46 protein-coding genes, 1 tRNA gene and 1 other annotated feature (1 of these 48 cut by a window edge) are annotated in these 57671 nt (G+C 30.5%); of the genes, 36 read left to right on the forward strand and 11 right to left on the reverse strand.

From position 1 onward, the window contains the following. The 4 genes from HBE96_RS22610 to clcA all read left to right on the forward strand — a co-directional run. On the forward strand, positions 1-8469 hold an 8469-nt coding region (locus tag HBE96_RS22610), incomplete at its 5' end, for a glycoside hydrolase family 94 protein (protein WP_206155038.1). Positions 8470-8974: 505 nt separating this feature from the next. Then, complete coding sequence (locus HBE96_RS22620; RefSeq protein ID WP_169299964.1) at positions 8975-9349, forward strand: desulfoferrodoxin; 375 nt, start codon at positions 8975-8977, stop codon at positions 9347-9349. Between the two features lie 51 nt (positions 9350-9400). Then, positions 9401-9636: a binding site (T-box leader), on the forward strand. A 52-nt stretch (positions 9637-9688) separates the two neighbouring features. Then, the gene (trpS, locus tag HBE96_RS22625; RefSeq protein WP_169299965.1) at positions 9689-10693 is read left to right on the forward strand and encodes a tryptophan--tRNA ligase; all 1005 of its coding nucleotides are present in this window, start codon (positions 9689-9691) and stop codon (positions 10691-10693) included. Between the two features lie 87 nt (positions 10694-10780). Further along, the gene (clcA, locus tag HBE96_RS22630; RefSeq protein WP_169299966.1) at positions 10781-12355 is read left to right on the forward strand and encodes a H(+)/Cl(-) exchange transporter ClcA; all 1575 of its coding nucleotides are present in this window, start codon (positions 10781-10783) and stop codon (positions 12353-12355) included. 62 nt (positions 12356-12417) lie between these two features. Here clcA and yidA read toward each other — a convergent pair whose 3' ends face one another. Then, a complete protein-coding gene (yidA, locus tag HBE96_RS22635; RefSeq protein ID WP_169299967.1) occupies positions 12418-13233 on the reverse strand; it encodes a sugar-phosphatase in 816 nt (271 codons plus the stop codon). Positions 13234-13502: 269 nt separating this feature from the next. Between yidA and HBE96_RS22640 the strand changes: the two genes are divergently transcribed. Further along, positions 13503-15095 carry a peptide chain release factor 3 gene (locus HBE96_RS22640; protein ID WP_169299968.1) on the forward strand — a complete coding sequence of 531 codons (1593 nt, stop codon included), beginning with the start codon at positions 13503-13505 and terminating at the stop codon, positions 15093-15095. Positions 15096-15163: 68 nt separating this feature from the next. Here the strand turns inward: HBE96_RS22640 and HBE96_RS22645 are convergent, their stop codons facing one another. Beyond that, on the reverse strand, positions 15164-16153 hold the full coding sequence (locus HBE96_RS22645) for a phosphatase PAP2 family protein (protein ID WP_169299969.1): 990 nt from the start codon (positions 16151-16153) through the stop codon (positions 15164-15166). Positions 16154-16276: 123 nt separating this feature from the next. Next, a complete protein-coding gene (locus HBE96_RS22650) occupies positions 16277-16432 on the reverse strand; it encodes a hypothetical protein (protein WP_169299970.1) in 156 nt (51 codons plus the stop codon). A gap of 242 nt (positions 16433-16674) precedes the next feature. Here HBE96_RS22650 and HBE96_RS22655 point away from each other — a divergent pair, with 242 nt between their 5' ends. Further along, positions 16675-17238, forward strand: coding sequence for an ECF transporter S component (locus HBE96_RS22655; RefSeq protein WP_169299971.1), 564 nt, complete (start codon positions 16675-16677; stop codon positions 17236-17238). A gap of 41 nt (positions 17239-17279) precedes the next feature. Here HBE96_RS22655 and HBE96_RS22660 read toward each other — a convergent pair whose 3' ends face one another. After that, a complete protein-coding gene (locus HBE96_RS22660; RefSeq protein WP_007061817.1) occupies positions 17280-17444 on the reverse strand; it encodes a zinc-ribbon domain-containing protein in 165 nt (54 codons plus the stop codon). Between the two features lie 406 nt (positions 17445-17850). On the opposite strand from HBE96_RS22660, the gene HBE96_RS22665 reads away from it, so the two are divergent. Together HBE96_RS22665 and HBE96_RS22670 are read left to right on the forward strand one after the other, a co-directional pair. Then, on the forward strand, positions 17851-18996 hold the full coding sequence (locus HBE96_RS22665) for an AlbA family DNA-binding domain-containing protein (RefSeq protein ID WP_169299972.1): 1146 nt from the start codon (positions 17851-17853) through the stop codon (positions 18994-18996). Positions 18997-19150: 154 nt separating this feature from the next. Further along, positions 19151-19558 (forward strand): hypothetical protein, encoded by a 408-nt coding sequence (locus HBE96_RS22670; protein ID WP_169299973.1) that lies wholly within the window; start codon positions 19151-19153, stop codon positions 19556-19558. Positions 19559-19740: 182 nt separating this feature from the next. Here HBE96_RS22670 and HBE96_RS22675 read toward each other — a convergent pair whose 3' ends face one another. Genes HBE96_RS22675 through HBE96_RS22695 form a run of 5 tightly spaced genes read right to left on the reverse strand, consistent with a single transcriptional unit; the run spans position 19741 to position 22977 of the window. Beyond that, the gene (locus tag HBE96_RS22675; RefSeq protein WP_169299974.1) at positions 19741-20007 is read right to left on the reverse strand and encodes a metal-sensing transcriptional repressor; all 267 of its coding nucleotides are present in this window, start codon (positions 20005-20007) and stop codon (positions 19741-19743) included. 41 nt (positions 20008-20048) lie between these two features. Then, positions 20049-20498, reverse strand: a complete 450-nt coding sequence (rimI, locus tag HBE96_RS22680; RefSeq protein WP_169299975.1) for a ribosomal protein S18-alanine N-acetyltransferase — start codon at positions 20496-20498, stop codon at positions 20049-20051. Next, positions 20491-21204 carry a tRNA (adenosine(37)-N6)-threonylcarbamoyltransferase complex dimerization subunit type 1 TsaB gene (gene tsaB / locus HBE96_RS22685; protein WP_169299976.1) on the reverse strand — a complete coding sequence of 238 codons (714 nt, stop codon included), beginning with the start codon at positions 21202-21204 and terminating at the stop codon, positions 20491-20493. The genes rimI and tsaB overlap by 8 nt, the downstream gene beginning before the upstream one ends. Before the next feature lie 3 nt (positions 21205-21207). Continuing rightward, the gene (gene tsaE, locus HBE96_RS22690) at positions 21208-21663 is read right to left on the reverse strand and encodes a tRNA (adenosine(37)-N6)-threonylcarbamoyltransferase complex ATPase subunit type 1 TsaE (RefSeq protein WP_169299977.1); all 456 of its coding nucleotides are present in this window, start codon (positions 21661-21663) and stop codon (positions 21208-21210) included. 60 nt (positions 21664-21723) lie between these two features. Continuing rightward, positions 21724-22977, reverse strand: a complete 1254-nt coding sequence (locus HBE96_RS22695; protein WP_169299978.1) for an HD-GYP domain-containing protein — start codon at positions 22975-22977, stop codon at positions 21724-21726. Between the two features lie 219 nt (positions 22978-23196). Between HBE96_RS22695 and HBE96_RS22700 the strand changes: the two genes are divergently transcribed. The 25 genes from HBE96_RS22700 to HBE96_RS22820 all read left to right on the forward strand — a co-directional run bounded on the left by HBE96_RS22700 (position 23197) and on the right by HBE96_RS22820 (position 50112). Beyond that, entirely contained in the window at positions 23197-24021 is an 825-nt protein-coding gene (locus tag HBE96_RS22700; protein ID WP_169299979.1) for a class I SAM-dependent methyltransferase, read from the forward strand. Between the two features lie 130 nt (positions 24022-24151). Continuing rightward, the gene (locus tag HBE96_RS22705) at positions 24152-25084 is read left to right on the forward strand and encodes a metal ABC transporter substrate-binding protein (protein WP_342590217.1); all 933 of its coding nucleotides are present in this window, start codon (positions 24152-24154) and stop codon (positions 25082-25084) included. Positions 25085-25129: 45 nt separating this feature from the next. Continuing rightward, positions 25130-26032 carry a YitT family protein gene (locus HBE96_RS22710; protein ID WP_243187041.1) on the forward strand — a complete coding sequence of 301 codons (903 nt, stop codon included), beginning with the start codon at positions 25130-25132 and terminating at the stop codon, positions 26030-26032. Between the two features lie 63 nt (positions 26033-26095). Further along, a tRNA-Trp gene (locus tag HBE96_RS22715) sits at positions 26096-26170 on the forward strand. A gap of 983 nt (positions 26171-27153) precedes the next feature. Continuing rightward, entirely contained in the window at positions 27154-29046 is a 1893-nt protein-coding gene (gene cooS, locus HBE96_RS22720) for an anaerobic carbon-monoxide dehydrogenase catalytic subunit (RefSeq protein ID WP_169299981.1), read from the forward strand. Positions 29047-29288: 242 nt separating this feature from the next. Then, complete coding sequence (locus HBE96_RS22725) at positions 29289-30071, forward strand: nucleotide-binding protein (protein WP_169299982.1); 783 nt, start codon at positions 29289-29291, stop codon at positions 30069-30071. Continuing rightward, complete coding sequence (locus HBE96_RS22730; protein ID WP_169299983.1) at positions 30072-31748, forward strand: formate--tetrahydrofolate ligase; 1677 nt, start codon at positions 30072-30074, stop codon at positions 31746-31748. A gap of 20 nt (positions 31749-31768) precedes the next feature. Continuing rightward, positions 31769-32401, forward strand: coding sequence for a cyclodeaminase/cyclohydrolase family protein (locus tag HBE96_RS22735; RefSeq protein ID WP_169299984.1), 633 nt, complete (start codon positions 31769-31771; stop codon positions 32399-32401). Between the two features lie 119 nt (positions 32402-32520). Next, the gene (locus HBE96_RS22740) at positions 32521-33378 is read left to right on the forward strand and encodes a bifunctional 5,10-methylenetetrahydrofolate dehydrogenase/5,10-methenyltetrahydrofolate cyclohydrolase (RefSeq protein ID WP_169299985.1); all 858 of its coding nucleotides are present in this window, start codon (positions 32521-32523) and stop codon (positions 33376-33378) included. A 26-nt stretch (positions 33379-33404) separates the two neighbouring features. Further along, positions 33405-34058 carry a methylenetetrahydrofolate reductase C-terminal domain-containing protein gene (locus tag HBE96_RS22745; protein WP_169299986.1) on the forward strand — a complete coding sequence of 218 codons (654 nt, stop codon included), beginning with the start codon at positions 33405-33407 and terminating at the stop codon, positions 34056-34058. Between the two features lie 18 nt (positions 34059-34076). Then, complete coding sequence (locus tag HBE96_RS22750; protein ID WP_169299987.1) at positions 34077-34952, forward strand: methylenetetrahydrofolate reductase; 876 nt, start codon at positions 34077-34079, stop codon at positions 34950-34952. 20 nt (positions 34953-34972) lie between these two features. After that, entirely contained in the window at positions 34973-36352 is a 1380-nt protein-coding gene (gene lpdA, locus HBE96_RS22755; protein ID WP_169299988.1) for a dihydrolipoyl dehydrogenase, read from the forward strand. Positions 36353-36399: 47 nt separating this feature from the next. Continuing rightward, positions 36400-37173: an ATP-binding protein gene (locus HBE96_RS22760; RefSeq protein ID WP_169299989.1), complete on the forward strand. Its 774-nt coding sequence runs from the start codon at positions 36400-36402 to the stop codon at positions 37171-37173. Between the two features lie 19 nt (positions 37174-37192). Further along, complete coding sequence (acsD, locus tag HBE96_RS22765) at positions 37193-38122, forward strand: acetyl-CoA decarbonylase/synthase complex subunit delta (protein WP_169299990.1); 930 nt, start codon at positions 37193-37195, stop codon at positions 38120-38122. A 47-nt stretch (positions 38123-38169) separates the two neighbouring features. Beyond that, complete coding sequence (acsC, locus tag HBE96_RS22770) at positions 38170-39522, forward strand: acetyl-CoA decarbonylase/synthase complex subunit gamma (RefSeq protein ID WP_169299991.1); 1353 nt, start codon at positions 38170-38172, stop codon at positions 39520-39522. Positions 39523-39638: 116 nt separating this feature from the next. After that, positions 39639-40424 (forward strand): carbon monoxide dehydrogenase/acetyl-CoA synthase methytransferase subunit, encoded by a 786-nt coding sequence (acsE, locus tag HBE96_RS22775; protein ID WP_169299992.1) that lies wholly within the window; start codon positions 39639-39641, stop codon positions 40422-40424. A gap of 69 nt (positions 40425-40493) precedes the next feature. Continuing rightward, a complete protein-coding gene (acsB, locus tag HBE96_RS22780) occupies positions 40494-42620 on the forward strand; it encodes an acetyl-CoA decarbonylase/synthase complex subunit alpha/beta (RefSeq protein ID WP_169299993.1) in 2127 nt (708 codons plus the stop codon). Positions 42621-42854: 234 nt separating this feature from the next. Then, positions 42855-43229, forward strand: coding sequence for a glycine cleavage system protein GcvH (gene gcvH, locus HBE96_RS22785; protein ID WP_169299994.1), 375 nt, complete (start codon positions 42855-42857; stop codon positions 43227-43229). A gap of 58 nt (positions 43230-43287) precedes the next feature. Then, the gene (gene acsV / locus HBE96_RS22790) at positions 43288-45219 is read left to right on the forward strand and encodes a corrinoid activation/regeneration protein AcsV (RefSeq protein WP_169299995.1); all 1932 of its coding nucleotides are present in this window, start codon (positions 43288-43290) and stop codon (positions 45217-45219) included. A 219-nt stretch (positions 45220-45438) separates the two neighbouring features. Beyond that, entirely contained in the window at positions 45439-45633 is a 195-nt protein-coding gene (locus HBE96_RS22795) for a CooT family nickel-binding protein (RefSeq protein ID WP_169299996.1), read from the forward strand. Between the two features lie 32 nt (positions 45634-45665). Beyond that, a complete protein-coding gene (locus tag HBE96_RS22800) occupies positions 45666-46079 on the forward strand; it encodes a DUF8180 domain-containing protein (RefSeq protein WP_169299997.1) in 414 nt (137 codons plus the stop codon). Between the two features lie 59 nt (positions 46080-46138). Beyond that, a complete protein-coding gene (locus tag HBE96_RS22805) occupies positions 46139-46786 on the forward strand; it encodes a DUF3786 domain-containing protein (protein WP_342590218.1) in 648 nt (215 codons plus the stop codon). Positions 46787-47000: 214 nt separating this feature from the next. Next, on the forward strand, positions 47001-48440 hold the full coding sequence (locus tag HBE96_RS22810; protein WP_169299998.1) for an NAD(P)/FAD-dependent oxidoreductase: 1440 nt from the start codon (positions 47001-47003) through the stop codon (positions 48438-48440). A 42-nt stretch (positions 48441-48482) separates the two neighbouring features. Beyond that, positions 48483-49742: an NAD(P)/FAD-dependent oxidoreductase gene (locus tag HBE96_RS22815; RefSeq protein WP_169299999.1), complete on the forward strand. Its 1260-nt coding sequence runs from the start codon at positions 48483-48485 to the stop codon at positions 49740-49742. 4 nt (positions 49743-49746) lie between these two features. Further along, positions 49747-50112 carry a DUF1667 domain-containing protein gene (locus HBE96_RS22820; protein ID WP_169300000.1) on the forward strand — a complete coding sequence of 122 codons (366 nt, stop codon included), beginning with the start codon at positions 49747-49749 and terminating at the stop codon, positions 50110-50112. Between the two features lie 262 nt (positions 50113-50374). Here HBE96_RS22820 and HBE96_RS22825 read toward each other — a convergent pair whose 3' ends face one another. Next, positions 50375-50767, reverse strand: a complete 393-nt coding sequence (locus HBE96_RS22825) for a hypothetical protein (protein WP_169300001.1) — start codon at positions 50765-50767, stop codon at positions 50375-50377. Between the two features lie 288 nt (positions 50768-51055). Here HBE96_RS22825 and HBE96_RS22830 point away from each other — a divergent pair, with 288 nt between their 5' ends. Beyond that, on the forward strand, positions 51056-51691 hold the full coding sequence (locus HBE96_RS22830) for a RusA family crossover junction endodeoxyribonuclease (RefSeq protein WP_169300002.1): 636 nt from the start codon (positions 51056-51058) through the stop codon (positions 51689-51691). A 25-nt stretch (positions 51692-51716) separates the two neighbouring features. On the opposite strand, the gene HBE96_RS22835 is transcribed toward HBE96_RS22830, so the two are convergent. Next, positions 51717-52298, reverse strand: coding sequence for a DUF1836 domain-containing protein (locus HBE96_RS22835; protein WP_206155040.1), 582 nt, complete (start codon positions 52296-52298; stop codon positions 51717-51719). A 432-nt stretch (positions 52299-52730) separates the two neighbouring features. Here HBE96_RS22835 and tsaD point away from each other — a divergent pair, with 432 nt between their 5' ends. Together tsaD and HBE96_RS22845 are read left to right on the forward strand one after the other, a co-directional pair. Further along, positions 52731-53756: a tRNA (adenosine(37)-N6)-threonylcarbamoyltransferase complex transferase subunit TsaD gene (gene tsaD, locus HBE96_RS22840; RefSeq protein WP_169300003.1), complete on the forward strand. Its 1026-nt coding sequence runs from the start codon at positions 52731-52733 to the stop codon at positions 53754-53756. A gap of 619 nt (positions 53757-54375) precedes the next feature. Further along, on the forward strand, positions 54376-57671 hold the 5' portion of the coding sequence (locus tag HBE96_RS22845; protein WP_169300004.1) for a pyruvate carboxylase. 142 nt of this gene lie beyond the right edge of the window; only the first 3296 of its 3438 coding nucleotides appear in the window; its start codon is at positions 54376-54378; its stop codon lies beyond the right edge, outside the window.

Here is a 57671-nt window from a genome sequence, read left to right on the forward strand (position 1 = left end):
AAAAAAAGTAATTGCAGAAGAAGAATTATGAAAAGTTTGGATATTAGTTACAAAAAAATATTAAAGGGATATGAGTATATAGATAAGAAAGTTAACAATAATAAACATGTGATACAGGCAGCAGAATGGCTTTTAGACAATCTTTATTTGATACAAAGGGAATATGAAGATGTAAAAGTTAACATGCCTGAATCATATTACAAGAATTTACCCATTATGAGTAAAGGAATTATGAAGGGGTATCCTAGAATTTATTATATAGCTGTAGAGTTAGTTTCACATACTGATGGTGCAATTGATGAAGAAACTATAGAAACATTTATTAGTGTATATCAAAAGAACACTATATTAACCAGTGGAGAACTTTGGGCCTTGCCTATAATGATTAGAATAGCTCTTATTCAAAATATAAGTAAAATAATTGAAAGAATTGTTTTTGCACAAAAGGAAATTGAGAAAGGAGATATACTTGCAGAAAGACTTATAGATGCAGTTAATAATAATACAGTAGAGGATGAAATTAAAAAACTGTATTTTGAAGATATAATATTTACATCTCACATGGTTGAAAGAGTTTTAAAAGTATTAAGAGATAATGAAACAGAAAACACAATTATATATAAGTGGATTGATGAAAAATTAGATAATGAGGAAACTAATTTAGAAAGAATGATAAATATTGAACATCAGAAACAAGCTGGATATCAAATTTCTATAGGAAACTCTATAACTGGTATAAGAGAAGTAGGAACTTTAAATTGGAAGGTAAGTTTTGAAAAATTAAGTTATGTGGAAAATATATTAAGAAAAGATCCTTTTAGAATATACGAAAATATGGATTTTCAATCTAGAGACTATTATAGACATAGTATAGAAAAGTTAGCAAAGTGTATGAATGTACCTGAATCTCTTATAGCTAAAAGAGCAATAGAATGTGCTTTAGAAGCAAAAAATAATGCTGATTCGGAAAAATATGAGGAACATGTAGGATATTACATAATAGATCATGGTATTGAAAGCTTAAAGAAAAAGATATCTTTTGAAGAAAGTAAAGTTCACAGTATAAAAAGTAAATTTATTAAGGGAAATGTTAATTTTTACATAGGAACTATAATATTTTCTACAATTTTATTAGTAAGTTTAATATTAGTTTTAAGCTATTACAATGATGAAAGAACTATTTTGTGGCAGTATATTATAGCAGGAATTGCAATTTTAATTCCATGCAGTGAAATTGTTGTATCCACATTTAATTGGAGCATAAATAAGTTAATAGAACCTAGATTTGTTCCCAAAATAGAATTTAGAAAGGGTATACCTGTAGAAGCTAGTACAATAGTAGTTATTCCTACGTTATTACCAAGTGAAACTAGAGTAAAAGAATTAATAAGTGATATGGAAGTATATTATTTAGCCAATAAGGAAGAAAATATATATTTCGGTATTTTAGGAGATTTTAAAGATAGTGTACAGAAAGAAGAAAAAGATGATAGAAGCATAGTTGATACGGCTTTAAAGTTGATAAAAGCGTTAAATGATAAGTATAGTAAAAATGGTATAGATATATTTTATTTTTTTAATAGATATAGACAATATAATGAAAAAGAAGGAATTTGGTTAGGGTGGGAAAGAAAACGTGGTAAGTTAATGGAATTTAATGAGCTAATAAAAGGTAGCAAGAATACAAGTTATGATGTTGTAAGTGGAAATGTAGAAAATTTATATAATATTAAATATGTAATAACACTGGATGCAGATACTCAATTACCTAGAGATAGTGCAAAAAGGCTGATAGGGTCCATGTATCATATTTTAAATAAACCTTATATAGATTCTAATAATAAAGTGGTATTAAGAGGGCACGGACTTATGCAACCTAGAATAGGAGTTGGAACTTTAAGTGCAAACAAAACTATGTTTTCAAAAATATTCTCAGGTGAAGTTGGAATAGATATGTATACCACAGCTATTTCTGATGTATATGAGGATTTATTTGATGAGGGAATATTTACTGGAAAAGGTATATATGATGTGGATACTTTTAACAACATACTCAGCGGTGAAATCCCTGAAAATTCAGTATTAAGTCATGATTTATTAGAGGGATCTTATATAAGAGCAGCGTTAGTTACAGATATAGAGCTTATAGATGGATATCCTGCATATTATAATTCTAGTTGTAAAAGGATACATAGATGGACGAGAGGTGACTGGCAGCTTCTTCCGTGGATATTTAAAAAAAATCATTTAAATAAGTTATCAAGATGGAAAGTATTTGATAATTTAAGGAGAAGTCTTTTAGCACCATCTATAATGATACTTATCATTTTAGCACTCTTAATGTTTAAAAATCCAGATAGATGGCTAGCTATAGCTTTTATTTCTATTTTATGTCCTATATTATTTGATGTATCTGAAACAGTAATTTCACCTATTAAAGGTATAGGGCTTTCAGGAAAACTGAGTAATGGAAAAAATGTTTTAGAACAAGTTTTTCTTATATTTTGTTTTTTGCCACATCAAGCATATTTAATGATAGACGCTATAATTAGAACATTATATAGATTAAGTATAAGTAAAAAGAATTTTCTTCAATGGCAAACAGCTGAAGATGCAGAAAAGAGTTCCGGTAGAAGTTTTATAGATTTTGTACAATTTATGTGGGTAGCTAGTGCTGTAAGTGTATTTATAGCATTTATAGCTTTTCAAAATTCTTTAGATTCAGGAATGTTAATAATGCCCTCCGCTATTATTTGGTTTACTAGTCCATGGATAGCTTATAGTATAAGTAGAGAAACAAAAAGAGAAAAACATCAATTAACAAATGAACAGGAAGAAATATTGAGAAGGGTTACTAGAAAAACATGGTCCTATTTTGAGGACTTTGTTAACGAAGAAAATAATTGGCTGGCACCTGATAATTATCAGGAAGATCCTCATAATGGGGTAGCCCATAGAACCTCACCTACTAACATAGGGATGGGACTTACATCCAATATTGTAGCAGTTGATTTTGGATATATTGGTATACTTGAGTTTCAGCAAAGAATGGATAAAATAGTATCTAATATGGAATCTTTAGAAAAGTTTAAAGGACACTTTTACAATTGGTATGATACTGAAACTAAAAATCCTCTTTATCCCAAGTATATATCAACAGTAGATAGCGGGAATCTAATAGGATATTTATGGCTTACTAATGAGACGATAAATGAGTATATGTCAGGTTCAGTTGTAAAGAAAAGTGTATTATTAGCTGTAACTGATAATTTAAAACTTGCTAGCTATGAGATAAAGAGTTCTAGCAATATAGAAGATTTTTATATACATTTAATACATGAATTTAGTAATAAAGATTTTAATATATTATCCTGGAAAAATACACTGGAGAGTGTATGGACTAAGTGCATGGAAATAAGTAAAGTTAAAGAATGTACTGATTTATATTGGAATAACAAATTAAAATATAGTATAAGTAAGTACTTAAATGAAATACAGGTCTTTTTTCCATGGGCTGATATGTTATTAAAGACACCAGAAAAATTGGAGTTTATAAAAGAAAGATTAACAGAGATTCCAACTGAAAGCTCGTTAAAAAATTTGCCTAAAGAAATTGAAGATATTCAAAATGAACTTAATGAAGCTTATAGCAAATTTAAAGATGACCAACAATGGATAAGTGAAATAAATTTAATGCTAGAAAGTGGCAAATATGAAATAACAACATTTTTAAGTAAATTAATAAGTTTAAGAGAAAGATTAAGTAAAATTGCTGAAAGTACAGACTTTAGAATGTTATATGATGAAAAAAGGCAGCTTTTTTCTATAGGATATGATGTTGAAAATGATAGCATAAATAAATGTTATTATGATTTATTAGCATCAGAGGCAAGGCAGGCTAGTTTTGTAGCTATAGCTAAAGGAGATATAGAGAAAGGTCATTGGTTTAAGTTAGGAAGATCTTTGACTATGATTGGTAAGGATAAAGGTCTTGTGTCATGGACAGGAACTATGTTTGAATATTTGATGCCATTTTTAATTATGAAAGCTTATCCTGATACATTATTGTATGAAACTTATAGAGCTGTAGTAGGTGGTCAGGAAAAGTATGGTAAAGAGAGAAAAGTTCCTTGGGGAATATCAGAATCGGCTTTTTATAATTTTGATGTGAATTTAAATTATCAGTATAAAGCTTTTGGTGTACCAGGTATAGGACTTAAGAGAGGCCTTATGACGGATTTAGTAATATCCCCATATTCTACAGTTATGGCGCTGCAAATTGATTTAAAAAAGGCTTTTAATAATATAAAAAAGCTTATTGATATTGGTATGGAAGGTATATATGGATTTTATGAATCTATAGACTATACTAAAGAAAGATTGCCTAAAGGAAAGAGAAGTGCAAAAGTTAAATGTTTTATGGTACATCATCAGGGGATGAGTTTAATGTCGTTAGATAATGTAATAAATGATAGTATACTTCAAGAAAGATTTCATAGAATACCAAGAGTAAAGGCCACAGAACTGCTTCTTCAAGAGAAAAAATCAAAAAATGTTGTATATGATAGAGAACAGCAATATGAAGATACTGATATAATAGCAGAAAAACAAAATTTAATTGCAAGAAGGTATAACATAGCAAAAACAGAAATGCCAGAAACTCATATTATGTCTAATGGAAAGTATTCATTAATGATAACTAACAGCGGTGCTGGATATGCTAAAAAAGATGACATGACAGTTTATAGATGGAGGGAAGATACAACTACAGATAGTACAGGAATGTTTTTTTATATAAAAAATTTAAATTCTGGTGAGTATTGGGGCACAGCATATGAACCATGCAAATCTGAAGGAGATGAATATAATGTTACTTTTTCATTAGACAAAGCTGAATTTGAGCGAAAAGATGGAAATATTAAAACACATACACAAGTTACCGTTTCTAATGAGGATAATGCTGAAGTGAGAAAAATTTCTCTAACTAATCAAAGTGATCACAGCAGAGAAATTGAAATTACTAGTTATTGCGAGATAACATTAGCTCCATATAATGCAGATTTGGTTCATCCGTCTTTTGGAAATTTGTTCATAAAGACAGAATTTGTAGATGAGGCTAAGTGTATAGTCGCTAATAGGAGACCTAGATCTAAAGATTCAAAGCAGCCTTGGGTTATGCAAACTATTGCAGTGGAGGGAAACTTACTAGGTTCAATTCAATATGAAACAAGTAGAGCCAATTTTATAGGCAGGGGAAGAGATTTATCAAATCCTGAAGCTATGGATAATAATGTACAGTTAAAAATGACTAGTGGTGCAGTATTAGATCCTATAATAAGTATAAGAGTGAGAGTAAAGATAGAAAAAGGGGAAAGTTGCAAAATAGCATTTACTACAGCTACAGCTGATTCTAGACAGGAAGCTATTGAGCTTTCTGAAAAATATAGAGATATGCATAATGTAAATAGAATCTTTGAACTATCATGGACAGAAATACAGGTGGAAATGAAATATCTTGGAATAAAGTCTCCTCAAGCTAATACTTATCAACTTATGGCATCTAAAATTTTGTTTTTAAATACATTATTTAGAGACAGGGAGAAGTATATAAAGCATATAAATAAGGGCCAATCAGCATTATGGGCTTATGGAATATCTGGAGATTTACCTATAGTATTACTTATAGTTAGAGATGATAAGAATGTAGACATAGTAAGACAATTATTAAATGCTCATGAATACTGGAATATAAAAGGCTTAAAAGTAGATTTAGTTATATTGAATCTACAGAATGCTTCATATACACAAAATTTACAGGATTCTATAAGGGATTTAATAAACTCCAGTTATGCAAGAGATAAACAAAATAAATCAGGGGGAGTTTTTTTGCACAGTAAGGCTACCATAAAAGAAGAAGATGTAGACTTACTTATGGCTATAGCCAGATTGGTAATTGATGGCGACAAGGGCTCTGTAGCGTCACAAATAAAACATAAAGAAGATGAATCTAGAAAAGAGGCGGAATTACTTAAAGTTCAACCTAAAAACTATAGTTTTGTTCCTAGTAATTTTGATATACCTAAATTGTATTACTTTAATGGTCTTGGAGGATTTCATCATGAAAATAACTCATATATCATAGTACTAAAAAATTGGGAAACTACTCCTGCTCCATGGATAAATGTAATTTCAAATGATAGTTTTGGTTTTCATGTTTCTGAAAGTGGGATATCTTATACTTGGAATAAGAATAGTAGAGAAAATAAGTTAACTACTTGGTCAAATGATCCAATAATAGATGGAGAAGCTGAACAAATATATGTAAGAGATGAGAATACAGGCGATTTATGGAGTATATCTCCTAAACCTATAAGGGATAGTGGTGAATATATTATAGAGCACGGCTTTGGGTATTCAAATTTTAAACATGAAGCATATGGCATCATGGGAGAAATGACAATGTTCGTTGATGTAAATGAAAGTGTTAAATTATGCAGAATAAAACTTAAAAATAATACAAATGAAAAAAGAAAATTGTCCATAAGCTATTATGCAAAGTTAGTACTTGGAGTAACTCATGAACAAAGTGCTCAATATATTTTTACCGAATTTAATAAGGAAAAAGGATATATGTATGCTTTAAATCCGTATAGTGAACATTTTGGAAAACTTATTTGCTATTTAAAAACCTTTGGAGGAAAAGGAGTATCTTTTACAGGTGATAGAAAAGAGTTTCTTGGAAGAGGTGGAAGTGTGAGGGAACCTGAAGCTATGAAATTTGAAAAACTTTCAGATACTGTAGGTGCAGGTTTTGATCCTTGTTTAGCTGAAAATGTAAAAATAAATTTAGATAAAAAAGAAGAAAAATATATATTAATAGCATTAGGTCAAGGAGAAACTTTTGAAGAAGTAGAAAGGGTTGTAAAGAAATACAATAATGAATTTAAAGCAGAAGATGAATTAAACAATACTAAAAATTACTGGCAGAAATTACTCAATACTATACAGGTTAAAACACCAGATAAATCCATGGATATTTTATTAAATGGATGGCTAATGTACCAGATTTTATCCTGTAGATTTTGGTCAAGGACAGCTTTCTATCAATCAGGGGGAGCATATGGTTTTAGAGATCAACTGCAGGATGTAATGGCTATAAATTATGTAGACAATAATATACCAAGGGAGCATATAATTTATAGTGCTTCAAAACAATATTTAGAAGGTGATGTGCAGCATTGGTGGCATCCTATAGTAGATAGTGGTATAAGAACAAGATTTTCAGATGATTTATTATGGCTGCCTTATGTAACTACAGATTATATACAGAATACAGGAGATTATAATATTTTAGATGAAGAGGCCGGATACTTAGAAGATGAACCATTAAAAGAAGGTGAAGATGAAAGATATAATATAGCTAAAATATCTCAGAAAAAAGGTACTATTTATGAGCATTGTATAAAAGCTATAGAAAGAGGCTTAAAGTTTGGAAGCCATAATATACCTTTAATGGGATCTGGGGATTGGAATGATGGTATGAGTACTGTAGGCAACAAAGGAAAAGGAGAAAGTGTATGGCTTGGATGGTTTTTGTATAGTATATTAGATAAGTTTATTCCTATATGTGAGTACAAGTCAGATTTTGAAAATGTAGCTAAGTACAATGAATTAAAGGAATTTATAAGAGAAAATCTAGAAAAGAATGCCTGGGATGGCAGCTGGTATAGAAGAGCATATTTTGATGATGGAACTCCACTAGGATCTATTAATAATGATGAATGTCAGATAGATTCACTGTCACAATCTTGGGCTATTATATCTGGGGCAGGAAAAGAATCCAGGGTAAAGGAAGCTATGAATGCTTTAGAGAAGAACCTTGTAAAGGAGGATAAGGGTATAATATTATTACTTACACCAGCCTTCGATAAATCTTCTTTAGAGCCTGGTTACATTAAAGGGTATGTTCCAGGAGTAAGGGAAAATGGAGGTCAATATACTCATGGATCTATATGGGTAATACTAGCTTTAACTAAAATGGGTTACAATAATAAGGCTTGGAATCTATTTAATATGATAAATCCAATAAATCATGCAGAATCTCGTTTGGAATGCCAAACTTATAAAGTAGAACCTTATGTTATGACTGCAGATGTTTATACTGTAGATCCCCATGTAGGAAGAGGTGGATGGAGCTGGTATACAGGTGCTGCTGGTTGGATGTATAGAACGGGAGTAGAGGGCATACTTGGTTTAAAGTTTAGAAAAAGTGAAGGATTTACTATAGAGCCATGTATACCTGATGAATGGGATAACTATGATATATACTATAATCTTGAAAAATGTAAGTACTCTATACAAGTAAAAAGAGGAGAAAAAAGAGGATTATGGGTAGATGGAAATAAGATAGATAACAAGATAATTCCTTTCTTCAAAGATGGAGATCATAAAGTAAAAGTTGTGATTTAAAAATATTGTGAAGCAATATTTTTAAGAGGACAGAGGACAGTGAAGGAGGATTTTTTCCGCTGCGCTACGAAAAATCTTTAATTAAATTTTTGATGACTCGTTTCACTAAAGTGAAATATTGCTGACTTATATAAATTTAAAGTTTCTTTTGCGTTAGCAAAATGAGCTTTAAAAATCAATGAATCTTACTTAGTGGGAAAAGCAGAGAACTTAAATCTTTGATTTAAAGTGAATCGCTTTTTCTTTAGAGCTTTGCTTCTCACACCAAGTTCAGATGAATTATCTAGGGGCGTAGCTACTGTTATATCTCACTTTGATAGAAGTGAGAGTATTACAGTAGATAGCCATCAGATAAATTAGTTTTCTGACAGCAGGAAGAAAACTTACCTTCACTGGCCTCTGTCCTCTGAAAAAGTTGTTTCGCAATGTGATTATACCAAGTCAAATCTTTATATGTGAGAAAGCTGAGCTATCAATGGATATATAGTGTTAAGGAGGAATAATAATGACTGAGATTAGGCAAGTTTATAAATGTGAAGTTTGCGGGAATATGGTAGAAGTTGTTCATAAAGCTGGAGGAACTTTAGTATGCTGCGGAAAACCTATGGTACTTCTTTCAGAAAATACTACAGATGCAGCAGTTGAAAAACATATACCTGTTATAGAAAAGTTGCAAAATGGTATAGTTGTAAAGGTGGGAGAAGTTGAACATCCTATGTTAGAAAATCATTATATTGAGTGGATAGAAGTAAATACGGCAAATAAGGTATTTAGAAAATATTTAAAACCAGGAGAAAAGCCAGAAGCTGTATTCAAGGTAGATGAAGAAATTTTATTTGTTAGAGAATATTGCAATGTTCATGGTTTGTGGAAGAAATAAATGTTGACAATTTAGTGTTAAAGGAATACTATAAATTAAAAGAAATATATATAAAATCCTTTGATAAGAAGTAAGTAAGCTTAAAACAAATTTAAAGAGAGCTGTAGATGCTGGAATTACAGTAATTATGTTTAAGCTGAATGGGTCTTGGAGGATCAGGATGAATTAAAAGTACTCTTTTGACGTAGGCCTTACGTTACAATGGCAGGATATGTATGTATCTTAACAAGGAAAAGATCTATTATCTTTTTGAATTTAGGTGGCACAGTGTTTAATACGCCCTATGATTAATAAAAATCATAGGGCTTTTTTATATGAACATATTAGGAGGTAATGAAAATGGAAGAAAAAAGAAAAGTAATATTTAGTGGAATTCAACCATCAGGAAATTTAACTATAGGAAATTATTTAGGAGCTTTAAAGAATTGGGTTAAGCTTCAAGATGAATATGATTGTTATTTTTGTGTTGTAGATCTCCATGCTATAACTGTAAAGCAAGAACCAAAGGATTTAAGAAGAAGAACTCTAGAAGTGTTAGCAATATACTTAGCTGCAGGGATTGATCCTGAAAAGAATACAATATTTATACAATCTCATGTTCCTACACATAGCGAGGCTGGATGGCTTTTAAATTGTTTCACATATATAGGCGAGCTTGGAAGAATGACACAATATAAAGATAAATCAAAAAGATATGGTGAATCTGTGTGTGCAGGACTTTTGAATTATCCAGTATTAATGGCGGCAGATATATTATTATATAATGCAGATTTAGTTCCAGTAGGTAAAGATCAAACTCAACATCTTGAACTTACAAGAGATATTGCACAAAGATTTAATAGCTTATATAGTCCAACATTTAATTTACCGGAAGGTTATATACCAAAATTAGGTGCTAAAATAATGGATTTACAGGAACCTTCTAAAAAGATGTCAAAATCTGCAGATAACCCTAATAGTTATATATTAATTATGGATCCACCAGAAGTTATAAGAAAGAAAATAAATAGATGTGTTACAGATAGCATAGGTGTAGTTAAATATACAGATGATCAACCAGGTATTAAAAATTTAATTACAATATTAAATGCTATTACTGGTGTAAGTACTGAAGATATAGAAAAGAAATATGAAGGACAGGGATATGCTCAATTTAAAAATGATGTAGCAGAAGCGATAGTAAGTGAGTTAGAGCCTATACAGAAAAAAGTAAAAGAACTAATAGAGAATAAGGAATATCTTGAAAGTGTATATAAGAAAGGTGCAGAAAAAGCTTATTATGTTTCTAATAAAATGCTTAGAAAAATGCAGAAAAAAATTGGATTCATACCTATGTCGAAATAATGTTAAAGTGGTAATATAATTATATAACCTAAAAAAAGATGCGTTTTAATATGCATCTTTTTAATTTAACAGGTGGAGGGTTTATAATTGAGTAACATAAATAATACTAAAAACATTTTGTCTAAATGGAATAATTTTAGATTAAAAATTATTATAGAGGGCATTATAGTAGGATTTTTTTCAGGTCTATTAATTGTAAGTTACAGATATGCATTAGAAAAATCGCTTAGTTTTGCCAGATACATTTATACAATACAATTAAAGAATGTTTTTATAATTCCTGTTTGGATAATATTCCTTATTATGGGAGGATGGATTGTAGGAATAATTATAAAACATGAACCTATGGCTTCAGGGAGTGGTATACCACAGGTTGAAGGAATAGTGTCAGGGAAGCTTACCATGAACTGGTGGAAAGTAATACTAAGCAAGTTTGTAGGTGGTGCCATTTGTATAGGTGCTGGATTATCTTTAGGAAGAGAAGGCCCTTCTGTTCAAATGGGAGCAGCTGTAGGACAAGGAGTCGGAAGAATTTTAAAAAGAATTAAAGTAGAAGAAAAGTTTCTTATAACTAGCGGTGCTAGTGCAGGTTTAGCGGCAGCATTTAATGCGCCATTAGCAGGTGTAATTTTTGTTTTGGAAGAGGTACATAAAAACTTTTCACCTATAGTTATGACAACAGCATTAGCAGCATCTATAACAGCAGATTTTGTTTCCAAACACTTTTTTGGATTAAAGCCAGTATTTAATTTTAAAGATTTAAAACCAATACCACTAGACAGTTATTTTTACATAATTATTTTGGGTATAATTCTAGGAATATTAGGTGTAGCTTTTAATAAGTGTATATTTAAAAGTCAGGAGATATACGCTAAACAAAAATGGTTGCCTAAAGAAGCAAGACCAATAATAGCATTTCTTATATCAGGAGTAGTAGGTTTAAGTTTGCCTGAAGTTTTAGGAGGAGGACATGAAATAGTAAATTCTCTTGTAAATTGTTCATTTTCCTTAAAAGTACTATTAATATTGCTTATAGTAAAGTTTTTCTTTACTATGACAAGTTTTGGTTGTGGAGTACCAGGTGGAATTTTTCTTCCACTTTTAGTTATAGGTGCATTAATAGGAATAGCCTATGGTGATATAATAAAGATTTTATTTGCATTTGATCAAAATTATATAAACAACCTTATAATATTAGGCATGGCAGGTTACTTTGCAGCAATTGTTAAATCGCCTATTACAGGGTGTGTTTTAATTACTGAAATGACAGGATCTTTTTCACATTTACTTTCAGTTAGTTTGGTATGTTTAATAGCATATATTACTGCTGATATAATGAAATCAAAGCCAATATATGAAGTATTATTGGATAAGTTTTTAAGTACAAGCACTAATAAGTTTAAAGGTGAAGAAGGGGCAAAAGTAATTATAGAAATAGCAGTTTATATGGGTTCAATTTTAGATGGAAAGAAAATAAAAGAAGTACAATTGCCTTCTGAATGTTTATTAGTATCAGTTAAAAGAGGACAGGATGAAATTATACCAAGAGGGAATACATCAATTTGTGCAGGAGATTATTTAATTGTACTATCAAATGAAAATAATGCTGATTATGTAAGGGAGCATTTGTGTTCTTTAGCAGAAAAGTGTATAGATTTGTAAAAAAATATGATTGATATGGATATACTCTTTCCATATCAATCATATTAATTGTTTGATTAAGTTTAGCATGCCTCATCATCTAGTATAAACTTATTTATTACATGAGCCACTCCATTTTCTTCATTGGTTTTTGTTATATAGTTAGCAATTTGTTTAAGTTCAGGAAAAGCATTACCCATAGCTACTCCAAGGCCAGCATATTCTATCATATGAATATCGTTACCAGCATCACCCATACATATTACTTCTTCTCTTTTTATTCCAAGGCTTTTAGCAAGAATATCAACGCCAACACCTTTATTAGCCTTATTGTTTATAAATTCTAGAAAAAATGGTGCACTTCTTACTACAGTGTATTTATCATAAATTTCGGGCGAAAATTGCTTAACAGCATTATCAAGAATGGAGTCAGTATCTACAAACATCACTTTTATTATAGTTGTATTGGAATCTAGATTATCAAGGTCTAATAATTCAATATCAAGACCATTTATATCTGCTTCATGTTTAGTATACTTATTAAGTTTAGGGGTTATACAAGAAGTAGGTGTAGATACATGAATGTTAACATTTAGTTTTTTACTTAAGTCGTATAGATATTTAACATCATCCATTGACATTAAGGTTTGAGATAAAATTTCACCTGTTTTAGTATTTTGGACTACAGCACCATTAAAGGCGACAGCATAATCTTCTTCAGTTATTAAATTCAACTGATTTAGGTATTTTTCTATACCTTTTAAAGGTCGTCCAGTAGCCAATACTACTTTAACTCCTCGTTTCTTAGCATTTTCAATAGCATCAAAGTTTTCTTTAGATATAGTTTTATCTTTATTTAATAAAGTACCATCCATATCAAGAGCTAATAATTTGTACATAGATTACCTCCAAAATTATAGTTTTACTGACATAATTATTATAACATTTGTATAATTAAAAGAAATAATGTGTGGTCAGTATATTTAACTATAGAAAAGCGTCTAAATAAAAATTAAACGTTTACTCTACATACCAACTTCATTTAAGAAATTTTAAATATTTTATTTGTTATATAACTTATTAAAACAAGAATAAGTTAAGTTGACATTGGTCTATAATAAAGTTAAAATCATTGATGAAAGCAAAAAAAGGAAGAGGAGAGAGAAGTGTGGCGGATTTAACGAAAGAGATTGAAAGTAGAAGAACCTTTGCCATAATATCACATCCAGATGCCGGTAAAACAACACTTACTGAAAAGTTGTTATTATACGGAGGTGCAATCAGATTAGCAGGTTCAGTTAAAGCAAGAAAAGCTTCAAAACATGCAGTATCCGATTGGATGGAAATAGAAAAGCAAAGAGGTATTTCGGTTACATCTTCAGTTATGCAATTTAACTATGATGGTTACTGTATAAATATATTGGATACACCAGGACATCAAGATTTCAGTGAAGATACATATAGAACATTAATGGCAGCAGATAGTGCAGTAATGGTAATTGACTCTGCAAAAGGAGTAGAAGAGCAAACTAAAAAGCTTTTCCACGTATGTAGCCTTAGAGGGATACTTATATTTACATTTGTAAATAAAATGGATAGAGAAAGTAAAGATCCTTTTGAACTTATGGAGGATATAGAACAAGTTTTAGGAATAAAGTCATATCCTATGAATTGGCCTATTGGATCAGGTGCAGATTTTAGAGGAGTTTACGATAGAAATAAAAATCTTATAGAGGTTTTTAATGGCGGAAACCATGGCCAAACTCAAGTAGAAGCAATAGAAGGTAATGTAGATGATAATGTATTTAAGGATTTATTAGGTGAAGCGCTTCATGATAAGTTAAAAGAAGATATAGAGCTTTTAGATATTGCTGGAGATGAATTTGATTTAAAGAAAGTTAGAGAAGGAAATCTTACACCTGTATTTTTTGGAAGTGCTCTTACAAACTTTGGTGTAGAGCCATTTTTAAGAGAATTCTTGAAGCTTACAACTCCACCACTATCTAGACAATCTGATCAAGGTGAAGTAGATGTATTTAATGATGATTTCTCATCATTTATATTTAAAATACAAGCAAACATGAATCCTGCTCATAGGGACAGAATTGCTTTTATGAGAATATGTTCAGGAAAGTTTAAAAAAGGAATGGAAGTTTACCACGTCCAGGGAAAAAATAAGATAAAGCTAGCACAGCCACAACAATTTTTAGCACAAGATAGAGAAATAGTTGAAGAAGCTTACGCAGGAGATATAATAGGAGTGTTTGATCCAGGCATTTTTAGAATAGGAGATACTTTATGCTCAAATTCTAAGAAGTTCAAGTTTGAAGGAATACCAATATTTGCTCCAGAACATTTTGCTAGAGTAAAAACTATGGATACTATGAAAAGAAAGCAATTTATAAAAGGAATAACAGAAATTTCTCAAGAAGGTGCTATTCAAGTTTTTAAAGAATTGCATATAGGCATAGAGGAAATTATAGTAGGAGTAGTAGGTGTATTACAGTTTGAAGTTCTAGAATATAGAATGAAAAATGAATATAATGTAGATATCAAAATGGATATGCTTGCTTATAGAAATATAAGATGGATAGAAAGTTCAGAAGTAGAGCCTGAAAAGCTTATTTTAACTAGTGATACAAAGTTAGTAAAAGATTTAAAAGATAGAAACATATTAATATTCCAAAGTGAATGGGCTATAAACTGGGCTTTAGATCATAATAAAGGTCTTACCCTGTCTGATATAGGTAAGAGTGAATAAACTAGTATAATTATAAAAAAGGTTTAAAATTCAAGTATAAAATATACTTAAATTTTAAACCTTAAATTTTAGCGTTGTAATGAACGAAAATTATAATCACTTAAATATGTTGAATGAATAGTTCTATAATATATAGAACTAAGCGGTGCTTGGATTAATGATTTACCTTTATCCAATATGAAATCTACCAATTTAACAGTACAATATGCAAGAAGCATTCCAGCGAGCACATCTATAACCCAATGTATTTCAAGGTACATTGTAGAGAATACTACACTTAAGCAGAAGAATCCCCATAAGTATTTGAATAATTTATTTTTTTCTCTCATAACTAGTAAAAACATAGCAAAGGCTATGGATGTATGCATAGATGGAAAACAGTTAAGAGCAGTACCTGCAGCTTGTGCAGGACTTGAAAAGTGTCTAGCTAACCCATCAGGTTGTCCAAGAACAAACCAAACCTCTTGTAGATGGAATGTTAAATAAAATGGTGTAATTAAAAATACTTGCAAAACATGTCCACTTAAAGCATATCTAATCATTTTTTTAAAATCTTTAGATATAGCAGCTCTGTAAAGAGGAAGTAGAACAGGTAGAACAAATCCATTATTATAAACCATTCTTAAAATCCATGTAAGAGTTTCAGGCTTATATACTCTTGCAAAAGCAGCATCATTAAAAGGTATCTTGCTGAATATAGGATTTAAGTCCACAACAATACTCCTACTTATTTGCCAGCTTAACATTTTGCCCCAAAATTCATATCCATGAACATTTATATATGATATAAACATCAAAAATGGAATACATAATATTAAAAATGGAATCCATTTTACATCTTTTCTTAGTTCAGAATAGGTCGTAAAACTGGCAAAAGCTAATAAAAAAAGATATGCTTTATAATCTACACCAGAATGAGAATGCAGTGCAACCCCTATAGCTTTTTTCAAAAAATACAAACCTATAAGTATAAAATAATATCTATTCAATAAGTCAAGTGCTTTAGAAAGCAAGTTGTGTGCTATTCCTGAAGTACTTTTAATGTTTAAGTTTAACATAAATTTTTTTACCTCCTTTATACACAAAATAAATTATAACATGACTATATTCTTAAGTACATATTAAATAAACAAAAAAAGAGCTCTGTTTACAAATTTTTAGTTGCAAACAGAGTTAAAATTTCACATATCTTTCTTTTTAGAAAATAAAATGTCAGAAATAAATACTAAACCTGCAAATAATAGAAGAAGGTTTATAAAGCTTCCGCCTATCTTAAAAATGAGTCCAATTATACAAAATAATATAGCAAAGCCAGCTAGCCAACGTAAAAATGTCATAAATACAACCTCCTGTGAAAGTTTACTTTAGTTATTAAAGCTAATTAACGTTTAATATAAATGATAAAAATAATATTATATATACATTATTTTATTGTTATCATTTATATTAAAAAATATTATAATAAATAGGTATTTAAATTTTTAGAAGCCTAAAGATATCGTACCCATACACTTTGCATTTTATAGAAATCTTAATATAATAATTATAAATAAAAATTGTATGGGGAGTGTAGTTATCAATGGAAAGTAAAAATTTAGCTAATAGTCAATTAAAGATCACTGATATAGTTCAAATATCCCTTATGGCAGCCATAACGTATATTGCTACTGCTGTAATCAATATACCTAGCGGTGTACTTATTAAAGGAGTAGTTCATCTTGGTGACAGTATGGTATTTTTAGCTGCAATACTTTTAGGCAGAAAGAAAGGTTTTTTATCAGCAGCAATAGGAATGTGTATATTTGATCTATTTTCACCTTATGCAATATGGGCACCTTTTACTTTTGTAATAAAAGGGGTTATGGCATATATAGCAGCTACTATAGCTTATAGAAAAAATTACGATGGTAATAATATTTTTAATAATATATTTGCATTTGTTTTAGCTGGTATATGGATGATAGCGGCATATTATCTAGCTGGAGCTATAATAATGCATTTTGTAACTAAAATAGCATTTGTGCAAGCTTTTGTTTTATCAGCAGCAGAAATTCCAGGAAACATAGCTCAGGTGGCAGCAGGAATGGCGTTAGCATTACCGTTAGGAAAAGTTTTGAAGAAGGCTAACATTATAAGAAAGTAATAAAAAAGAGGTTAAACAACCTCTTTTTTTAATAACTTAAATTAGCTATTTCTCATTCTATTTTTTTCTGCTTTTCTTTTTCTTCTACAATCAGGACATCTTACAGGATCATTTTCAAATCCTTTTTCCTTATAAAATTCTTGTTCTCCTTCAGTAAATACAAATTCATTTCCGCAGTCCTTACATACGATAGTCTTATCTGCCATTAAAAAAACCTCCTTAAAATCATAGGACTAATTTTCTTGGATAACTTACCTCCTATGAAAAAAAGGAGAATAGAATACCTTGGAAAAATTAACCCACTTATAAAATAACAGAGCATATACTCTATACTTGTATTATAGCATATTGTAAAAAAAAAACAATATTTAAATTCTATTATGCTCGTTAATCTGTATTAGCTCTGAATATCTAAGTATAACTTGCTTTTTCTCTGTCAAGTGTTTTTTGCTTTAAATAAAAATTATTTTCATTTAGTAACATGAAAAGTGTTAAAAATTTTATTAATCTAGTTGAACAATATGCTTATAAGTGATGTATAATAAATCTATTAAAATATTTATTGAAATTTTTGAATATATATATTTATATAATGAATTTGAGGTTTTTAATATGGATAGAAAGAAATTTTTAAATTTACTAAAAAAATCAGAGGGGACTAAATTAGATTTTAAACAATCTATAGAAATAGAAACTGATAGTGGTAGAAAGGAGTTAGCCAAGGACATATGTGCTATAGCTAATTCTAGAGGGGGAAGAGGTTACTTAATAATAGGAATAGAAGACAAGACTAAGAGGATAGTAGGAATAGAAAATCATGCTTTTAGCGAAGAAAAAATACAACAAATCGTGAGCTCAAGAATTGAGCCGCCTATACCCGTTTCCTTAGAGTTTATGGATTATGATAATAAAAAGATAGCTATTATAAGCATATATGATGGTCCTCAAAAACCTTACCAAATAAAAGATAATGGTGCTTTTTATATAAGAAGAGGTTCTACTAATGATACTATGAGAAAGCAAGAAATAGTTTCCGCACTTCAAGAAAATCTAAGTTTAAATATAGAACTATTCCCGATACCTGGGAGTAATTTAAAGTGTATAGATAATGAGATAGTGGATAGATATTTCTGTTCTCAAGGTATAGAAGTAAGTGATGATAATAGAGTAGAGCTTATGGAAAATGCATCTATTATACATATGGATAAGGATTCAGGAAGATATATGGCAACTTTAGGTGGACTTTTGATTTTTTCTAGAAAAAATAATGTATATATATCACACAATATGATAAAAATAACTAATAGAACCAGTAAAAGTTCAAATGAAATTATAATAATTCAGGGCGATCTTCTCTCTATGATGGATGAAAGTGAAGAAATTTTACAAAGGATATTACCTAAAACATATCCTATAGATTCGATATATGAAGGAGTAAGAAATGCTGTTTTGTATAGGGACTATACAATGTATTATAAAGAGATAGAGATAATAATAGATTTTAATAGTGTTGCCATAATTAGTCCTGGAATATTATTAAAGGGTAAAAATCAAAATTCTATTAATTATATGAGAAGGAATATGTGGATATATGAAAAAATAATTACATTAGATAAAAAGGGTAGGTTTGGCAAAAACGGAACAGGATTCAATAGAATACAGAAGGCTTTTAAAAATAAGGGAAGGATTAATTTTATAAATGCTATTAAAGATGGTGAATTTAAAGTTATATATCCTGGTGTAAAAAAGTTTAAGTAACCATATAAAAAAACATCTGGTTAATTTTGCAATGAGTGTAATTATTTAAGAATATTTTTTAAAAAATGATTCCAATATGTTGAAAAAATATTCTGAATATTATATAATTTACTTATAAGAGTGGCATAAAATAATAAAGTAAGGGGTGGTAACCATGATTCATGTATTTTGCAACAAGAGAGGTTCAGGCAAAACAAAAGCGTTAATTAATCTTGCTAATGAGAAAGTGTTATCTTGTAAAGGACATATTGTGTATATCGATGATGATAGAAGACCACTACTGGAACTAGATAGAAGAATAAGATTTATTGCTACTAATGAATTTTACTTAAAAGATCAAAAAAGTTTTTATGGTTTTTTGTGCGGCATACTTTCAGAAGACTATGATATTGATACAGTTTTTATTGATGGATTGTTTAATATTGTAGAAGAAAATCTTCAAGATGCGGCACATTTGTTTTATTTAATAGAAAAGTTGATGGATAAAAATAATATTGACTTTTACATTAATATAAATGGGGATAAAGAAATGCCGGAATTTATAAAAAAGTATGTAGCTTAGACAAAATTTAAAATAGAAAATAAGTCACCATTAATATAAGAGACTGGATGCATAATCCAGTCTTGGAATTTTTTGATTAAAAATTAAGTAAGTATATATAAGTTTTTGTAAAATTAATACCTAAATATTTTTTGTTTAATCATTATATTTTTATAAAGTTAATAGCCTACAAAATCTGCAATTTAATCTTTTAATAACTTAGAAAGTAAATCTATTATTTCATCTACTTTTTCATCTCCGCTATTATTTATAAAAGCATCTTTAACACAATGATTAAGATGTTGTTTTAGAATTAGTAAATTTGATTTTTTTAATAATGATTGAGCAGCAGTTATTTGATTAGACACATCAATGCAATATCTTCCTTCTTCAATCATTTTAATTATTCCTTCTATTTGACCTTTTGAGGTTTTTAAACATTGTAGAGCTTTTTTCTTTTCTTCATTCACTTACTTTATAACTCCTCTCTATTTTGAGGTACATTACTTATTCATACATTGTGATTCCACATTATTAAGGCATCTTCTTTATTATCAGCATAATAACCTTTTCTTAAACCTTCTTCTAAAAATCCATACTTCTTGTAAAGATTTTGAGCTACTATATTAGATTTTCTTACTTCTAAAGTCATATTGTGTGCACATTCAATTCGGCATATTTCAATTAAAGCTTCTAATAAAAGGTTTCCTGCACCTATACCTCTATATTCAGGATGAACTGCTATATTAGTTATATGTCCTTCATCAAGGATTAGCCACATACCTGCATAACCTATTATAACATTTTCTTTCTTAGCAACTACATACCTTGCAAATTTATTAGTTGTAACTTCATTCTCAAAAGAAGATCTGCTCCATGGTGTTGGAAAACTTAAAGAATCTATAGTAAGTACACTATCTATATGTTCTTGCTTTAAAGAAAGTATTTCGATATTATTCACTTGCTAAAGACTCCATTTTTTTTTCATATTCTCTTTCAGCTTGAGATTTTCTAATATACAAGGGTGAAAATGTATATAAGTTATCACTAATTCCCGAACTTAAACGTCCTAAACCTATTTCACCTAGAGAAGAAGCTTTTACTACGTTAAGATGTGCAGGAGCAAAGCTAACGTCTTTTATACTATCCTTTAATTTTTCTTTGAATTTATAAACAGCATCTCCTATAAAACAAACTTTATAATTTTGTTCATTTATAGTAGAAATTAAATCATCAATGGAAATAATTTTATAATCATCAATTAATTTTAATTCATTGTTAACAAAATGATATAATCCAGTATAAACATTATTACGTAAGGCATCGATAATAGGACATATAATACCTTCTGTATAGGCTAAATTATAAGCAAGAGCATCTAGTGAAGAAACACCCAAAAAAGGTTTACTAGTACCCTGACTTAACCCTTTTATTGTAGAAACACCTATCCTAAGTCCAGTAAAAGAACCAGGACCTTTTGAAACTACAAACCCATCTAAAGAATTTATATCTATTTTTAAATTTTTTAATAACTTATCTATCATGGACATTATTAAAATAGAATGTTGTTTTTTATAATTAAGTGTTATTTCACCAAGTAACTTATCATTTTCTATTACAGCACAAGTAGCTGCTTCTGTAGCTGAATCTAAACTTAAAATTTTCATATTTTATTTTAACTCCTTTATATAATCGTATCTGTTACCACAATATTCCATTGAGATCTTTCTGAAATCTGTACCTTTTTCAAGTATCTTTTCAATTTTTACAGATATATGTTCTTTAGGAATAAGCTCTTCTATGTAGTTTGACCATTCTATAATGGTAACAGCATCACTAAAAATATATTCATCAAAGCCAATAGCTTCAATTTCGTCGGGATCATTAACTCTATAAACATCAAAATGATATAATTTTAAACGACCTGTATATTCATTAACAATAGTAAAAGTTGGGCTAGTTATAGGATCAGTTATTTCAAGGCCCTTTGCGATGCCTTTAGTAAAATGAGTTTTACCAGTTCCAAGTTCTCCGTTAAGACATATTATATCACCAGGTTTTACAATACTGCCTAATTTACTCCCAAGCTCTACAGTTGATTGTACACTATCTACAATAAAATTCATTATAATTCACCTCATATGATATTTTAACCAAAACAGTACAAAAAGAAAAGTGACAGTACTTTATGAAGAAATTTTATTATTAAAAGTTAATGCTTTTTTTAAAAGAGTAAGTGCTTTTTTACAAATAAGGTTTTCATAAACCATGTTATCCATTATGTCAAAAGCTTTTTGGCTGTGAAATCCGTTTCTATATGGCCGATCTTCTGTAAGAGCTTGATAAATGTCACAAACTCCTATAATACGGCTTTCTTCTGATAATTGGTTAGCAGATAAAGACCTAGGATATCCTTTGCCGTTAAGTTTTTCATGATGATTAGATGCCCAATCACTTATGTCATCTATACCAACAATACTATCTAATATTACTTTTGTATAATACACATGAGATTTAATAATATCGAATTCTTGTGAAGTCAGAGAACCATTTTTATCAAGGATGCTCGTTGGAATAGCAAGTTTACCTATATCGTGAAGTAAACCAGAAATTTTCATTTTTATGCATTTATCTTCAGGGTATCCAATAAATTTTGAAACAGTATAAGCAAGTTCTGAAATTCCCCTAGAATGGGTAGCAGTAAATTTGCTTTTATTATCTATTATATTTGAAAATATGTATGCTATATCTTGAAATTGTTCTAAATTTAAACACTCATTTATGTTAGGAGATACAGTATTCAATATGAATTCCATAAATGATATATTTTCAATGTTAAACCAAAAAAGGTCCTTAGATGAAATTTGTAAAAAAGCGTTCACTAATTTGCTGGAAAAAATCACATTCTCGTTTTTTTTAATCCAGGATATAATATTATTTTTTTGTTTAAGAGGGGGTATAGTTTCATTATACAAAATTTCTATTAGATCACAAATTCTTATAATTTGGCTTTCAATTAGAATGTTATTTCCAGAAAGCCCCATAGCACCGCTACCATCAAAGTTTTCATGATGGTTTAATATTATATCAGAAATTTTGTTAAAAATGGGGAAATTTTTAGTTATATCTGCACCAATTTCACAATGCTTTTTTATAAAAGAATTAAATGAATGGCTTTGAACTAAATAATTAGCTGCACCAATATCATGTAAAAGTGAAGCAACATACAACTGCTTTTTTTGATCTTCACTTAATTTTATAAAGTTAGCTATTTCTAAAGCCATATATGTAGTTCTATGAGAATGATGAATAAACTTATGGCTTGTATAATCAACGTTTGAGATGTTTTCTATAACTGGAGTATCATGTTCTGAACTTACCTGAGATAAATCCAGTGATATAGACATAGCTCTTATTACATTATCTATACTTATGTTCATATGTAACCTCACTAAAATTATAATAATCTTATATAATTTTAACATAAGTATTTTATATGTAAAACATATATAGGTTGGTTTTAGATAAATTGTACAATTTTATTTTTTGAAGATGATTTATAGGAAGAGGATAAATCACAGTAGATGTGGAATTGAGGAATAAGTAAAGTAGAAAAATTATTGGATATTTTTCTGAAATATAGTGGGGGTGGAGTTAGTATGGATAGTACAATTTTTGAAAAAGTGTGGGGTGAATCTGAGCGGAAAAATTTATCATTATCAAAACAATTTTGGGATTTAAGAGCTGATGAATTTAATGAAATTTTAAGCAATAAAGATAAAAAAACAGAAAAAGCAGATTTAATAGAGTTCCTTATTTCAAAAAATGTAATTAATAAGGATAGTACTGTATTAGATATTGGTTGTGGAGTGGGAAAGCATTCTTTGGAATTTGCAAAAATCACAAAAGGCATTGTAGGTATTGATATATCATCTAAAATGTTGGAATATGCTAATCAAAATATAAAAAATTCTAGATTTGATAATATTAAGTTTAAACGTATAGCATGGCAAAATTTGAATTTAGATGATTACAATTGGAAAGAAAAATTTGATCTTGTATTTGCAGCTATGACTCCAGCAATAAACAGTAAGAATGCTTTAACAAAAATGATTGAGGCATCAAAGAAATATTGTTTTATGAGCGGATTCGTATATAGAAATGATAAAATTAAAAATGATCTTAGAGAAAAAATATTAGGCAAAGATTGTAGTAAGAAATTTGAAAATAATATTTATTATGCTTTTAATATTTTATGGAGCATGGGGATACATCCAGAAATTCAATATAGAAACGTTAAGTGGATAAAAGAATGGAGTTTGGAGAAAGCAGTAGAAGGTTATACACTTCAATTCCAGGATTCTCAAATTGAAAATTTCAAGGATATTGTAAAAAGTCATTTGGAGAGCATAAGTGAAAATGGAAAAATTAAAGAGAGTGTTGATGCAAAAATTGCCTGGATGCTTTGGAATAAAGATAAATAATAAAAAAGTATAATTATTTGCATTGTTAAAATACATTATGTAAAATAGGATTGTATGTTAATTTTTAAATTGGTTTTAAGGTTCAGATGGAATTTGTCTATTAGAATTTTTTAATGCATTTAATTACGAGGTGAATAATTTGAAAAATGCAGTATTATTATTTTTTTGTATAATATTATTAAGTGGTTGTGGATATCAGATACAAAACAAACCAGTAAAACCTGATAATGATGTAGTTAAAATGGAAACAAGAAAGGATATAGAATTAAATATTACTACTACGAATAAATTGTTATACAGTATGGTTAAAACTATATCTAAAAATATGCACTCTGTAGACTATATTTTTAAGAATAGAGATACAGAACAAAATTTTGAATTTACTTCTGATAGTTTAAACAATATAGCTAAGAAGGATTTATTGATTTATATGGGAGCGGGATTTGAACCTTGGATTGATGATTTTATAGACAAATTAAATAAAAGTAAAGTGGGGGTAATAAATGTTTCTAGAGGTGTAAAACTTTTATCCTATAATAAGGAAGTAAAATATAAAAATGCAGTATTAAAAGATAACTGTTATTACTTAATGAATATTGACAATTATAAAATAGCTTTATTGAACATTAAAAATGCAATACAAGATAAGGATCCCAAAAATAGAGATTTATATCAGAAAAATTTTTCTGAAGCAATAAAGAATGTTGAAGAATATCAAAAAGATTTAAAAACAATATCAGGTAAATTAAAAGATTGCAACTTTATATTTGCAGAAGATGAAATGAATTATTTTATTAAATATAATGACTTTAATGCAATATATACATCAAAAGATTCTAATGGTAAATGGGATTTAGAAGATAAAGTTAAAAACTCAAAAAATCTTGTGTTTTTGTACAATAATCCATTAATTTTAAAGGAAAATGAAGAGATTATAAAAAAGTATAGCATAAAGGCTGTAAATATCAAAATATATAATGGTGAAGTTAATTATGAGGATATTGTAAAATCTAATTTAGAAGCATTAAAAAATTCCTATGAAAGTGGAGCTGTAAAAAAATAATACTAAGTAAAATTATTTTTGAATATTGCTTGGATTGGAGTATATATGAAGAAGGTTTGGTTGAATACAATGTTAGAAGTAAAAAAAGAAATTGTAAGAAGTAATAATTTTAATTGTTTATGGGAGTACTTTCAAATAGTTATAGGTTGCTTTATAACAGCTATAAGTTTTAATGTTTTCTTAGCTCCAAATCAAATTGTATCAGGAGGAACTGCAGGACTATCAATAATAGTAAAGCAGCTATATGGAGTAGAGCCTGCAATTACTCAATGGGCTACTAATATTCCTTTGTTTTTTATTGGATTGCTTTTTTTAGGTAAGAAATTTGGAGTGAAAACGGCATTTGGTTCATGTGTTTTACCATTACTTATATTACTTACAAAAAATATGCCGACGGTAACACAAAATCCAATATTATCTTCAGTTTATGGCGGAGTATTGGCTGGCATTGGTTTAGGATTAGTATTTAGAAGCAATGGTTCTACAGGAGGTACATCCATAATTGCAACTCTCATTAATTATTATACTGGATTTAGTATTGGTAAATCACAGTTAATAATAGATGGACTAGTGATTTTGTCTGGTGGACTTGTTTTTAATGTAGAAAAAATATTATATGCCCTTATTGTAAACTTTATAACAGGAAAAGCTATTGATTTAATACAATTAGGATTTACCAGTTCAAAATTGGCATTTGTGGTTTCTGATAGAGTAGAAGAAATTAGAAATGCTGTTATAAAAGATTTGGACAGAGGGCTTACGAAACTATCAGGAGTTGGTGGATATACAGAAGAAGAACATGATGTTTTAATGGTAGTAATGCAGCAGATGGAAGTTAATAAGTTTAAAGTTCTAGTAAAAGAGTATGATCCTAATGCATTTATTATAATAAGTGATACACATGAAGTATTGGGAATGGGATTTGATCTTAGTAAGGTAAAACAGTAAATAAAAATAATTTAAAAAAGACTTGCAATGTTTAAAAATATAATGTATAATAGACAATGTCTTAGGGGTATGGCTCAACGGTAGAGTAGTGGTCTCCAAAACCATTGGTTGTGGGTTCAAATCCTACTGCCCCTGCCAAAAGAAAGTTTTTCAAATTATTGAAAAGCTTTCTTTTTTTATGCCAACAATTATTCTCAATTTTAAATTTCTACTAATAAAGTTTATTTGGGCATTTTAACAATTAATTTTAATTAAAATTTATAAGGTATGGTTTAAATTAGCATTTTATTTTAACAAAATGTTAATTTTTTTATAATAATCATTATAAATTTTATACATAATTTATATAAAAAGTATTGAAAGTAAAAAATAACCATATTATTATAAAAGGATTTTTGTAGAAATAAAACACTGTTGAAAAAATAAGTCGAATGTGGAACAGCAGAATAATTTTTGCGATAGATTGAAAAATAGAGTTTGTATAAAATAAGTTCAAAAAGTTTTTAAAATAGTTGAGTTAAAATAAAAGATAATTAAAAAATTAACAATAAATTGTGTGAAAAATGGAATTTTACAAGAACAGATTAAAAAATGTAATTTAATAGAAAAGTATATTTAACCATTATTTACAGCTTGAATATTTAAAAAACTCAGTGAAAAAATACTTTGCATTCTACATATAAAGTATGATATTATAATGACTAGAAGGACGTTTAACAAAGTTATCCAATAAATTTTCTAAAAATCATTTATAAGTGTATATAGAATGTACATTTTAAATTCTATTAAATAATTTTACCAAAGCTAAAAATCACATTCTAATTTAACCAAAATTTACCGAAGAAAAAGTTTGAAAAAATTAAGAAAAATCATAATTTAAAATTTAAATTTGCATAAATTTGTTGCAAAATTGAGATTTTTATGACAATAGATGTTTATTTTTTAACGTTTTTAGTATGCACAAATATAATTTCTTTATTAAATAAAATAAAAAAAGATTATAATTGTAACTATTTAGGTACAATTATTTTCTAAATAAAAAAACAATAGGGTTTAGGTAATAACAGGAATTAACTCCGTTATGTTAAGGAGGGAATTCAGCAAGGAGGGAATTTATTAAAATGGATGAAAAAGTACTTTCAATTGACAAGACTACACTTGAAATGTTGGACAAAGCTAAAAAAGATGGGGTACAAACGGCTTGGGACAGAAAAGATGCTTTAAAGACACCTTGTGGTTTTGGTTCTGCAGGTGTATGTTGTAGAAACTGTAATTTAGGACCTTGTAGAGTAAGTCCAGTTCCAGGTAAAGGTGTAGAAAGAGGTATTTGCGGTGCTGATGCAGGTGTTATCGTTTCCAGAAATTTTGCTAGAATGGTTGCAGGTGGAGTAGCAGCTCACTCAGATCATGGTAGAAGTATAGCTCTTGAACTATATCATACATCTCCTGATGGCGATATAAAGGTTAAAGATGAAAAGAAGTTGATGAAAGTAGCAGAAAGATTTAACGTTCCAACAGAGGGTAGAGATATATACGATATAGCTCATGATGTTGCACAAGCAGGATTAAACGATTTTGGTAGACAAATGGGAGAAGTTAATTTTCCACCAACACTGCCTAAAAAGAGAAAAGAAATTTGGGATAATTTAGGGATAACTCCTAGAGGATTTGATAGAGAAGTAGTTTCAATCATGCATTCAACACATATAGGATGTATGGCAGATGCTGAACCTATGATTAAAATGGCTTTGAGATGTGGACTTGCAGATGGTTGGATGGGATCATATATGGCTACAGAGTTTAGTGATATAATGTTTGGAACACCTCATTCAATAGGTACTGAAGCAAATTTAGGAGTATTAGGAGGCAATTCAGTAAATATTGTTTTACATGGTCACGAACCAGTACTTTCAGAAATGATTGTACAAGCAGCTGAAGAACCAGAAATGATAGCTTTAGCTAAAGAGCAGGGAGCAGATGGAATAAATCTTTGTGGTATGTGTTGTACTGCAAATGAAGCTACTATGAGACATGGTATTAAATTAGCAGGAAACTTTATGCAGCAAGAATTAGCAGTAGTAACAGGTGCTGTTGAAGCTTTAGTAGTTGATGTACAATGTATATTCCCTGCACTAGCAAAATTATCTGAATCATATCATACTAAATTCATAACAACTTCACCAAAAGCTAACATTAAGGGATCACTTCGTATGGAAATGGATGAAGAACATCCACTTGAAACAGCTAGACAAATTGTAAAAGAAGCAATAATGAACTTTAAAAATAGAGATAAGAACAAGGTTATGATACCAGAACTTAAATCAGAAGCAGTAGTTGGATATAGTACAGAAGAAATATTAAATAAATTAGATGGGGTTGTAAACTCTCAAATAGGACCAATGCAGACTACAAAACCTTTAGCAGATGTTATAGTTGCAGGTGTTTTAAGAGGAGCAGCAGCTGTAGTTGGATGTAATAATCCAAAGGTTCAACATGATTTTGGTCACATAGAAACTATAAAAGGCTTAATTAAGAACGATGTAATTGTTGTTGTTACAGGTTGCGCAGCTCAAGCAGCAGCTAAAGCAGGATTACTTAAGAAGGAAGCAAGAGAACTTGCAGGTCCAGGACTTAAAAAGGTATGTGAGTTAGTAGATATTCCACCAGTACTTCACATGGGTTCCTGTGTTGACATAAGCCGTATTTTAGAGCTAGTAGGTTCTGTAGCTAATCATTTAGGTGTAGATTTTAGTGATTTACCAGTAGCTGGTGTAGCTCCAGAATGGATGTCAGAGAAAGCAGTTTCAATAGGATGTTATGTAGTAGCTTCCGGTATTGATACTTGGCTTGGAACTGTTCCTCCAGTAACAGGTAGCCCAGAAGTCGTAGATATATTGACTAATAAATTGGAAGATTGGGTAGGAGCTAAATTCTTTATCCAACCAGATCCACATAAGGCTGTTGATGAAATAGTAAACAGAATTAATGAAAAACGTAAAAAATTGGGTATATAAAGTAGTATAATGAAAATAAAGTAAAAATACTTTAATAGTAATTACTTATTTAAATGAGCAAGTATTATGCCAACGTATAACTTTAAGGTATTAACTTAAAAAGTAATTTTAAAGAATCAAAATGATACAAAAAACTTTCTCGAAATGATAAAACAAAACTTTAATTTATCATTTCGAGAAAGAATTTACTTGAAACTCATTATAAAGACTTTAAATAACTAGTGAGAAGGGGGAACTATAATATGAAAATGAAAATGGCTATAACAGGAAAAGGTGGTGTAGGCAAAAGCACTTTTTCTGCCATAATAAGTAGAATATATGTAGAGGAAGGATATAAGGTATTGGCTGTAGATGCAGATCCAGATCCTAATTTAGCTTTAGCATTAGGGTTCCCACAAGAAATAATTAATGAGATAGTACCAATATCAGAAATGAAAAAGTTGGTGGCAGAGAGAACCAATTCCACACCAGGTGCTTTTGGCAAGATGTTTAAAATAAATCTAAAAGTTGATGACATACCTGAAAGATACTGTAAAGAATATAATGGAGTAAGAGTGTTAACAATGGGAACAGTAGATACTGGTGGAACTGGTTGTATTTGTCCTGAAAATGTACTCCTTAAAAAGCTTACTTCTCATTTAATACTTCAAAATAAGGATATAGTAATCATGGATATGGAAGCAGGTATTGAGCATTTAGGAAGAGGAACAGCTCAAGGGGTAGATGTATTTGTTGTTGTTGTAGAACCAGGAATTAGGAGTATTCAAACATATTATCATGTAAAAAAATTAGCTAAAGACATAGGTATAGATAAAGTTTTTGTAGTTGCAAATAAAATTAGAAATGAAGAAGATGAAAAATACGTGCTTGAAAATGTAGGTGAAGATGCCTGCCTTGGTTTTATGCATTACTGTGAAACTGTAGGTACTTCTGATAGGGTTAACCAATCTCCATACGATTCCAGTAAGGAAACCGTAGAGGAGGTAAAAAAAATAAAAGAAAAATTAGAGATGGGGGTAATTTAAATGGGTTTTAAATCAGACATCGAAATAGCACAAGAATGTAAAATGGAAGACATTAGAGAAATAGCTAAAAAGGTAGGATTACCTGAAGATGATATTGAGCTTTACGGAAAATATAAGGCTAAAGTGAATTACAATCTTTTAAAAACAACTCCTAGTAAAAAAGGCAAATTAATATTATGTACAGCAATAAATCCAACACCAGCAGGAGAAGGAAAAACTACTACATCAATAGGTGTAGCTGATGCTCTATCAAAATTAGGCAAGAATACAATAGTTGCATTAAGAGAACCATCACTGGGACCTGTATTTGGAGTTAAAGGTGGAGCAGCAGGTGGTGGATATGCACAGGTTGTTCCAATGGAAGACATTAACTTACATTTTACTGGAGATTTCCATGCAATAGGAGCAGCTAATAATTTACTAGCTGCAATGTTAGACAACCATATATATCAAGGAAATGCTTTAGACATTGATCCAAGAAGAATAGTTTGGAGAAGATGTGTTGACATGAACGACAGACAATTAAGATTTGTTGTTGATGGTTTAGGGGGAAAAGCTAATGGAATGCCAAGAGAAGATGGTTTTGATATAACTGTTGCTTCAGAAATAATGGCTATATTCTGCTTAGCTAGTAACATAACTGATTTAAAAGAAAGGCTTGCTAGAATAGTTGTAGCATATACAAGAAGTGGAGAGCCTGTAACAGCTGGACAATTAAAAGCTCAAGGACCAATGGCTGCATTACTTAAAGATGCATTAAAACCAAATCTAGTTCAAACACTAGAAGGGACACCAGCATTTGTTCATGGTGGACCATTTGCTAACATAGCTCATGGATGTAATTCAGTAATAGCTACAAGAATGGCTACTCATTTTGCTGATTACGTAGTTACAGAGGCAGGTTTCGGTGCTGACCTTGGAGCAGAAAAATTCCTGGATATTAAATGTAGAATGGCTGGATTAAAACCAGATGCAGTAGTAATAGTTGCTACAGTAAGGGCATTAAAATATAATGGCGGAGTGCCAAAAGCTGATTTAAATAATGAAAACTTAGAAGCTCTTGAAAAAGGACTTCCAAATTTATTGAAACATGTTGAAAACATAACTAAGGTATATAAATTACCAGCAGTAGTTGCAATAAATGAATTCCCAACTGATACGCAAGCTGAGTTAAAGCTAGTTGAAAACAAATGTAAGGAACTTGGCGTAAATGTTAAGTTATCACAAGTTTGGGCAAAAGGCGGAGAAGGCGGCGTAGAAGTTGCTAAAGAAGTAATGAGATTGATAGATGAAGGAAAGAATGATTTCCAATTCGCATATGATGAAAAACTACCAATTAAAGAAAAAATAAGAGCTATAGCTCAAAAGGTTTATGGTGCTGATGATGCAGTATTTACAGCACAAGCTGAAAAAGAAATAGCAGAGTTAGAGAAAAATGGATTTGGACAAACACCAATATGTGTAGCAAAAACACAATATTCTTTAACTGATGACCAGACTAAACTTGGAAGACCAACAGGATTTAACATTACAGTAAGACAAGTAACAGTTTCAGCAGGTGCAGGATTTGTTGTTGCTTTAACTGGATCAATAATGAAGATGCCAGGACTTCCTAAAGTTCCAGCAGCTGAAAGAATTGATGTTGATGAAAATGGAGTAATAAGCGGATTATTCTAATTTCAGAGGGGGAAATTACGATGAAACTAGCAGACAGAACTTGTACAGATTTTATAGAAGTCCTTGCATCAAAGGCAGCAGTGCCTGGTGGAGGTGGAGCTGCAGCTTTAGTAGGTGCTGTAGGAATGGCATTAGGAAGTATGGTTTGTAATCTTACTATAGGAAAGAGAAAATATGTTCAGTATGAAGAAAAAGTTCAAGGCATACTTGATAAAGCAGGACAGCTTCAGGAAGAACTTCTAAAACTTATAGATGCTGATGCAGAATGCTTCCTTCCTCTTTCAAAAGCATATGGTATGCCTAAGGAAACTGAAGAGGAAAAAAAGTTAAAAGAAGAAACTTTGCAGAAATGTTTAAAGTCTGCTTGTGAAGTTCCAGTGGCTATAGTTAAACAGTGTTATGAATCTATAAAACTTCATGAAGCACTAGTAGATAATTGCTCTATGCTTGCCATAAGCGATGTTGGAGTTGGTGTGCAGGCATTAAGAGCCGCTATAATTGGGGCTCAATTAAATGTAATAATCAACATAAATTCAATTAAAGATGAAGCTTATATTGAAAAAGTAAAGAAGGAAACGGAACATTTAATTCAGGATGGAATAAAAATAGCTGATGAAGTTTATGAAAAAGTAGTAAAAGCACTTAGTAAATAACAACTTTATTTAATTGGATAAAATGATATCTATGGGAAGGAGTAAAATTCCTTCCTAGGGATATTAACATAATTAAATGCTATTAATTAATAATTTTGTTTATGAAGGAGATTGTAAGTATGGGTCAAATAATTAAAGGAAAGCCAGTTGCAGATGCGATAAGCTCAGTGTTAACTAAAGAAGTAGAAGAATTAAAGGCTAAGGGTATTACTCCAAAACTTACTATAGTAAGGGTTGGAGCAAACGGAAGTGACCTTGCTTATGAGAGAGGAGCTCTTAAAAGATGTGCTTCAATAGGAATAGATACAGAAGTTAAAGAGCTTCCAGAAAACATAGTACAAGACGATTTCATAGCAGAACTTAAAAAAGTAAATGAAGATAAAACTACTAATGGTATATTAATCTTTAGGCCATTCCCAAAACAACTAGACGAAAGTGTTATTAAATATATAATCGCACCGGAGAAAGATGTTGATTGTTTTAGCCCTGTAAACGTTGCTAAATTAATGGAAAAAGATGAAACTGGTTTTGCACCTTGTACTCCATCTGCAGTAATTGAAATATTGAAATATTATGATATACCTATGAAGGGTAAAAATGCTGTAGTAATAGGAAGATCCATGGTTGTAGGAAAGCCAGTGTCAATGTTGCTTTTAAATGAAAATGCAACAGTTACTATATGTCATTCAAGAACTCAAGATATGCCTTCTGTAACTTCCAAAGCTGATATAGTAGTGGTTGGAATTGGTAAAGCAAAAATGATAGATTCTAAGTATATTGGAAGTGGATCTGTAGTTATAGATGTTGGTATAAATGTAGATGAAAAAGGTAATTTATGTGGGGATGCAGATACTGATAGCTGCATAGAAAAAGCGTCCATGATAACTCCAGTTCCAGCGGGAGTAGGTTCAGTTACAACTTCAATACTTGCTAAGCATGTGGTAAAAGCATGTAAGTTGCAAAATAATCTAGTATAAGCATTTGTTAAGATGGGGGAATAAGAATGATTATTTCAGAGAAAAAGCCTTTTGAAGAGGTACTAGGATATCTTAAAGATAGTAAGAAAGTAATATTAACAGGTTGTTCTTTATGTGCTTCCACTTGTAAAGTAGGTGGAGAAGAAGAAGTATTGGAAATGAAAGCTAAGTTAGAGGAAAATGGTAAAACAGTTTTAGGATATAAAATACTGGATCCTTCCTGTAATTTATTAAAAACTAGGAAAGATTTAAAAGCTCTAAAGGAAGAGTTAAAAGAGGCTGATGCAGTTTTATCCATGGCCTGTGGTGATGGGACTCAAACAGTTGCAAAACTTTTAAAGGTTCCTGTGTATCCAGCTAATAATACATCATTTATAGGTGAGATAGAGAGAGTTGGGCAGTACAAGGAAGCTTGTAGAGCTTGCGGAAATTGTCAACTTGGATGGTCTGGTGGAATATGTCCAATAACAATGTGTGCTAAAGGACTTTTAAATGGACCTTGTGGTGGAGCAAGAGATGGAAAATGTGAAGTTGATCCAGAAAATGATTGTGCATGGATCTTGATATACAACAAACTAAAAGAGCTTAATAAACTTGATAATTTACTAGATATTAAAGAACCAAGGGATTATCGAGTTGATGCTCATCCAAGAAAAGTAGATTTAAGAGATAAGGAATAATTCTAAGGGGGATTAAAAATGAGCCTATTGAAAGAAGCTTTCGAAAGAGGAGAATTTGCAATAACAGCAGAAATGGCTCCTCCAAAAGGTATAGATCTTTCTCATTTGATAGAATGTGCTAAAGCAATAAAAGGAAGAGCACATGGAGTTAATGTTACAGATTTTCAGTCTGCTACATTAAAAGCTACTTCTTTAGCAACATGTAAGGTGTTAAAGGATGCAGGATTAGAGCCTGTTCTTCAAATAACAGGAAGAGATAGAAATAGAATAGCAATTCAAGGGGAACTTTTATCAGCAGGGGTATTTGGAATCGAAAATGTACTAGCTCTTACAGGAGATTATACAATGACAGGAGATCATCCAGGAGCTAAACCAGTTTATGATTTAGACAGTGTAGGAATACTTAATGTAGCAAGCACTATAGCACAAGGAAAAGATATGGCAGGTAATGACTTAAATGGTACACCTGAATTTTATTTAGGAGCTTGTGTAACCCCAAGATATGATCCTTTAGAATTACAAATTTTAAAAATGGACAAGAAAATAAAAGCTGGTGCTAAATTTTTTCAGACACAAGCTGTATATGATATAGAGACTTTGAAAATGTTTAGAGAAAAAACTAAACATTTAGATGCTAAACTTATGGTGGGTATAATTCCATTAAAGTCAGCAGGTATGGCTAAATATATGAATAAAAATGTTCCGGGAATATTTGTTCCAGATGAATTAATTGAAAGAATGAAGGGTGCGGAAAACAAAGTTCAGGAAGGAATAAAAATATCTGGAGAGTTTATAAAGAAGGTAAAAGATGAAGGACTTTGTGATGGAGTTCATATAATGGCAATTGGTGCGGAGGAAAATGTGCCATTAATTTTAGATCAGGCAGGATTATAAAATCGAAGGGGCGATTATAAATGAAAATAGTTGTTATTGGTGGGGGACCAGGCGGATATGTAGCTGCACTTAAAGCTGCACTTTTAGGAGCAGATGTTACTGTAATTGAAAAGGGTAAAGTAGGCGGAACTTGTCTAAATGTAGGATGTATACCTACAAAAGCACTACTTGCTTGTTCAGACGTATTAAATACAGTAAAAGAAGCTAAAAAATTTGGTATTAATTTTGAAGCTGATGTAAAAGCTGATTTTGCAGCTATAATGGAAAGAAAAGAAAAGGTTGTTACTAACCTTGTAAAGGGAATTGAGTACTTATTTGAAAGCAAGGGAGTAAAACTTGTAAGGGGATCAGGAAGATTAGTAAGTAATAAAGAAGTTGAAGTTACAAAGGAAGATGGAACAAAGGAAAGTATATCAGCTGACAAGATAATTCTTTCCACAGGTTCTGTACCAGTAGTTCCAAGATTCCTTCCTTACGATGGAAAAAATGTAATGACTTCTGATGAAGTTTTAAATCTTAAAGAACAACCAAAATCAATGATTATTGTTGGTGGAGGTGTAATAGGTTGTGAAATAGGACAGTTCTTAAATAGACTTGGAACTGAAGTTAAAATAGTAGAAATGTTACCACAATTATTACCACTTGAAGATGAAGATACAGCAAAAATACTTCAAAGAAGCTTTAAGCAAGGTAAGTTAAAGTTCTTTGTAGGTGATGGTATTTCAACTGTAGAAGTTGGAGATAGTAATGTAGTTGCAACTCTACAAAGTGGCAAAAAAGTGGAAGCAGAAAAGATGCTTGTAGCTATTGGTAGAAGACCATATACTGATGGTCTTGGATTAGAAGAGCTAGGAATACAGACTGATAGGGGTAAGGTAATAGTTAATGAGTATTTAGAAACTAATATAGATGGAATTTATGCTATAGGTGATTTAACTATAAGTCCTGATTTAGCTCATGTAGCTTCAAGGCAGGGGATTGTAGCTGTAGAAAATGCTATATTAGACAAAAAGAAGAAAATGAGCTATAAAGCTGTACCGGGTTGTGTATTTACAGAACCAGAAGTTGCTTCTGTTGGTATGAAAGAAAAACAAGCTAAAGAAGCTGGAATTAATTATAAAGTAGGAAAGTTCGATTTCAGAGGATTAGGAAAAGCTCAAGCTATGGGTAAATTACAGGGATTTGTAAAAGTAATTACAGATGAAAAAGATGTAATTATTGGAGCAGCTATAATAGGAGAGCGTGCAGCAGATATGCTTGGTGAATTAACAGTAGCTTGTGAATTTGGCTTAACAGCAGAACAGGTAGGAGAGGTAATTCATCCACATCCAACTTTATGTGAAGGAATTATGGAAGCACTTCATGATGTTCATAAACAATCTGTTCATTCAGTAGAGTAAAGAATGGGGGGTAGCCCCTATACATGACAATAGAAGGAGGTTATACAATGGCATATAAAATAGCTGTAGCAGGAAAAGGTGGAACTGGTAAAACTACATTAACAGGATTATTAATAGATTATCTTGTAAAAAAGGGAGAAAGTCCAATATTAGCTGTAGATGCTGATGCAAATGCTAATTTAAATGAAGTTTTAGGTGAAGAAGTAGAAGAAACTATAGGGGATATAAAAGAAGATGTAAACCAAAAGTCACTTGAGGGAAATAAGTTTCCAGGCGGCATGTTAAAAGCTGATTACTTAAAATACAAATTAAATACATCCATAACTGAAGGTGATGGCTATGACATGATTGTAATGGGAAGATCTCAAGGGCCTGGATGCTATTGTTATGTAAATGGGGTGTTAAAGGCTCAAATAGATTCTTTAGCTGCAAACTATAAATATATAATTATAGATAATGAAGCTGGAATGGAGCATTTAAGTAGAAAGCTAGTTGAGAATATTGATACATTATTTTTAATCAGCGACTGTTCTAGAAGAGGTATTCAAGCTGTAGGAAGAATAAGAAGATTAGTCGATGAATTGAAATTAAAAGTAGGCCAAATTTTTCTTATAGTTAATAGAGCTCCAGAAGGTAAAATAAATGATGGAACCAGGGAGGAAATAGAAAAGCAAGACCTAAATTTAATAGGCGTTGTACCTATGGATTCTACCATTTATGAATATGATACAAATGGGAAACCTCTAGTAGATATGCCAGAGGAATCCCAATCTAAAAAAGCATTATATGATATTTTATCAAAAATCCAATTTAATAAATAATTTAAGGAGGCATTAAGTTATGTTCAAAAAGTCAGTACAGAAATTTTCAGGAAAGATTTGTGAAGTAGAAATTGGAACAGGTGAAAAAGCTATAAAATTAGGAGGAGAAAATGTTCTTCCTTTCTATTCTTTTGATGGAAATACAGGAAACGCTCCTAAATTAGGTATGGATATTACAGATGATGTAGAAGGCTGGCCAAAGACAGTATTAGAGCTTTATAAAGATGTATGTAATGATCCAGTTGCTTGGGCAAAGCATATTGAAGAAAAATATGCTCCTGATTTTATCTGTTTAAAATTAGATTCAGCAGATCCAAATGGAAAAGACAATTCAGTTGAAGAGTGTGCTAAAACAGCAAAGGCAGTGGTAGAAGCTATAAAAACTCCTCTTGTTGTAGCAGGCACAGGAAATCATGATAAAGATGCTAAGTTATTTGAAAAAATTGCTCAAGAATTAGATGGACACAATGTTCTTCTTTTATCAGCAGTAGAGGATAACTATAAAACTATAGCAGCAGCAGGTGCTATGGCTTATAATCATAAGATTGGTGCAGAATCATCTGTTGACATAAACCTTGCAAAACAAATAAACATATTAGTAAATCAATTAGGGGTTCCTAATGAAAAGATAGTTGATAACGTAGGCTGTTCAGCAGCAGGGTATGGATATGAATATGTTATTTCAACATTAGATAGAGTTAGACTTGCAGCTTTAGGACAAGATGATAAAACATTACAGGTTCCTATAATTACACCAGTTGCATTTGAAACTTGGAAAGTAAAAGAATCCATTGATGAAGAAACATGGGAGAACTTAGAAGAAAGAGGAATTTCTATGGAAGTTTCAACTGCCGCAGGTGTTTTAGCTTCAGGATCAAACGCAGTAATTTTACGTCATCCAAAATCATTAGAGACTATTAAAAAATTTGTAAATGAATTATTAGCTTAATGTAAATTTAAATTTTATACTGGGATTTAAATAAGGGAGGATTAAAAATGGCTTTAAAAGGATTAGATATATTTAAATTAACACCAAAAAAGAATTGTAAAGATTGTGGATTTCCAACTTGTTTGGCATTTTCAATGAAGGTTGCAGCAGGAGCTGTAGAAATAGGAAAATGTCCACATATGAGTTCTGAATCTTTGGAAAAATTATCAGAAGCTACAGCACCATTAATGAAAACTGTAACAATAGGTAAAGGTGATAGTGAGTATAAATTAGGCGGAGAAACTGTTATGTTCCGTCATGAGAAAACATTAGTAAATAGAAATAGATTTGCAGTTTTATTGAGTGACTCTATGGATGATGCTGAAATAGATACTAAAATTGCACATATGAAAGAAGTTGACTATGTAAGAATAGGCGAAGATATGAAGGTTGAATTTGCAGCATTAAAATATGCTGGAAATAAGGATAAGTATATCGCTTTAATTAACAAAGTAAAAGCAAGTGGCTTAAAGGTTGCTTATGCATTAATTTGTGAAGATGCTAGTGTTGCTAAAGAAGCTTTAGATTTAGTTAAAGATGAAAATCCATTAGTATATGGTGCTAATAAAGAGAACTATGCTGCTTTTGTTGAGTTAGTAAAAGCAGATAACCTAGCACTAGGAGTAAAAGCTGAAAGCTTAGAAGCATTATATGCTTTAGTTGAAGAAATACACAAACTAGGATATAAGAACTTAGTTCTTGATCCAGGTTCAGCTTCAATAAAAGAAGCTTTTGAAAATACAGTTCAAATAAGAAGAATAAATATTCAAGATCAAGACAGAGTATTTGGTTATCCTTCAATATTATTTGTAGATGAACTTTCAAAAGGTGATAAGTTCATGGAAGTAGCATTATCTACATTATTTACAATGAAATATGGTTCATTAATAGTTTTAAGTGATATGGATTATGTTAGAGCATTACCTCTATATGGAGTAAGACAAAACATATTCACAGATCCTCAGAAACCAATGAGAGTTGAACCAGGTATCTATGGATTTAATGGTGCAGATGAAAATTCACCAGTAATATGTACTGTTGATTTTGCATTAACTTACTTTATAGTAACTGGAGAAGTTGAAAGATCTAAGATGCCAGTTTGGATGCTAATTCCAGATGCAGGCGGATACTCAGTTCTTACTTCTTGGGCCGCTGGTAAATTTACTTCAACTGTTATTGCAGATTTTGTAAAGGAATCAGGAATAGAAAGCAAGACTAAGTGCAGAAAACTTATACTTCCAGGAAAAGTTGCTGTTTTAAAAGGCGATTTGGAAGAGAAATTACCAGGTTGGGATGTTACAGTTGGAACAACAGAAGCTATGTTTATTCCTAAGTTCTTAAAAGAGTTAAACATTAAATAATAAAAGTATTCGAGTTTGTAATTGAGAATCGAGTTTTATCTTGATTCTCAATTATAAATAATATAAAATTTTATTTTTTTAAAAATTAATGATATAAAACAGGGGGTCATTTGAAAATGGATAAATTTATGGTTATTGGTGAAAGAATACACTGCATATCTCCAGCTATCAGAAAGGCTATAGAAGAAAGAAACCCAGAACAAATTTTAAAAAGAGCAAAAGAACAATTAGACGCAGGTGCTAATTATTTGGATTTCAACATAGGACCAGCTGAAAAAGATGGAGAAGAAATAATGAAATGGGGAGTTCAATTACTTCAAAAAGAATTTGACAATGTTCCTCTTGCATTGGATACAACAAATAAGAAAGCAATAGAAGCTGGACTTAAAGTTTACAATAGAGAAAAAGGAAAACCAATTGTAAATTCAGCTGATGCTGCTGGTAGAATTGAAAATATAGATTTAGCTGCAGAATATGATGCTATGTGTATTGCATTATGTGCAAAAGAAGGTATAACTAAGGATAACGATGAAAGAATAGCTTATTGTACAGAAATGCTTGAAAGAGGAATGGGTCTTGGAATGGAGCCAACAGATTTATTATTTGATCCATTATTCCTAGTAATAAAAGGAATGCAAGATAAGCAAAAAGAAGTTTTAGAAGCTATTAAGCTTATAAGTGAAATGGGACTTAGAACTTGCTGTGGATTAAGTAATGTTTCAAATAGTGCACCAAAGAATATAAGACCAATAATGGATTCTACTTATGCAGCAATGGCTATACAATGCGGATTAACTTCAGCTATAATGAATCCATGTGACTTAAGATTAATGGAAACAATAAAAACATGTGACGTTGTAAACGGAGCTGTTTTATATGCTGATTCTTATTTAGAACTTTAATATTATATAAACTTTAATTTTATATAGGTTTTAATTTTATATAGATTTTAATTTGGGGAGGGGCAAAAAATGAATTTATATCAAACTGTATTCACTGGGTCAAAACAAGCATTAGAAGCTGCCGAGGGTTTAGTCAAAGAAGTTGTAGAAAAGAAGGGTAAAGACTGTAAGGTAGCATTTCCTGATACAGCATATTCATTACCAGTAATTTATGCTGCTACAGGTAAAAAAATTACAAATGTTGGAGAACTAGAAGCTGCTTTAGATGTAGTTAAAAGTTTAATAGTTGAAGAAGAAATGCTAGATAAATTATTGAATTCTGGTCTTGCTACAGCAGTGGCAGCAGAAATAATTGAAGCTTGTAAGTATGTACTTTCAGATTCACCATATTCTGCACCTTGTTCAGGATTTATATCAGACCCAATAATCAGATCGTTTGGAGTACCATTAGTTACTGGTGATGTTCCAGGTGTGGCAGTTGTACTTGGAGAATTCCCAGATGCTGAAACTGCAGCAAAAGTAATAAAAGATTACCAATCAAAAGGATTGCTTACTTGCTTAGTTGGTAAAGTAATAGATCAAGCTATAGAGGGTAAAGTTGAGATGGGTCTTGATCTAAGAGTTGTACCTCTTGGATATGATGTTACTTCAGTAATTCATATTGTAAGTTTTGCTATAAGAGCAGCTTTAATATTCGGAGCAGTTAAGCCTGGTGATTTAGGTGCAGTTCTTCAGTATTGTTCTGACAGAGTTCCTGCATTTGTAAATGCATTTGGTCCACTAAGTGAACTTGTAGTTTCAGCAGGAGCTGGTGCAATAGCACTTGGATTCCCTGTAATAACTGATCAGGTTGTACCAGAAGTTCCTACATTATTATTAACTCAAAAAGACTATGATAAAGTAGTTAAGACTTCTCTTGAAGCAAGAAAGATAAAGATAAAGATTACTGAAATTCCAATTCCAGTTGCATTTGCAGCAGCATTTGAAGGTGAGAGAATAAGAAAAGGTGATATGCATATCGAATTTGGTGCTGGAAAGACTGAAGCTTGGGAATTAGTAATGAGTGGAGACTCAAGTGAAGTTGAAGATCATAAGATAGAAGTAGTAGGACCAGACATCGATTCTTTAACAGAAGTTCCAGGAAGATTACCTATGGGAATGTTAGTTAAGGTATCTGGTGCTAACATGCAAAAAGATTTTGAACCAGTTCTAGAAAGAAGACTTCATTACTTCTTGAACTATATTGAAGGTGTAATGCATGTTGGACAAAGAAATATGACTCAATTAAGAATTGGTAAAGAAGCTTTTGATAAAGGATTTAGATTAAAACATTTTGGTGAAGTAATATATGCTAAAATGTTAGATGAATTTGGTTCAGTTGTTGATAAATGTGAAGTTGTATTAATTACAGATCCTGATAAAGTTCATGATTTAAAAGAGAAATATGCGATGCCAAGATTTATGGAAAGAGATGAAAGACTTGAATCATTAATAGATGAAAATGTTGATACTTTCTATTCATGTAATCTTTGTCAATCTTTCGCTCCAGCACATGTATGTATAGTAACTCCAGAAAGATTAGGACTTTGTGGTGCAGTTTCATGGCTTGATGCAAAAGCAACACTTGAATTAAATCCAACAGGACCATGTCAAGCAGTACCAAAAGATGGTTTAGTAGATGAAAATGCAGGTATCTGGGAAAAAGTAAATGAAACAGTTTCGAAAATATCTCAGGGTGCTGTAAATAATGTTACATTATATAGTATATTACAAGATCCTATGACATCTTGCGGATGTTTTGAATGTATAACTGGTATAATGCCAGAAGCTAATGGTGTTGTAATAGTAAATAGAGAACACGGAGCAACAACTCCTCTTGGAATGACATTTGGTGAACTTGCATCAATGACAGGTGGTGGAGTACAAACACCAGGATTCATGGGACATGGTAGATCATTTATTCCATCAAAGAAATTTATGAAAGCTGAAGGTGGAATAGGAAGAATAGTATGGATGCCAAAAGAATTAAAAGATTTTGTAGCAGAAAAATTAAATAAAACTGCTAAAGAATTATATGGTGTAGACAATTTTGCAGATATGATTTGTGATGAAACTATAGCTATAGAATCAGAAGAAGTATTAGCATTCTTAGAAGAAAAAGGTCATCCAGCATTAACTATGGATCCAATAATGTAGTAAAAGTTTAAACATTGCATTTATCCGATGGCTACCTACTGTACACTCCTCATTTTATTAGAGTGTGAGGTAACAGTGGCTATGCCCTGGATAATTCATCTAAACTTATCGGAAGACTAAACTTCTACTAAGTAAGATTCATTGATTAGGATGCCAGGATGTCATAATGTTGGCAACCTGGTATCCTAATTTCTAATTAGGATATAATAAAATTAGAAAAAAGAGGTGTAGTAAATGAATTTTCCAGAGAATTTATATTATAGTGATGAGCATACATGGGTTAAAGTAGATGGAGATACAGCGTTTATAGGAATAAGTGACTTTGCACAGAGTCAGCTTGGTGAAATATTATTTGTTGAAATGCCAGAGTTAGAAGATGAAATAACTCAAGGTAAGCCATTTGGAGTAGTTGAATCTTCAAAAAAAGCATCTGATTTAATAGCTCCTCTATCTGGTGAAGTATTAGAAGTAAATGAGAAATTAGATGATGAGCCAGAGTATATAAATGAAGATGCTTATGATGCATGGATAGCAAAAATTAAGATAAGTGATAAAGGTGAACTTGATAATTTATTAAGTGCTTCAAAATACGAGGCAGGCTTAAAGTAGGAAGAACTTCTCGGTTTTTTAGCCGAGAAAGTTTTTTTTAAGGAGGTGTTTGCAGAATATGGCAAAAATTAAATTTGTTCCATATAATAAAGAAATAGAAGTGCAACAAGGAGAAAATTTACTAGAAGCAGCTAGGAAAGCAGAAATATTTATAGATGCACCCTGTAATGGAAATAGTGTTTGTGGAAAATGCAAGGTTAAAATAGTTGAAGGAAACGTAAATGCAGAAAAAAATAGGCATATAAGTGATGATGAGTGGAATGAAGGCTACGTTTTAGCGTGTTCTTCAAGTGTTATTGGAGATATTACAGTAGAAATACCATCAAATGCTTCAGCTTCTATGCATAATATGAAAATAGAAGGTTTGTCAGGAGATAGAGAAAATAAGATATTTGAAAAGGCAAAAAGACAAATTTTAGATAGGGGTATGGAATTTAAAACTTATGTAAAAAAAGATTATATAGAGTTAGATCTTCCAACTTTAAATGATAATATATCGGATTTTGAGAGAATAAAGAGACATTTAAGAAATAAGTTAGGCTATAATCAAGTATTTTGCAGACTTCCTATGCTTAGAAAAATACCTCCAATTTTAAGAGAAGCTAATTTTAATATAACTATAACGCATATACCAAGAGGACAAGGTAAAACTACAATAATTAATATAGAAAAAGGAGATACAACAAATAAATTATATGGTGTATCTTTAGATATTGGAACTACATCTGTAGCTGCATGTTTAGTTGACTTATATGGAGGAAACCTTATAGCAAAAGCATCTTCTGGAAATGCGCAAATAAAGTATGGTGCAGATGTTATTAACAGAATAATTTATTCTACAAAAAAGAACGGACTGCATGATTTAAATTATGCAGTAATACAAGAAACCATAAATCCAATTTTAAGAAAAATGTGTAAGGATTCAGGTGTACATAGGGATGAAATAGTGTCCCTTATAATAGCCGGAAATACAACTATGTCTCATTTATTTTTAGGAGTTTATCCAGATTTTTTAAGAATGGAACCATACATACCGGCGTTTGTTAAACCTCCTTTTATAAAAGCTTCAGAATTAGGAGTAGAAGTCAATCCTGAAACTTTTGTATATTTAGCACCTTGTGTGGCAAGTTATGTTGGTGGAGATATAACGGCAGGAGTATTATCATCAGGAATGTGGGATGCTGATGAAAATGTGCTTTTTATTGATTTAGGAACAAATGGAGAGATTGTTTTTGGAAACAAGGAATTTTTAATGACTTGTGCTTGTTCTGCAGGACCTGCTTTTGAAGGTGGAGAAATTAGCTGTGGAATGAGAGCTTCAAACGGTGCTATAGAAAAGATTACTATAGATAGAAAGAGTTATGAACCTAAAATTACTGTAATAGGGAATGATAAACCTTCAGGAATTTGTGGATCTGGAATCATTGATTTAATATGTGAAATGATGCTTTCGGGAATAATAGATAGAAAAGGTAAAATAGTGAAAAATTTAAATACAAATAGAACTAGATTTGACGAACATGGCATTGGTGAATATGTACTTGTATTTAAAGAAGAATATAATTTGGAAAAGAATATAACAATCACAGAGGTTGATATAGATAATTTTATAAGAGCTAAAGCGGCTATTTATTCAGGTATTACTATGCTTTTAAATAATCTTGGAATGGATTTTTCAATGATAGATAAAATTTATATAGCAGGTGGAATAGGCAATAGCTTAGACATTGAAAATTCAGTGAAAATAGGTATGTTACCTGATATAGATAGATCTAAAATTGAATATATAGGAAATAGTTCATTAATGGGATGTTATTTAACTCTAATGAGTGAGGATGCTAGACATAAATTAGAAGAAATATCAAATAATATGACTTATGTAGAGTTGAGTGTGGAACCTGGGTATATGGATGAGTTTGTATCAGCATGTTTTTTGCCTCACACTGATATAGAAAAATTTCCTACAGTGAAAGCTTTAATTTCTAAGTAAGGCATCTTCAAAAAATAATAAGTCTATCTACTAGTATATTTTGTATCATGCGGTGTCAGCAGAACCCTTAGATAGAGTTCACTATCTGCGGAACCTGATTCCTTGCCTGACGCAAAATATCCTTGGCATTTGGACTTATTACTTTCTTTCAGATGCCTAAAGAAAACTTGATATATTTTATAAAAAGAGTATATTTAAATTAAGAAGGAGGTAATTAAAATGTGTGAATCAACAGCGTACTTAATTACACCAGAAGGTGAAAGAAAAATAATGGACTATGTGGTAGAAATAATTCCGCAAGCAAATGGTAAGTTATTTTTATCAGATATATTAGGAGAAGAAAAAATAATAGAAGGAATGTTAAAAGAAGTTAAACTATTGGATCATAAAATTATGATAGAAAAAGTTAACTAAAAAATTTCATATACAAGGGGAGGTGGGCAATTATGGATAATAACAATCACGAACATCAACATGAGCACATTCATGAGCATACACATGAACATGATGGATATGAACATACACATGAACACAGTCATGAACATACTCATAATGAAGTAGAAGGTCATGAACAAATTCATGAACATGAGCACACACATGATCATCATGTACATGATCATAATCATTCTCATGAAATATCAGCAGATGGTGAATTAAATTTAAATAAAGAAGAAAAAACTCTAAAAATTTTATTAGATCATTGGGTTGAACATAATAAATCTCATGAAGTCGGTTTCAAAGATTGGATTGAAAAATCAAGGATTATGGGGAAAGTGGAAACTGCAGAGTTTATACAAAAGGCAGTAGAAGCCATGGAAAAGGCAAATGAAATGCTTATAAAAGCTAAGGAAAATATGTAATTTATAAATAACTCACAATATATTGTTTTGTGAGTTATTTATTATACGAGGATGAAAGGGTGAAAGTACGTATGGATAATGCTGCTGTAGAAGAAAAGAGGAAAGATAAAATACCATATGATTATAATAAAAGTATACTAAAAAACTTTGATCCTAAAGAAATGGCTCAAAATAGTGGATGCAGCTACAATGAGGAAAATGGTGAGTTCATAGTAAAACTTATGGGTGAAAACTTAATTGTAAAGTATCCATGTGGGGATGTTTTAAAGGAGGATGGATCGGAAATAGAGAAATATCCACCCAAAACTCTAGTGTTAAGATATCTCATGAATGCAAAAGGTATAGAACCAACTAATAAAAATATAACATATAGGGATGTAGATGGTGGAAACGTTTATTATAATAATTTTTATGGAAGATGTATTTTAAGATTGTCTAAAACTTTTGGTAATAACATTGACAAGTTTAAAGATGTTTTTGATAAAATTGAGGCAGAAAAAGTAAATATGGGAGATGTAGCTTATAAGTTCCAATTTTTGAATAATATATATGTAACTTTTGCATTGTGGTCTGGAGATGAAGAGTTTAGTCCCTCATCACAAATATTATTTGATTCTAATGTGCCTTTTTATTTTACAGCAGAAGATTTAGCTGTAGTTGGAGATGTTTCAATAGGTACAATTACTAAATTAGCCTATTCTAAATAACTTATCATACAAAATCCATAAAATTAGATTTTCATGAAAAATTTTTAAGTTTATGATACTTGAATGTTAAAAATAAATATGTTAAAATATAAAAAAAGAGAAATTTAAAAGTTAATTATTAAGGCGGAGTTTAAGAGAGCCAAATTTTAAGATATATAAAAATATCTTAATTTTGAGCTCTCTTTTTTTATATTTTTGGAGGAGGTAAATTATAATGTTTGATGTAACAATTATAGGAACTGGTGTGATAGGGTGTTCAATAGCTAGGGAATTATCAAAATATAAGTTAAAAACTTGTGTGGTTGAAAAAAACTTAGATTTAGCAAATGGCACAAGTAAAGCAAATAGTGCAATAGTACATGCTGGATTTGATGCAAAGCCAGAAAGTTTAAAAGGAAAATTAAATGCAAAAGGAAATGCTATGTTTGATAAACTCTCAGAAGAGTTGGATTTCCCTTTTAGTAGAATAGGATCCTTAGTTTTATGTTTTGACAAAAAAGATATAGATGGATTATATGAATTAAAAGAAAAGGGAGAGAAAAACGGTGTTCCAAATCTTGAAATATTAGATGGAAAGAAAGTTAGAGAAATGGAGCCAAATTTATCAGAAGAAGTTGTGGGAGCATTATATGCACCAACTGGTGGAATTGTTTGTCCTTATGAAATGACAATAGCTTTAGCTGAAAACGCTTTTACAAATGGAGTAGAATTTAAGTTTGAAACTGAAGTAAAGGGAATAGAAAAAGGTGAAGAAAAATACATTCTTAGAACAAATAAGGGTGATATAGAAACAAAATTAGTTATAAATGCAGCTGGAGTATTTTCAGATGAAATAAATAATATGGTAAGCAAAGATAAAATTGAAATAATACCAAGAAAAGGTGAGTATTGCTTATTTGATAAAGCTGTTGGAAGTATGTTTTCAAGAACAATATTTCAGCTTCCAACTAAATTAGGTAAGGGAGTATTAGTTACGCCAACAGTTGATGGAAATCTACTTATAGGACCTAATGCAGAAGATATAGATGATAAGCAGGATTTAACTACAACAAGTGAAGGAATTGATGAAATAATAGCTAAAGCTTCTCTAAGTGTTAAACAAATACCGATGAGACAAGTTATTACATCATTTGCAGGTTTAAGAGCACGCTCAACAAAGAATGATTTTATAATTGGTGAGCCAGAGGATGCTAAAAACTTTGTAAATGTAGCAGGAATAGAATCACCAGGACTTTCAAGTGCACCTGCTATAGCTGAAATGGTTAGTGATATAGTAGTTTGCAAATTAAATCCAAATAAAAATGATGAATTTAATCCAATAAGAAAAGGAATACCTAAGTTTAGAGAAATGAATAATGATGAAAGAAGAGAGCTTATAGCTAAAGACTCTAGATATGGTAAAATAGTATGTAGATGTGAGACTGTTACTGAAGGAGAAATTATAAATTCTATAAAAAGACCACTCGGAGCAACAACACTTGATGGAGTTAAAAAAAGGACTAGAGCTGGTATGGGAAGATGTCAATCAGGCTTTTGTTCAACAAAAATAGTTGAGGTTTTATCTAAAGAGCTTGGAGTAAATAATATTGATATAACTAAGTTTGGTGGAAAATCTAATTTATTAGTAGGTAGAGATAAAGATAATATTAAATAGTAAGGAATTAATATATATTATAATATTTTGGAGGGTTATGAAATGCAAGAATATGATATAGTGGTAATTGGTGGTGGCCCAGCAGGACTTGCAGCTGCAGTTTCAGCTAAAGAGCAAGGAATAGATAACATTATAATATTAGAAAGAGATAATCAGTTAGGTGGAATATTAAATCAGTGTATTCATAATGGATTTGGACTTCATACTTTTAAAGAAGAATTGACAGGTCCAGAATATGCTCAAAGATTTATAGATAAAGTGTTAGATATGAAGATACCATATAAATTAAATACAATGGTACTTGATTTGAGCCAGGATAAGATTATTACAGCAGTTAATGAAGAAGATGGAATAATTGAAATCAAAGCTAAGTCTGTAATTTTAGCTATGGGATGTAGAGAAAGACCAAGAGGAGCTATAAATATACCTGGAAGCAGATCTGCTGGAATATATACTGCAGGTACAGCTCAAAAGTTTGTTAATGTAGAAGGTTATATGCCAGGAAAAGAAGTTGTTATATTGGGTTCAGGAGATATTGGACTTATAATGGCAAGAAGAATGACACTTGAAGGAGCAAAAGTTAAGGCAGTAGTTGAACTTATGCCATATTCAGGTGGATTAAAGAGAAATATAGTACAGTGTCTTGATGATTTTGGAATACCTTTAAAGTTGAGTTATACAGTAACTAATATAAAAGGTAAAGATAGAGTTGAAGGAGTTACTATTGCAGAAGTAGGCAAAGACAGAAAGCCAGTAAAGGGAACAGAAGAATATATTCCTTGTGATACATTACTTCTTTCAGTTGGATTACTTCCAGAAAATGAACTTTCAAGAAAAGCTAATGTTAATCTTTCAAATATAACTGGAGGTCCAGAGGTAGACGAAAGACTTGAAACAAATCAAGAAGGAATATTTGCTTGCGGAAATGTACTTCATGTTCATGACTTAGTTGATAATGTTACTATTGAAAGTATTAATGCAGGTAAGAATGCAGTTGATTATATAAAAGGAAAGAAATCAGACGGTAAAAAGATAGAAATTATAGCTACAGAAGGGGTTAGATATACAGTACCTAAGTATGTAAATCCTAAAAATGTAGAAGATCATATAGATGTTAGATTTAGAGTAGGCGATGTATTTAAGAATAGCTTTATAGCAGTATATTTTGATGATAAGAGAGAAATGCATATAAAGAAGAGAATTCTTACTCCAGGAGAAATGGAAACAGTGAAACTTACTAAAGCAATGTTTGAAAAGTATTCAAATTGCGAAAAAATTACTATTAAGGTAGAGAGGGAGTAGTAAAATGAATATAAGAGATTTGGTATGTATCGGATGTCCAATGGGGTGTCAACTTCAAGTTAAATTAGAAGGAGATAAAGTTATAGAAGTCTCTGGAAATACATGCAAAAAAGGTGCAGAATACGGAGAAAAAGAATGTACAAATCCAACAAGAATAGTAACTTCTTCTGTATATGTGAAAGATGGAAATGTTGATGTAGTTCCTGTTAAAACTGAAAGTGATATACCTAAAGGAAAAATATTTGATTGTGTAAAAGCATTAAAAGGAGTAGTAAAGGCCCCTATTAATATTGGAGATGTAGTAGTTACAAATATAGCAGATACAGGTGTTAATATTATAGCTACTAAAAAAGTATATAAAGCTAGTTAATATTTTGAGAACACACATAGTTTTGTGTAAATTTAAATTAATATGATTAAATAGAAATTACTACTGAAATACATTATACATTTCAGTAGTAATTTTTGTCTTTAGGGAATGCTAAATGATGAAATAGCATAACCTGTATTTGCTATTATAGTTTGCAAAACCTTCATTTTTGTTAAGATTTATACGAAAAATGCAAATAGATTTTAAATTTATACAAATCTACTTGTGGTTTCGATATTTTAAATAATTCTTTACTTTTTAGTTAGTAATTAAAAAGTTTTTTTGGAGTATTATTAATTGGGGTAGTACCTTTTAAGATATCCATTACTTCTCGTATATTTTTTCTATGGACAGCTTCTATATGCATTTTCTGGTTGTATTCAGGAGTTGAGGAATTGTTTTTTACCTCTTTATTAGATGTAATTGTATTTTGAGAGCTTTTCTGTTTTTCCATTTGTGTGACAGGAACTTTATTTATTAAAACTTTTTGGCCTTCTTCATCTACTATATATGTAGCATAATAGTTTCCTTCTCTTTCAGATATAGTCTGCTTGCTTTTCTTTGACTTTTCTGTATCTTTATCACTATTTTGATGTTTTGATGTTATAGGAGAAGTATAAGAGTTTTTACTTCCAGTTATGTTATTAGAAATCATGTTTTTCACCTCCCTATTTGTATTGATATTTGAGATGTATTATTTTTGTATGAGTTTATAATGACAAAGTACCACATAAAAGTATAAATGTAAATAAATATGGAATGAATATATTAAAAATTGGCATGAAAGTAATATTTGTGTATATGAGTTCTTTTCATATTGTTAAGGTTGTATTTATTTTTTTGTATATAAAATGGATTATGAATATAATTATTAAAAATTGAGAAGAAGTATGTTATTCTATTAATATGTTTTATATTATAAAATTAAAGAGGTAAACAAATTATGTTAAAAACTTATGCAAAGGTTATGGTAAAAGGTTCACCATTATCTAAATCCAATTTCAAATTATTTAACGTTAATGGAAGAGCTATTTTGCCTTATAATTCTGGAAAATATCACGATAGATATGCTCTTTATGAAGAAGAAATAGCTTACGAAGCTAGATGTCAAAACCCTGGAGTAGTCTTAAGTGAAGCCTTAATAGCTGTACTCAAAGTATATTACAAAAGTAAAAAAAGGCATCCAGATACTAATAACATCACTAAAAGTATATTTGATGGTATTGAAAAAAGTGGACTTATAGTTAACGATGCTCAGGTAAGGCGACTTATAATAGAAGAGTTTTATGATGAAATAAATCCTAGATTTGAACTAGAACTTTTTGGTGAAAGCACTTATTTCATGGATTATAGAATTTTAAAAAGGGAAACAATTGAAGAACCTATTCAGTATTCTCTTCCACCAAACAAATCAAAATCTCCCAAAATACATACTACTTACGCGCCTTCAAATGATTTGCCTCAAAATGATAAACTTCATTGTGAAATATGCGGTAAAAAAATAAAAAAAGAAAACTCTATTTCTGCAAACAAAGGTAAAACTATCATTTGCAAAGAATGTTTTTCTAAATTATTTTAAGCTAAAGGATCTTAACTTTAATCCTTTAGCTTTTCTTTTTGAAAAAACTGTCAATTATTTTTTCTGCCATTCTTTTTTGTATATTAGCTTTAACTATAAGCATAATGACAAGCATCATTGATTTACTTATATCATTATGTTCTCCACTACAGTCCTTTAAATTTATTTCTTTTTCAAAATCTGTTTTAAAATTTTCAATCTCCAACTTTTCTAATTGTAGAAATTCTTCATAAACATCTTTTAAATTTATTTTACTATCTTCTAATTTATTTATATTTTCAACTATAGGAGAAAACAACGCTTGTATATCATTTATTGATAAAATCTGTTTTAAATAATATGTAAGTATAATTAATACCATATGCTGTCTAGAATATTTTTTCTTTTTAGGAGGCATTAAAATGCCAGCTTTAGTATAGTTATTTATCATAGTTTTTGTAAGAGAAGTGTCTTCCTTGTTCCTTTTCAAATATGAAAACTTTTCATCAATAAAAGTAGTTACCTGATCCATATATAAATCTATATCTGGTATACCCGAAAATTCTAACTGATCAAATGAACAAACTTCTTCTAATAACTTTTTTAGGGATTCTTCATCTATATTCAATATTAGTATCCTCCTAATTCCATAACAATTTTTTCAGAGGACATTTGACAGAGGACAGAGGACAGTGAAGGTAAGTTTTCTTCCTTTCGTCATAAAACTAATTTATTTTAAATCTTATTTTGCTAAAGCAAAACAAACCTTAAATTTATATAAGTCAGCAATGTTTCGCTTTAGCGAAACGAGTCATTAAAAATTTAATTGAAGATTTTTCGTAGCGCAGTGAAGAAAAATCATCATCCACTGTCCTCTGTCAATTGTCCTCTGTCCTCTTTGATTCGAATACTAACATTATATCATAATCAGTAAATGTAATGCTGTGGAATTGGTATTCATTAATAGTTTTGCTTATCATTGATTATAATTTTTTAATAAAGTATAATTATTGTTAGTACCTAATAAAAGAAAGTAAGGAAAAACAAGAGAGGTAATATTATGGATAAAGATATAAAGATACTTGCTATAGAGAGTAGTTGTGATGAAACTTCGGCAGCGGTAGTAGTTAATGGTAGGAAAGTTTTGTCAAATATTATAGCATCTCAAATAGATATACATACTAAGTTCGGTGGTGTTGTACCAGAAGTAGCTTCAAGAAAACATGTAGAGGCAATAGCAGTAGTAGTTCAAGAAGCTTTAGATAAAGCTGGAGTAACGCTGGAGGATATAGATGCAGTTGGAGTTACATATGGGCCTGGACTTGTGGGAGCATTACTTGTGGGGCTTCAATATGCTAAAGCTTTGGCATATGCTATAGGGAAGCCGTTGATTGGTGTAAATCATATTGAAGGTCATATAAGTGCTAATTTTATACAATATGAAGATTTAAAACCTCCATTTGTATGTCTTGTTGTATCAGGAGGACATACTTTTATAGTTTATATGAAATATTATGGAGAATTTGAAGTTATGGGACAGACAAGAGATGATGCAGCAGGAGAGGCTTATGATAAAGTGGCTAGAGCCATAGGGCTTGGATACCCTGGAGGTCCTAAAATAGACAAGATAGCAAAAGAAGGAAATGAAGATGCTATAAAGTTTCCAAGAGCTAGATTTCAAGATGGTAAATCTTTAGATTTCTCGTTTAGTGGACTTAAATCAGCAGTGCTTAATTATTTAAATCAGATGGAAATGAAAAAACAGGATATAAATAGGGCTGATGTAGCTGCATCTTTTCAAAAGGCAGTAGTGAGTTTTTTAGTAGACAATGCAATGAAAGCTTGTAAATTAAAAGGTGTGAATAAAATTGCTGTAGCTGGGGGAGTTGCTGCTAATACTTGTCTTAGAGACACTTTAATTAAGGAAGGTAATGAAAAAAATATAGAGGTGTTGTTTCCAGAGTTTGTATTATGTACAGATAATGCAGCTATGATAGGAAGTGCTGCTTATTTCGAATATATCAAGGGGAATACAGCTCCATTAACTTTAAATGCAATACCTAATTTAAAACTTGGTGAAAGATAATATTAATATATAAGAATAATAGATTAAAAAGGAAGATTTGCTTGGGTTTGATTAACGCAAGCAAATCTTTTTATATATTTATAAATGCAAATTTATTTACATTAGTGTAGAATTATGCATTAAGCAACTATGATTATCACATCGTTAATTATTTTTCTTGGATAGAACAATATAAAGTATATATTAAACTATATACTGATTATCAATATGAAATTATTTAATTATATGTTTCGTATTAATATTGTAGTATTAAATTGCTGTATAATACACAATTAGTATACCACAAAACTTTTATGTGCTACATTATTTACAAAACAAAAGATATGCTATATAATTATATAACATATTGTAGTGCTTTTATATAAATACAAAACTACGTGAATACTTTTTATCAATAATGGGTAAAATAATTTGACATTTGAATTATAAAACAGGCATTTAATTCATATAAAGTTCATTGTTATAGATTTTTACTGTAGAATGCAAGTAAAAAAAAAATAAAATGCAATTGAAATAATTTTGATACTTATATATAATAGTACTATATTGTTAAAAATTTTAGGAAATTATTAATAAATTTACAAATGATATGATTTTTATTAAAAAGGGGCTGAATGATTTGGTTAAGAAATTTAAAAGAGTTCTTGTAGCAAATAGAGGTGAAATTGCAATAAGAATTTTCAGAGCATGTCAAGAACTTGGTATAAGAACAGTAGCTATATATTCTGATGAAGACAAGCGTTCTCTTTTTAGAACAAAAGCAGATGAAGCTTATTTAATTGGAAAAAATAAAGGACCTGTAGAAGCATATCTAAATATTGATGAAATAATAAGCCTTGCACTTAAAAAAGGTGTTGATGCTATACATCCTGGCTATGGATTTTTGTCTGAAAATGCTGAATTTGCAAGAAAATGTGAAGAAGCAGGAATAGAATTTATAGGACCAACAGCTGATATGATGGAGAAGCTTGGGGACAAAATTAAATCTAAAATAGCAGCTAAAAATGCAGGAGTAGCAACTATACCTGGAGTTCAAAAGCCTATTGAATCAGAAGAAGATGCTTTAGAGTTTGCAAAAGTATGTGGATACCCAGTTATGTTAAAGGCAGCTGCTGGCGGCGGCGGAAGAGGTATGAGAATCGTACTTAAGGAAGAAGAGCTTATAGAATCTTATAGAAGTGCTAAAAATGAAGCGAAAAAGGCTTTTGGTATAGATGATATATTTATTGAAAAATATCTTGAAAGTCCGAAACACATAGAAGTACAGGTACTTGGAGATAAACATGGAAATATAGTCCATTTATATGAAAGAGATTGTTCTATACAAAGAAGACATCAAAAAGTTATAGAATTTACTCCAGCAATAGCACTTTCAGAAGAAAAAAGAAATGCTATATGTGAGGATGCTCTAAAAATTGCAAAATCTGTAGGATATAGAAGTGCAGGAACATTAGAATTTTTGGTAAACAAAAACGGAGAGCATTATTTCATAGAAATGAATCCTAGAATACAGGTTGAGCATACTGTAACTGAAATGGTTACTGGAATAGACATTGTACAAAGTCAAATATTAGTAGCAGAAGGATATGAGCTTGGAAGTAAGGAATTAGGAATATGTTCTCAAGAAGACATAAAGCCAAGAGGATGTGCTATACAATGCAGAATAACTACAGAAGATCCTTCAAACAATTTTGCACCAGATACAGGAAAAATTGATGTATATAGAACAGGTTCAGGTTTTGGTATAAGACTTGATGGAGGAAATGGATTCACAGGTGCTGTTATAAGTCCTTACTATGACAGTCTTTTAGTTAAGACAACATCTTGGTCAAGAACTTTTCAAGATGCTATAAGAAAATCTATACGTTCGGTAAAAGAAACCACTATTTCAGGTGTTAAAACTAACATAGACTTTTTAATAAATGTGCTTAACCATGAAGAATTTGCAAAAGGTGCATGTGATACTAATTTTATAGCTAATAATCCAGAATTATTTGACATATCACCAAGAGCAGATGAAGAGTTAAGAATCTTAAAATTCATTGGAGACAAAGTTGTTAATGAAACTCACGGAAATAAAACTGATTTCGATGTACCAGTAGTTCCAAAAGTAAAGATAGAAGAAACTTTAAAAGGTACAAAGCAAATACTTGATGAACAAGGTGCTGAAGGTTTAGTTAAATGGATTAAGTCTCAGAATAAGTTGCTTTTAACAGATACTACTATGAGAGATGCTCATCAATCACTTATGGCTACAAGAATGAGAACAAAGGACATGGTAAAAATAGCAAAAGCAGAGTCCGTAATTGGAAAAGATTTATTCTCTATGGAAATGTGGGGTGGAGCTACTTTTGATGTTGCCTACAGATTTTTAAAAGAATCACCATGGGAAAGACTTGAACAGTTAAGAAAAAAAGTACCAAATGTATTATTCCAAATGCTTATTAGAGGAGCTAATGGAGTAGGTTATAAAAATTATCCTGATAATGTTATAAGAGAATTTATAAAGGAATCTGCTAAATCAGGAATAGATGTATTTAGAATATTTGATTCACTTAACTGGTTAAAAGGAATGGAAGTAGCTATTGATGAAACCTTAAATCAGGGAAAAGTTGCAGAAGCTTGTATGTGCTATACAGGGGATATTTTAGATACAGATAGAGATAAGTATACTTTAGAGTATTATGTAAATTTAGCAAAAGAAATAGAAAAAACAGGAGCACATATTCTTGGAATAAAAGATATGTCAGCACTTTTAAAACCATATGCAGCACTTAAACTTATAAGAGCATTAAAAAATGAGATATCAATACCTATACATCTTCACACTCATGATACTACAGGAAACGGTGTAGCAACAGTGCTTATGGCAGCTCATGCAGGAGTTGATATTGTAGATACTGCATTTAACAGTATGTCAGGACTTACAAGTCAGCCAGCATTAAACTCTGTAGTAGCAGCACTTAAAAATACTGAAAGAGATACAGGTATAGATGGTGATGGTCTTCAACAATTATCAGATTACTGGGCAGCTGTAAGACCAGTATACAAACAATTTGAGTCTGAATTAAAAACAGGAACAGCTGAGATATATAAATATGAAATACCAGGAGGACAATATTCTAATTTAAAACCTCAGGTAGAAAGCTTTGGATTAGGTCATAGATTTGATGAAATAAAAGAAATGTACAGAAAAGTAAACCACATGGTAGGAGATATAGTAAAGGTTACTCCTTCATCTAAAATGGTTGGCGATTTAGCTATATTTATGGTAAGAAATGATTTAACTCCTGACAACATTTTGGAAAAATCAAAAAATATGACTTTCCCAGATTCCTCAGTAGCATATTTTAAAGGAATGATGGGTCAGCCTATGGGTGGATTCGATAAGGAATTACAAAAATTAGTGCTAAAAGGTGAGAAGCCTATAGAATGCAGACCTGGAGAAATGCTTTCACCTGAAGACTTTGGCAAAATAAAAGAACATTTAAAAGAAAAGTTTAAGATGGAACCAACAAATAAAGAAATATTAAGTTATTCACTATATCCTGATGTATTTGAAAACTACTTAAAATATGTAAAAGAATATGGCGATTTAAGCCGTATGGGAAGTGATGTATTCTTCCACGGTTTACGCGAAGGTGAAACTTGTGAAGTTGAAATAGCAGAAGGAAAAACATTAATTGTTCAACTTCTTGAAATTGGGAAAATAGATTCAAAAGGATATAGAACTGTTGTGTTCGAAATCAATGGTAACAGAAGAGATGTTAAGATTAAAGATAAAGTTACTGCAAATAGAACAGAAGCTATAGGAGATACTACAACCATGGCAGATCCTGATAATGAAAAAGAAATAGGAGCAAGTATTCCAGGAAATATAATAAAAGTACTTGTAAAAGAAGGGGATGCAGTAAA

The organism is Clostridium muellerianum, from assembly GCF_012926525.1.
In the GTDB taxonomy this organism is placed as follows: domain Bacteria; phylum Bacillota; class Clostridia; order Clostridiales; family Clostridiaceae; genus Clostridium_AM; species Clostridium_AM muellerianum.

Excerpts from the sequence above, each read along its gene's own strand:
- HBE96_RS22670 (WP_169299973.1), top strand. The coding sequence starts at position 19,151 with ATGATTCATGTATTTTGCAACAAGAGAGGTTCAGGCAAAACAAAAGCG.
- HBE96_RS22735 (WP_169299984.1), top strand. The coding sequence starts at position 31,769 with ATGAAACTAGCAGACAGAACTTGTACAGATTTTATAGAAGTCCTTGCA.
- acsD (WP_169299990.1), top strand. The coding sequence starts at position 37,193 with ATGTTCAAAAAGTCAGTACAGAAATTTTCAGGAAAGATTTGTGAAGTA.
- tsaD (WP_169300003.1), top strand. The coding sequence starts at position 52,731 with ATGGATAAAGATATAAAGATACTTGCTATAGAGAGTAGTTGTGATGAA.
- HBE96_RS22800 (WP_169299997.1), top strand. The coding sequence starts at position 45,666 with ATGGATAATAACAATCACGAACATCAACATGAGCACATTCATGAGCAT.
- HBE96_RS22655 (WP_169299971.1), top strand. The coding sequence starts at position 16,675 with ATGGAAAGTAAAAATTTAGCTAATAGTCAATTAAAGATCACTGATATA.
- HBE96_RS22660 (WP_007061817.1), bottom strand. The coding sequence starts at position 17,444 with ATGGCAGATAAGACTATCGTATGTAAGGACTGCGGAAATGAATTTGTA.
- acsB (WP_169299993.1), top strand. The coding sequence starts at position 40,494 with ATGAATTTATATCAAACTGTATTCACTGGGTCAAAACAAGCATTAGAA.
- lpdA (WP_169299988.1), top strand. The coding sequence starts at position 34,973 with ATGAAAATAGTTGTTATTGGTGGGGGACCAGGCGGATATGTAGCTGCA.
- acsE (WP_169299992.1), top strand. The coding sequence starts at position 39,639 with ATGGATAAATTTATGGTTATTGGTGAAAGAATACACTGCATATCTCCA.
- HBE96_RS22830 (WP_169300002.1), top strand. The coding sequence starts at position 51,056 with ATGTTAAAAACTTATGCAAAGGTTATGGTAAAAGGTTCACCATTATCT.
- HBE96_RS22695 (WP_169299978.1), bottom strand. The coding sequence starts at position 22,977 with ATGAACATAAGTATAGATAATGTAATAAGAGCTATGTCTATATCACTG.
- HBE96_RS22725 (WP_169299982.1), top strand. The coding sequence starts at position 29,289 with ATGAAAATGAAAATGGCTATAACAGGAAAAGGTGGTGTAGGCAAAAGC.
- HBE96_RS22650 (WP_169299970.1), bottom strand. The coding sequence starts at position 16,432 with ATGACATTTTTACGTTGGCTAGCTGGCTTTGCTATATTATTTTGTATA.
- acsC (WP_169299991.1), top strand. The coding sequence starts at position 38,170 with ATGGCTTTAAAAGGATTAGATATATTTAAATTAACACCAAAAAAGAAT.
- HBE96_RS22710 (WP_243187041.1), top strand. The coding sequence starts at position 25,130 with ATGAAGAAGGTTTGGTTGAATACAATGTTAGAAGTAAAAAAAGAAATT.
- HBE96_RS22665 (WP_169299972.1), top strand. The coding sequence starts at position 17,851 with ATGGATAGAAAGAAATTTTTAAATTTACTAAAAAAATCAGAGGGGACT.
- tsaB (WP_169299976.1), bottom strand. The coding sequence starts at position 21,204 with ATGAAAATTTTAAGTTTAGATTCAGCTACAGAAGCAGCTACTTGTGCT.
- HBE96_RS22620 (WP_169299964.1), top strand. The coding sequence starts at position 8,975 with ATGACTGAGATTAGGCAAGTTTATAAATGTGAAGTTTGCGGGAATATG.
- HBE96_RS22740 (WP_169299985.1), top strand. The coding sequence starts at position 32,521 with ATGGGTCAAATAATTAAAGGAAAGCCAGTTGCAGATGCGATAAGCTCA.
- gcvH (WP_169299994.1), top strand. The coding sequence starts at position 42,855 with ATGAATTTTCCAGAGAATTTATATTATAGTGATGAGCATACATGGGTT.
- HBE96_RS22745 (WP_169299986.1), top strand. The coding sequence starts at position 33,405 with ATGATTATTTCAGAGAAAAAGCCTTTTGAAGAGGTACTAGGATATCTT.
- HBE96_RS22815 (WP_169299999.1), top strand. The coding sequence starts at position 48,483 with ATGCAAGAATATGATATAGTGGTAATTGGTGGTGGCCCAGCAGGACTT.
- HBE96_RS22700 (WP_169299979.1), top strand. The coding sequence starts at position 23,197 with ATGGATAGTACAATTTTTGAAAAAGTGTGGGGTGAATCTGAGCGGAAA.
- HBE96_RS22760 (WP_169299989.1), top strand. The coding sequence starts at position 36,400 with ATGGCATATAAAATAGCTGTAGCAGGAAAAGGTGGAACTGGTAAAACT.
- HBE96_RS22795 (WP_169299996.1), top strand. The coding sequence starts at position 45,439 with ATGTGTGAATCAACAGCGTACTTAATTACACCAGAAGGTGAAAGAAAA.
- HBE96_RS22730 (WP_169299983.1), top strand. The coding sequence starts at position 30,072 with ATGGGTTTTAAATCAGACATCGAAATAGCACAAGAATGTAAAATGGAA.
- HBE96_RS22645 (WP_169299969.1), bottom strand. The coding sequence starts at position 16,153 with ATGTTAAACTTAAACATTAAAAGTACTTCAGGAATAGCACACAACTTG.
- HBE96_RS22820 (WP_169300000.1), top strand. The coding sequence starts at position 49,747 with ATGAATATAAGAGATTTGGTATGTATCGGATGTCCAATGGGGTGTCAA.
- HBE96_RS22750 (WP_169299987.1), top strand. The coding sequence starts at position 34,077 with ATGAGCCTATTGAAAGAAGCTTTCGAAAGAGGAGAATTTGCAATAACA.
- yidA (WP_169299967.1), bottom strand. The coding sequence starts at position 13,233 with ATGTACAAATTATTAGCTCTTGATATGGATGGTACTTTATTAAATAAA.
- cooS (WP_169299981.1), top strand. The coding sequence starts at position 27,154 with ATGGATGAAAAAGTACTTTCAATTGACAAGACTACACTTGAAATGTTG.
- HBE96_RS22825 (WP_169300001.1), bottom strand. The coding sequence starts at position 50,767 with ATGATTTCTAATAACATAACTGGAAGTAAAAACTCTTATACTTCTCCT.
- trpS (WP_169299965.1), top strand. The coding sequence starts at position 9,689 with ATGGAAGAAAAAAGAAAAGTAATATTTAGTGGAATTCAACCATCAGGA.
- HBE96_RS22810 (WP_169299998.1), top strand. The coding sequence starts at position 47,001 with ATGTTTGATGTAACAATTATAGGAACTGGTGTGATAGGGTGTTCAATA.
- tsaE (WP_169299977.1), bottom strand. The coding sequence starts at position 21,663 with ATGAATTTTATTGTAGATAGTGTACAATCAACTGTAGAGCTTGGGAGT.
- acsV (WP_169299995.1), top strand. The coding sequence starts at position 43,288 with ATGGCAAAAATTAAATTTGTTCCATATAATAAAGAAATAGAAGTGCAA.